Genomic DNA, 55,786 nt, shown 5'->3' with positions numbered 1-55,786 from the left:
CACATCGCACACCATGGGAACACCTCGATCAAAGCCTGATCGAGCGCCATCTCGGCATTGACCGCGCGTGAATAGATCGAGAGGCAGGTACTCTTCTGCGGAAAGCGGCTTTCCTTGCGCGACAGGCCGAGTTCATGACGAACGAGGTTCATGAGATCGGCCGAATCCTCGCGATCATGGATCGTGAAGGCGGGATCGAGGCCGAGCCAGGCCGCGTATTCGCGCAGCAGACGCGCGCCGATGGCGTGGAACGTCCCCGACCAGAGAATGGCGCCGGCAAGCGCCTCTGCCTTGTCGCGAAGCGTTGCCGCCGCGATCCGCTCGACGCGGCGCGCCATCTCGCCGGCTGCACGGCGCGAGAAGGTGAGAAGCAGGATGCGGCCAGGATCGGCGCCATTGCGAATGAGATGCGCGACGCGATGAGCCAGTGTGTTGGTCTTGCCGGAGCCAGCACCGGCGATGATCAGCAACGGCCCACGGCCTTCCGCCGTCACGCCGTACTCCACGGCGCGGCGCTGATCGTCATTCAGCCGAGCGAGGGGGTCGGCACTCATCGTCGGAGCATTATCCTTGCGAATCAGGCGGTCGGGCCGCACGGGAATGCAGCACGTTTCCCGTTTTGTTCGCAATCGCCATGCGCGATGCCGGCGCCGCGCCTCCTCCCAACGCGGGCCGCTCTTTCGGATACGTTGAACTCGGCGGCGCGGCGTGCCAAAATTTGGGCCAGATACGTGGCAATGCAACACGATAGTGTGCGATGCAAAATCGCTAGAGGATCGCTGATGACCGGCTCCAAGATCGTTCCCGTTATTCTCGCTGGTGGTTCGGGAACGCGGCTTTGGCCCATTTCCCGGGACAGCCTGCCGAAGCAGTTCCTGGGTCTCGGCTCAGCCAAGACCTTCTATCAGGAGACGTTGCTGCGCCTGCCCGAGGCGGGCGATGGCGTTGCCGACCCGATCGTCGTGACCAGCGACGATTTCCGCTTCTTCGCGCGCCGCCAGGCGGCCGAAGTCGGCATCGAAGCCACGGTCGTGCTGGAGCCGGCGCGGCGTGATTCAGCCGCCGCGATGATCGTGGCGGCCAAGATCGCGCAGGAGCGCTACGGCGAGAACTGTCTCGTCCTGGCGCTTGCCGCCGATCATCTCGTTCCCGACGCTGCCACGTTCCGCCAGGCCTGCCTGACGGCGGCGAGCATCGCCGAAGAGGGCTATATCGTCACGTTCGGCATCATGCCGACCGAGCCGCGCACGAGCTATGGCTATATCAAGCCGGGCGCTCCGCTCGGCGTCCCCGGCGGCTTCAAGGTCGAACGCTTCGTGGAAAAGCCGGACCGCGCCACCGCCGAGACCTATCTCAGCGAGGGCTATCTCTGGAATTCCGGGAATTTCATTTTCCCGGCGGCGCTGATGATCGCCGAGGCCGAGAAGTTCGAGCCGGAGATCGCGGCCGGCGCCCTGGCGGCCGTTGCCGGCGCCACCGAAGATCTCGGCTTCATCCGACTCAACAAGGCGGCGTTCCTCGCAACACCGGCGAAATCGATCGATTATGCCGTGCTGGAGCGGACCGATCGCGCCGCTGTCATCGAAGGGCGCTTCGCCTGGTCCGATATCGGCAGCTGGGACGCCGTGCGCGAACTCGGTACGCCGACCGAAGAGGGCAATGTCACTTTCGGCCCGGTCTCGCTGCTCGACAGCCGCAACGCCTTCGTCCATTCCGAAGGTCCGCTCGTCACCGGCATCGGCCTCGACGGCTTCACCGTGATTGCGTCCGACGACGCGATCCTCGTCATGCCGACCGACCGCAGCCAGGACGTCAAGCATCTCGTCGCCGGCCTCAAGAAGGAAAAGCGCAACGAGGCCAACGAGCACATCAAGATCCACCGCCCCTGGGGCACCTATGAGACCATCTGCCGGGGCACGCGCTTCCATGTGAAGAAGATCGTCGTCGATCCCGGCGCGATCCTCTCGCTCCAGAAGCATCACCACCGCGCCGAACACTGGGTGATCGTCAAGGGAACCGCCGAGGTGACGCTGGGCGAGAAGGTCTACACGGTGAACGAGAACGAATCGACCTATCTGCCGATCGGCTCGATCCACCGCGTCGCCAATCCGGGCAAGATCCCGCTCGAGCTGATCGAAGTGCAGACCGGCTCCTATCTCGGCGAGGACGACATCGTCCGGCTCGAAGACAAATACGCCCGCGTCTGATCCACGTTCGATCTGAAATTGAAGGGCGCCGGGGCCATCCGGCGCCCTTTTTCGTTGGCCTATTTTTCCAGCCGGGCGATGAGGCTCGACGTATCCCAGCGCTTGCCACCCATGGCCTGCACATCGGCGTAGAACTGATCGACCAATGCCGTGACGGGCAGCTTGGCGCCGTTCCGCCGCGCCTCGTCGAGGCAGATGCCGAGATCCTTGCGCATCCAGTCGACCGCAAAGCCGAATTCGAAAGAGCCGGCATTCATCGTCTTGTAGCGGTTTTCCATTTGCCAGGATTGGGCGGCGCCCTTCGAGATCACCTCGATCACCGCTTCGACATCGAGACCCGAGCGCTTGCCGAAATGCAGCGCCTCGGCAAGACCCTGCACCAGGCCTGCGATGCAGATCTGGTTCATCATCTTGGCCAACTGGCCGGAGCCGGCCGGCCCCAGCAGGCGGCAGGCGCGGGCGAATGCGGCGATCACCGGTTCGACGTTGTCGAAATCGACCTGCTCTCCGCCGCACATCACGGTAAGCGCGCCGTTTTCGGCACCAGCCTGCCCCCCGGAGACCGGCGCATCGACGAAGCCGAAGCCGCGCTCGGCCGCGGCAGCCTGAAGCTCGCGGGCGACATCAGCCGAGGCGGTGGTGTGATCGACGAAGACCGCGCCCGGCGCCATGGCCGCAAAGGCGCCGTCCGGCCCCAGCGTCACGGCGCGAAGATCATCGTCATTACCGACGCAGGCGAAGACGATATCCTGGCCACGCGCGGCAAGCGCCGGCGTCGCGGCGGCAGCGCCGCCATGCGCCTTCACCCAGGCCTCGGCCTTGGCGGCGGTCCGATTATAGACGGTGACCTCGTGTCCGGCCGCGGCCAGATGCCGGGCCATCGGAAAGCCCATCACACCGAGCCCAAGAAACGCCACCTTCGCCATTGGAAAACTCCTGCTCCATTCGTCGGGCCGCGAGGGTAGCCGCAGCGCGGGAGGCATTCTAGGGTTACGGACCGATTCAAGGGAGGACACGATGGATCTGACGCCGCAACTGGCCGTGTCGAGCTGGAGCCTTCACCGTACGCTCGGCCGAACATGGCCGAACCGGCCCGACAACGACGTCACGCCTCCGGCCGAGCCCAGCTGGGGCGAGGGCAGCATCACCCTGCTCGAATTTCCAGCCGTCGTCGCCACCCTCGGCATCGACAGGGTCGAGATCTGCTCCTTCCACATCGAAAGCCGCGACGCCGCCTATCTCGCCAAGCTGAAAGCGGCCCTGGCCTCGAGCGGCGTGACGCTGCAGACCCTCCTGATCGAATATGGCGACCCGTCCGACTCCGCGACTGCCGACCGCGACGTCGCCTGGATGGAGCGCTGGATCGATGCCGCGGCCGAGCTCGGCGCCGAAAAGGCGCGGGTCATCGCCGGCAAGGCGAAGCCCTCGCCCGAGGCGCTGGACCGCAGCGCCGCCGGACTCAAGCAGCTCGGCACCTACGGCGCCGCCCGCGGCGTCGAGGTCGTGACCGAGAACTGGTTCGACCTGCTTGCAACGCCCCAGGATGTCGACGGCCTGTTCGCCCGCCTCGACGGCACAGTCAAGCTCAACGGCGATTTCGGCAATTGGGACGGCCCCGGCAAATATGAGGCGCTTCGCGCGATCTTCCCACGCGCCGTCTGCTGCCATGCCAAGGGCGATTTCTCGTCGGGCGCGCTCGACACCGAGGATTACGCCGCTTGCCTCGAGGCTGCGACAGAGGCCGGCTTTCATGGCCCCTACACGTTGATCTATGACGGCCCCGATGATGACGAACTGACCCATATCGCCATCGAGCGCGACTTCATCCGCGATTACTTCAGCGCCTGAGCCGTTCGCCGGCCGCTGGCCGGCGCCACCGGCGTCGCCGGTTCGTGATCGAAGGCATAGTCGGCAAGCAACGTGATCGCCTTGGCGAAAACCGCTTCCTCGTGCCGCGTCTTTTCAGCCGTCTGCTTCGCCTCGGCGGAGCGGCGGTCGAGAGCCGCGCCGATGAAATCGGGGCCTTTCCCCCGGCGAAACCGCCGCGCCATGGCCTCGGCGCGTTTTGCCTGCGCCTCGAGCTTGACGACGGCGCCGGCGATCTCGGCCTTCTGGTTGGCGAGCGTGTCGCGGATCGCCGCCACGAGGTCGATCTGCTCGAACGGGATATCGCTCTCGAGTACCGAGGCGACAAGCTGCTGGATATGGTCCATCGCACGCGCGGCGATCGTCTCGGCGTCGATCTCGCCCTCATAGCCGGTCGCGTCATAGGCGGCGCGGCGGTCGGGATCAGAGAGCACGGCATAGGCATGGGCGAGCGCGTGAAACGCCTCGGCATTGCCGCCAGCGTCCGGATGAGCCTGACGCGCCCGCCGGCGATAGGCCTTGTCGATCTCGGACGCCGAAGCGTCGCCGGAGACCGACAATTCGCTGTAGAGGCTCTTCTTCTCGATCACGCCGGCGGCCATCCCCAAAGGCGTTCTCTCATGCCGCGTCATCGGGGCGGTGTCCAGCCGGGCGCCACAAGGAAAGCCTCAGTACAGCCCGCCGTCCGGCGCCTCGCCGACGCTGGCCGGCGGAACAGGGCCATCATCCCTGTTGTCGCTGAACAGCGGCTCACGCTGGATCGGAGGATAGCCATTGGCGCGATAGCCGGGGTCTTCCTCCGGCGGCGCAAGGGCACCGGCGCCACTCTCCGGATCGCCGTAACGCGCATATTCAGTGGCGGGATGCGTGCTGCCGGTGGTGTCGCCGGGCGCGACGAGACCGCCTGGCTGCGGCGCTGCGGGTTCGGCGAGCGCCCCGGTCTGCGGCGCAGCCCCCGGCGCCGATGGATCAAACCCATCGCCCATGGCCTGTTGCGGGTTGTTCTCCGCCTGGTAGCGGGCCGTTTCGCGGAAGGAATAGTCACCCGGCAGATTCGCGACCGCGACGCCCTGATGGGCCTCGACCATGAAGCGGTTCCAGATCGCGGCCGGCAGCGAACCGCCCGTCATGCGCTTGGTCGGCGTGAAATCGTCATTGCCGAGCCAGACACCGGCCGTGAGGTTCGCCGTGTAGCCGACGAACCAGGCATCGCGCGAATCATTGGTGGTGCCGGTCTTGCCCGCCGCCGGCCAACCGGCGATCGCCGCCTTGCGGCCGGTGCCGCGTGCCAGCGTGTCGGACAGCATGGTGTTCATCATGCCGACATAGGTCGGATCGATGACCTGGACGACATCAGCCTTCGGCCGCTGATAGAGGACCTTGCCGTCGACGCTCTTCACCGCGGTGATGACGTAAGGCGGCACGGCATAGCCGCCATTGGCAAACGGCGCATAGGCGTCGGTGAGTTCGAGCAGGTTGACCTCGGACGTGCCGAGCGCGATCGACGGATTGGGCTGCAGGTCCGACTTGATGCCAAGCCGATGCGCCGTCGCCACGACGCCGGCCGGGCCGACCTCATTGGCGAGTTCCACAGCGACCGTGTTGATCGAAAGTGCGAGCGCCGTCTGCAGCGTCACAGGACCGCGATAGGTCTTCTCGTAGTTCTTCGGCTCCCACTTGCCGATACGCACCGGCTGGTCGACGCGCACGGTATCGGGAACGAGGCCGAATTCGAGCGCGGTCAGGTAGACGAACGGCTTGAAGGCCGAGCCTGGCTGCCGCTTCGCCTCGACGGCGCGGTTGAACTGGCTTTTCTGGTAGTCGCGCCCACCGACCAGGGCGCGCACCGCGCCCGTGCCATCGACCGCGACCAGCGCACCCTGGCTCACGCCAAGCTTCTTGCCGCTTCTGTCGAGCGTTTCGGTGATCGCACGGCCGGCCGCGTCCTGGAGATGCGAATCGACCGTCGTCTCGACCACGACGTCCTGGTCGAGCGCGCCAACGACGTCAGGAACGAGATCGGCAACCCAATCGGCCACATAAAGCGCGCTGCCGCCGACGCCTGAGCTTTGCGGCGCGACCGTGACCGCAGCCGCCTGCTTCTGCTGCGCGGCGGTGATGAAGCCCTCTTCCTGCATGGCGGAGAGCACGAGGTCGGCGCGGTCGTTCGCGGCCTTCGGATCGCTGGTCGGGGCATAGCGCGAGGGCGCCTTCAGAAGCGCGGCGAGGATTGCGGCTTCCTTCAGCGAGATATCGCGCGCCGATTTGCCGAAGTAGCGCCGTGAGGCCGCATCGACACCATAGGTTCCGGCGCCAAGATAGACGCGGTTGAGATAGGCTTCGAGAATCTGGCTCTTCGAGTATTTCATCTCGAGCCAGACGGCCATCATCGCCTCCTGCAGCTTGCGCTTGAAGGTGCGCTCGGGCTTCAGGAAGAGGTTCTTGGCGAGCTGCTGCGTCAACGTCGAGCCGCCCTGCACCACCGTGCCGGCCCGCGCATTGACATAGGCCGCGCGGACAAGCCCGAGCGGATCGACGCCGAAATGGCTGTAGAAGCGGCGGTCCTCGATCGCGACGACGGCCTGCGGCAGATAAGCGGGCAGTTCGTCGATGCGAACGAATTCGCCGCCGGTATCGCCGCGATTGGCGATCAGCGAGCCGTCATTGGCGAGGATCTTGATGTTGGGCGGGCGCTTCGGCAGTACCGACCAGTCGGTCGAGGACGGCAACTGGCTCGCATAATAGGCGACGCCGCCGACGAGTGCGATCGTGCCCCAGACGCCGAGTATGATGGCCCATTTGATGGTGCTGCGGAACAGGCGGAAGATGCCGAACCCGCTCTGGCGCCGCTGCTCGCGCGCCTGGCGCTTGCGGTCCGAGGTCCGGGCGCGTCGGCCCTTCGGTCTATCGTCACCCCGGCCCAAATCGACGAACTCCGCGTCCTCGAATCCATCTTCGTCCCTGCCCGATCCCCTCCGCGATCCGGCAGAGCTGCCATAGGCCGTACGGTCGGCCTCGCTGAGGCCGATATCAAGATCGTCGTCCGAACGTTCGCGGGGCTTGTCGAGCACCGGTTCGATTCGGTCACGGCGCGGGGGCGGTCTCGCCATGCTGGCTGCGGGTCCTTTGGGCGCTGGCTGGTTGATCCTTCCGCCGTCGATGACCGCCGAATGCGGCGATTTCACGGGATCGACCGTATTCGTGGGGAGATTACCGCCAGCTTGATGCCAACATGTTAAGATCCTGCTTCCCATGTCGGACGCACCGCTTCGGCGAATGCGTGTCCCCGGCATGGCTTCCCTTTCGCGGCCGGCGAGACCATGTTCGGCCTCTTTCGGACAAGGATCGCCCTTCTTGCTGCCCGGTCGTACCGTCTCCGTCCTGCTGCCGCTGGCCGTCGAGGGACCCTATACCTACAGCGTTCCGCATGGCCTGACGCTGGCACCGGGCGACATCGTGCGCGTGCCGCTCGGCCCGCGCGAAGTGATCGGCGCGGTCTGGGACGAGCCGCCCGACGGCTCGGTCGGCCATAACCGGCTGCGGCCGGTCGCCGAGCGCTACGACGCACTGCCGCTCGTCGAGACGCTGCGCCGCTTCGTCGACTGGGTGGCGCACTACACCATGACCCCGCGCGGCATGATCCTGCGGATGGTTCTGCGGGCGCCCGACGCGCTAATGCCCGAAAAGGCGATTGCGGCGCTGAGATTTTCCGGCGCCGCGCCGGCGCGCCTGACGCCCGGACGCAGCCGCCTGATCGAGCTGATGGGCGACGGTGCCGCATGGCCGAAAGCGGGACTCGCCGGCGCGACGGGGGTATCGCCTTCGGTGATCGCGGGCCTTGTCGAGCATGGCGTGCTCGTGGAGACGACGATCGCGCCGCCGGCGCCGCCCGTTCCCGATCCCGGCCATGCGCCGCCAGCGCTCGGACCGGGCCAGAGCGAGGCCGCCGAGACGCTCCGAAGCTTCGTCGATGCGGGCGCCTTCACCGTTGCGTTGCTCGACGGTGTCACGGGCTCCGGCAAGACGGAGGTCTATTTTGAGGCGGTCGGGGAGGCGCTGCGAACCGGCAAGCAGGCGCTGATCCTGCTGCCGGAAATCGCGCTTACCGGCGATTTTCTCGATCGCTTCGCACGCCGCTTCGGCGCGCGACCGGCCGAATGGCATTCGGAACTGCCGCCGCGCGGTCGCGAGCGCGTGTGGCGCGGCGTCGCCGATGGAAGTGCACGCGTCGTCGTCGGCGCCCGCTCGGCGCTGTTCCTGCCGTTCCGTGACCTCGGCCTCGTCATCGTCGACGAGGAGCATGACGGCGCCTACAAGCAGGACGAGGGCGTTACCTATCACGCGCGCGACATGGCGGTGGTGCGGGGCAATCTCGGCGGCTTCCCGGTCATCCTCGCCTCGGCGACGCCCTCGATCGAAAGCCGCGTCAATGCCGACCAGGGACGCTATGTCAGGCTGAAGCTGCCAGCACGCTTCGCCAGCGCCAGGCTGCCCGAGATCCGGCCGATCGACCTCCGGACCGACCCGCCGGAAAAAGGCAGTTTTCTCTCCCCGGTTCTCGTACAGGCCATCGAGGAGACCGTCGCCGGCAAGCAGCAGGCGCTGCTGTTCCTCAACCGGCGCGGCTATGCCCCGCTGACGCTCTGCCGCAGCTGCGGCCACCGTTTCCAGTGCCCCAACTGTTCGAGCTGGCTGGTCGAGCATCGCTTCCGCGGCCAACTCGTCTGCCATCATTGCGGACATAACGAGCGACGCCCGGACCGGTGTCCGATCTGCGATGCAGAGGATAGCCTTGTCGCCTGCGGTCCCGGTGTCGAGCGCATTGCCGAGGAGGTCGCGACCCGTTTTCCCGATACGCGGCGGATCGTGCTGTCCAGCGATATCCTCGGCGGCGTGAAGCAGATGCGCGCCGAGCTGGACGCCATCCGCACCGGCGCAGTCGACATTGTCATCGGCACGCAACTGGTCGCCAAGGGCCACAATTTTCCCGGCCTCGCGCTGGTCGGCGTCGTCGATGCGGATCTCGGCCTCGCGCAGGGCGATCCGCGCGCCGCCGAACGCACCTACCAGCTGCTGGCGCAGGTGACAGGGCGCGCGGGCCGGGCCGGCGGAGACAGCCGCGCTTTCCTGCAGACTTACGCTCCCGACCATCCGGTGATTGCAGCGATCGCCTCCGGCGACAGCGAAGCCTTCTACCAGCGCGAGATCGAGGCCCGGCGGGTGGCCGGCCTGCCACCCTTCGGTCGCCTCGCCGGCATCATCATTTCCGGCGCCGACCGCGCCAGCGCTTTCGGCCATGCGACCGCCCTCAGGCGGGCGGCGCCGCCGGAGGACGTTGCCATGGTGCTCGGCCCCTCCGAGGCGCCGCTCGCCGTGCTGCGCGGACGCCATCGCTTCCGCCTGCTCGTCCGGGCGCCGCGCGGCTTCGACATGCAGGCCTTCATCAGGGGCTGGCTCGGCTCGGCGCCACCGGCGCGCGGCAGCGTGCGCGTGCAGATCGACATCGATCCGCTGAGCTTCCTCTGAGCCGCGTGCCGGCAAACCGAAAGGCCGCCTTGCGATCTTGCGCGGACCGGGTTAGCCCATGTCCTGTAGATGCAGCCTGCCGGCATTCCCCGATACAGGCATCGTGCAAGGAAGAACGCTCCGATGGCAGCGAAGAAGGTCATTTACGATACGGACCCCGGCGTCGACGACGCCATGGCGCTCATCTTTCTCGATGCGGCCCCGGAGGTCGAGCTGGTCGGCATTACCACGGTGCTGGGCAATCACCGCATCGACGTCACGACGCGCAATGCCTTGTTCCTGAAGGATTATTTCAATCTCTCCGCGCCGGTCGCCAAGGGCGCGGGCAAGCCGCTCGTGCTCGAAGAGCGCGACCCGCCGACCTATGTCCATGGTGACAACGGCCTTGGCGACATTCCCCTGCCCGACGTCATCCGTGCCGAGCTGCATCCCCTGCCGGCGCATCGCTTCATCATCGAGACGGTCCGCGCCCATCCGCATGAGATCACGATCGTCGCGGTTGGACGCATGACCAATCTCGCGATGGCGCTGCGCGAGGACCCCGAGATCGCCTCCCTCGTCAAGGAGATCGTGATCATGGGCGGCGCGTTTGGCTATCGCGGCCATTCGGGCAATGTGACGCCGGTCGCCGAGGCCAACATCATCGGCGATCCGCATGCCGCGGACGAGATCTTCGCTGCCGCATGGCCGATCGTCGTTGTCGGCCTCGATGTGACGCAGGAGGCCGTCATGAGCACGGCCTATCTGGAGGAGCTGCGCGACGCCGCCGGCCGCACTGGCCAGTTCATCTGGGATGTCTCGCGCTTCTACGAGCGCTTCTACCGCTCCTCGACCCAGTTCGACGGCGTCCCGGTGCATGATTCGTCGGCGGTCGGCTATCTGCTCGATCCGACCTTGTTCACCACCCGCGCCGGCCCGATCCGCGTCGTCACCGAGGGCATCGCCATCGGCCAGACCATTCAGGCGCCGAATACGCGTCGTTTTCCCCCCGGCAATGCCTGGGAAGGTCGGCCGGACAATTTCGTCTGCATCGAGGGCGATGGTGAGCGCTTCCTGAAGCTCTATTTTGACACCATCGTTGCCGCGGCACAGCACGGCTGAGGCAGAGCGATGACGATGAACGGCGCGAGCGAAATGCTTCTCTGCACCTCGATCCCGCCCCGCTTCGGCGGGGACGACGAGGCGCGGCAGCTTTCGCGCGCCGGTCTGACCATCGCCGACGCCATCGCCTCCTTCGAGGCGGCGGGGTTCCGCGTCGTCTCGGTCAATCGCGAAGGCGAGGCCGCGGGCATCCGCGGCTTTCCGACCGTCGAAATCCGCGAAGTGCCGCCCGGCGGACTGTTCCCGAACAAATACGGGCCGAATTTTGGCCAGATCCTCGCGCAGTTCGGCGAGGAGCCCGGCGCGGTGGTCAATGCCGACATCTATATGGTGAAGAGCGACATCGCGGATGTGCTGGCGACGCGGCCGGGGACCGTTCTGATCGCGCGGCGGCTCGACGTCGCGACCGCTGCAACAGGCGTCGTCGGCACCTATAATCGCGGCATCGACGGCATCTTCTTCGCGGGCGGCGCGCTGGCCGAGCTTGCCGCCGATCCCGATGTCGGCGCCTTCCAGATGGGCGCGCCCTATTGGGACATCCTGTTGCCGACGGTTGCCTCGCTGCATCATCCGGTCGAATTCATCGCGGCGCCGTTCCTGCTGCACGAGGTGCATCCGGCACGCTGGAACAGCACCGACTACAAGATGCTGCGCGAGCGGGCCGTCAATGTGATGGTCGCACATGCCCGCCGCCACGCGGCGACGCGGCCGCGCGCTGCGGCCTTCCTGGCTGGCCTCGAAGGCTTTCTCGGCGGCCCGTTCGAGCCGCTCACCGAGAAGAAGATCAAGGACAGCGCGGTCTTCATGAATCTGTGGCTCGCCAAGATCGAGCAGACTCCGAGCCAGATGGTGGCGGTCGACTACAACGACCCGACCATCAACCGCTTCATCTCGCAACTGTTCAGCCACACGGCCGAGGCGCTCTCGATCGCCAAATGGCTGGATGCCCGCGAGGATGACGGCCAGCAATCGCTCTTCGCCAAGGTGCACCGCTTCATCAAGCTGATCCTGCGCACGCGGCGGGCGCAGAAGAAGGTCGAGCGGGTGCGCAAGGTCTTTCCAAGCTGACAGCCCTCAGACAGGGCGAGCCGGCGGCCTGCCGCCGATCACGGTCGTTGCTTCGGCGCCATTCCTGACGCCCTCGGCAAGGCACTGCTCCATGCCCGCCCCGGCGAGCCGCGCTGCCAGGAAGCCGGCGAGGAACGCGTCGCCCGCGCCGGTCGTATCGATCGCCGCAACCATTGGCGGCTGCGCCTTCAGGCGGATCTGCGCCGTGGCGACCTCGGCCCCCGCCGCACCGCGCTTGACGGCTACGAGGCCGTAGCGATCGGTCAGGAAACGGATCTGCGCCGCAGGATCCTCCGATCCGGCCAGAAATGCCGCCTCATCCTCGTTCGGAAACAGGATCGAGGCATCGCGGGTCCAGCCGAGGAAATTGTCGCGCCCGACTTCTCCGAGAAAGCCGACCGAGGCCGGATCGACCGTCACCATGATGCCGCGCGCCCGCGCGACCGCCATCAGTGACATGACCGCCGCGCGCGGGCCCGGCGTGAACAGCGCATAGCCGGAGACATGGACGAGATCGAGCCCCGTGAGCAGCGAAACCGGCAGATCATCGTTCGACAGCGTGTCATTGGCGCCCCGATCGGTCAGGAACGAGCGCTCGCCGCCCTCGGAAATGAGCGCGATGAGCATGCCGGTGCCCAGCGTCTCATGGATGCCGAGCCGCGGCGTGACGCCCGCTTCCGCCAGCGCGCGCGCCTGCTCGTCCGCGTCGCGGCGGCCGACCTTGCCGGCGAGCGCCACGGGAATGCCGAGATAAGCGAGCCATGCCGCCTGGTTGCAGGCCGAGCCGCCGGGATAGATCCCGATGCGTGCGCGACGATCGGAACCGGGCACGATCGGCCCTTCCGGCTGGACGATGACATCGGTCATCACATCGCCGATGACGAGGACGCGCGGTGGTGACAGCGTGGTCTTGGGGGCGGACGCAGACATGATCGACAGGTCGAATCGCGATGGAGGGCTTGCTTCCGCCCTTCTATAATGCGAATCGCGCTCCTCGATATGCTTGATCCGGGTGGCGGCGGGGTCCATTTCAGCTACCCGCATCTTTCCGCCCCTTGCCGAGGCCGCGCGCATGACAGCCGACAATCCGCTTCTTTCGACCTGGACGACGCCCTTCGGCATGCCGCCCTTCGCCGCGATCGAGCCGGCGCATTACCGGCCCGCCTTCGAGGCGGCGATCGCCGAGCATCAGCGCGAGATCGCCGTGATCGCCGGCCGTCCCGAAGCACCGACCTTCGCCAACACGATCGAAGCGATGGAGCGCGCCGGGCGCATGCTCGACCGCGTCGCCTCGGTCTTCTTCAATCTGACCGGCGCGCATACCAACGACGCGCTCGAGGCGATCGAGATGGAGGTGGCGCCGCTGCTCTCGCGCCATCGCAGCTCGATCTATCTGAGCGAGGCCCTGTTCCAGCGCATCGACGCGCTGGCGAAAGCCGGCGATGCCGGGCTCGACGCCGAGCAGGCCCGTGTGCTGGAGCGCTATCATACCGGCTTCCGCCGTTCCGGCGCCGGACTGCCGGCCGAGACCAAGGCGCGTCTTGCCGCGATCTCGGAGCGTCTTGCGACGCTCGGAACCACCTTCGGCCAGAACGTACTGGCCGACGAAAAGGGTTGGACGCTGGTGCTCGAGGCCGGCGACGACCTTGCCGGGCTGCCGGATTTTCTCATCGCCTCGGCCTCCCAGGCCGCTCGGGATCGCGGCCTCGAGGGCAAATATCTCATCACGCTGTCGCGCTCGTCGATCGAGCCGTTCCTGCAATTCTCGGCCCGGCGCGATCTTCGCGAAAAGGCCTTCGAGGCCTGGACCGCGCGCGGCGAGGCCGGCAAGACCGACAATCGCGCAATCATCGCCGAGACCGTCGCGCTGCGCGCCGAGCAGGCAGAATTGCTCGGCTTCGAGAGCTTCGCGCATTTCCGCCTCGACGATTCCATGGCCAAGACGCCCGAAGCGGCCATGAACCTGCTCACCTCCGTCTGGGCGCCGGCCCGTGCCCGCGCCATCGAGGAGCGCGCGGCCCTGCAGGCGCTCGTCCATGCAGAGGGCGGCAATTTCGAGCTCGCCGCCTGGGACTGGCGCTACTATTCCGAGCGTCGCCGCAAGGCCGAGTTCGATCTCGATGAGGCCGGGCTGAAGCCCTATCTGCAGCTCGACAAGGTGATCGAGGCGGCGTTCGATACGGCGACGCGGCTGTTCGGCGTCAGTTTTCAGGAACGGAAGGACGTACCGGCCTATCATCCGGATGTCCGCGTCTTCGAAGTGACCAACGCCAGCGGCGAACTGGTCGGCATCTTCCTCGGCGACTATTTCGCGCGGCCCTCGAAGCGCAGCGGCGCCTGGATGAGCGATTATCGCGGCCAGGAGCGGCTCATCGGCGATGTCAGGCCGATCATCGTCAATGTGATGAACTTCGCTAGAGGAGCCGACGGTGCCCCGACGCTGCTCTCCTATGACGATGCGCGTACGCTGTTCCACGAATTCGGCCATGGGCTGCACGGCCTCCTGTCCGACGTGACCTATCCCTCGATCGCGGGCACCAGCGTCGCGCGCGATTTCGTCGAATTCCCCTCGCAGCTCTACGAACACTGGTTCGAGCGGCCGGAGATCCTGGAGCGATTCGCGGTGCATTACCGCACCGGCGAGCCAATGCCGGCGGCGCTCATCGAGCGCCTCAAGGCGAGCCGCAGCTTCAACCAGGGCTTCGCGACCGTCGAATATGTCTCCTCGGCGCTGGTCGATCTCCGGCTGCACCTCCTGAAGGACGGCGCGGGGCTCGATTCGACGGCCTTCGAGAAGGGTATCCTCGCCGAGATCGGCATGCCCCAGGCGATGGTGATGCGTCACCGCACGCCGCATTTCCAGCATGTGTTTGCCGGCGACGGCTATTCCTCGGCCTATTACAGCTATCTCTGGTCCGAGACGCTCGACGCCGATGGCTTCGACGCCTTTGAGGAAGCCGGCAACATCTTCGCGCCCGACGTCGCGGCGCGGCTCAAGGAATTCGTCTATTCGGCAGGCAATCGCCGCAAGCCGGACGAGGCTTACCGGGCTTTCCGCGGCCGCGATCCCGATCCGTCGGCGCTGCTTCGCAAGCGCGGGCTGATGGACACCGCCGTCTGAACGTCTCCCAGAACGATAACCAAGAAAAGGATCTCCTCATGGCCACCGCCAAGCCGACCCCCACCAAGGCCGATCTCTCGGCAATCGAACTGAAGATGCTGGCCCGCGTCGCCCGCCCCGGCCCCTATGTCGGTCTCGACGGCAAGGCCGTCCAGCGCCTGATCGAGCTCGGCCTCGTCAAGACCCGCGTCTCGGGCTACCAGCTCACCGACGAAGGCTTCGCGATGCTGCGGGCCGAATAAAGAAAAGGCGGAGGCCCGGCCTCCGCCCTTCCATGCCTTCCTGAGGCGATGCCTCAGACGTCCAGATTGACCACGCTCAGGGCATTGTCCTGGATGAATTCGCGGCGGGGTTCCACGTCGTCGCCCATCAGCTTGGTGAAGAGGTCGTCGGCGGCGTCGGCTTCCTTGACGCGGACCTGCAGCAGCGAGCGGACGTTCGGATCGAGCGTCGTCTCCCAGAGCTGGCTGGCGTTCATCTCGCCGAGGCCCTTGTAGCGCTGCATCGTGATGCCCTTGCGGCCGGCGGTGAAAACCGCCTCGAGCAGCGAGCGCTGGCCGAAGATCGGCGTTTCCAGATCCTTGCGGCGGAACACCGACGGCCGTTCGAACACTTCGCGCATCTTGGCCGAAAGACCGTCGAGCTTGCGGGCGTCGGCGCTGTCGATCAGCGCCGCGTCGATCATCGCCGCTTCGCGGACACCACGCACCTCACGCTCGAACAGATAGCCGCCATCGCGCCCAAGCGTGCCGGTCCAGCCCTGCTCCGTCTCGTCCGAGATCGAATCGAGCCGCTCCGCCACTTTCTGCACGGCGGCGAGCGCTGCCTCGGGATCGTTCATCACGGCGCTCGATAGCGCACCGGCGATGGCTGCCTGTTCGACCAGCCGGCGGTCATAGCGCGTATGCAGCCCGTCGATGATGTGCTTGACTTGGCGAGCGTCATTGACGATCGCCGCGAGATCGGCGCCGGCAAGAACCTCGCCGCTTTCGAGCTGCAGCGCCGCATCGTCGACGCCCTGGTCTATGAGGTAATCCTCCAGCGCGCGCTCGTTCTTCAGATACTGCTCCGAACGGCCCTTGGTGACCTTGTAGAGCGGAGGCTGCGCGATGAAGATATGGCCGCGCTCGATCAGCTCCGGCATCTGGCGGAAGAAGAAGGTGAGCAGCAGCGTGCGAATATGGGCGCCGTCGACATCGGCGTCCGTCATGATGATGATCTTGTGGTAGCGCAGCTTGTCCGGCGCGAACTCATCCTTACCGATCGACGTGCCGAGCGCGATGATCAGCATGCCGATCTGCTCGGATGACAGCATCTTGTCGAAACGCGCCCGTTCGACATTGAGGATCTTGCCGCGCAGCGGCAGCACCGCCTGATTTTCGCGGTTGCGGCCCTGCTTGGCCGAGCCGCCTGCCGAGTCGCCCTCGACGATGAAGATCTCGGACTTCGAGGGATCACGCTCCTGGCAATCGGCGAGCTTGCCCGGCAGCGAGGCGATGTCGAGCGCGCCCTTGCGCCGCGTCAGTTCGCGCGCCTTGCGGGCGGCTTCACGGGCGGTCGCGGCTTCGACGACCTTGGCGACGATCTGCTTCGATTCGGCCGGATGCTCCTCGAACCACATGCCGAGCGCCTCGTTGACGAGGCTCTCAACCACCGGACGCACCTCGGACGAAACCAGCTTGTCCTTGGTCTGCGAGGAAAATTTCGGATCGGGCACCTTGACCGACAGCACCGCCGTCAGGCCTTCGCGGCAATCATCGCCGGTGAGCGAGACCTTCTCGCGCTTTGAGATGCCCTCGCGGTCGGCATAGCCGGTGACCTGGCGCGTCAGCGCGGCGCGGAAACCGGCGAGATGGGTGCCACCGTCGCGCTGCGGGATGTTGTTGGTGAAGCAGAGCACATTCTCGTGGTAGCTGTCGTTCCACCACATCGCGACCTCGACGGTGATGCCGTCGCGCTCTGCCGACAGGCTGATCGGCCCTGAAAGCAGGGGATGCTTGGCGCGGTCGAGATAGCGCACGAAGGCCTCGAGGCCGCCGTCATAGACCAGTTCCTCGCGGCGCGGCTCGACGCCGCGGCGGTCGGTCAGCACGATGCGGACGCCCGAATTGAGGAAGGCGAGCTCGCGCAGGCGATGTTCCAGCGTATCGAAATCGAACTCGACCTTGGTGAAGGTCTCGGTCGACGGCAGGAAGGTGATCTCACTGCCGCTGCGGCCTTCATAGACGCCGGAAACGACCTGCGATTCATAGGCGCCGGTGACCTGAAGCGGGCCGTCGGCATTGCCATGCGAGAAGCTCATCTCGTGGATCTTGCCGCCACGGCGGATCTTGAGCTTCAGCCAGGCCGAGAGCGCGTTGACGACCGAGACGCCGACGCCATGCAGGCCACCCGAGACCTTGTAGGAATTCTGGTCGAACTTACCGCCGGCATGCAGCTGGGTCATGATGACCTCGGCCGCCGAAATGCCCTCGCCGGTGTGGATATCGGTCGGAATGCCACGGCCATTGTCGATGACCGTGCAGGAACCGTCGGGATTCAGCGTCACGCTGACGAGATCGGCGTGGCCGGCCAGAGCCTCATCGATGGCGTTATCGACCACCTCATAGACCATGTGGTGCAGGCCCGACCCGTCGTCCGTGTCGCCGATATACATGCCCGGACGCTTGCGGACAGCATCCAAGCCCTTGAGCACCTTGATAGAATCGGCGCCGTAGGCTTCCGAGGCATTGTCGCGGGCGATATCCGACATTCAGTCTTTCCTGGGTGGTCCTGCACCGCGCGCACAGGCGGCGCGCGAGGGCATCGATTCGTAGGGCTAATCTATTGCTTCTTCGAAGAAATTGCACCTTCGTGCCTAGCCGCAAAAGACGGCGCGAAGGTGGCGGCAGGGCCAGACGCGATCGGCGCTTGCGCTCGGCGGGCGCCCGGCTGATCCTCTGCGCTCATCCGCCCGGCCGGGCGTCACCAAGGACGACAGCGCGCATGCTTCACTGGATCGATCAGTTCCTCGCCAGCTATGGGCTGATCGTGGTCTATTTCGGCGTCATCATCGAAGGTGACAGCATCCTGCTTGCCGCCGGCTTTCTTGCCCATCAGGGCATTCTCGATCCCATCGGCGTGTTCCTTGCCGCGTTTGCGGGTTCGCTCACCGGCGACCAGGCCCTGTATTATATAGGTCGTTACGCGCGGGATTCGAGGCTTGTGAAGCGCCAGTCAGCACGGCCCGCCTTCACGCGTGTGCTTGATCTCATCAAGCGTCACCGCGTGCTGTTCATCCTCTCGTTCCGCTTCATCTATGGGGTCCGCACCATCAGCCCGATCGCGATCGGCATCGCCGGCGTGCCGCCCCTGCTCTACACCGTCCTCAATGTCATTGCGGCCGCAACCTGGGCCGCGCTGATCACCACGATTGGCTATGTGTTTGGCCGTCTCATCGAGGAGTATTCGGGGCGCCTGCACGGCTTCGAGCACAAGCTTCTGATCGCCGTGGCGATCGGAGCCGTGTCGCTGGTGATCCTGCATTTCGGCCGTGGCGCATTGCTGAAGCGGCAGGACCGTTCGGCGGCGCCGAAGGACTGATCCGGCGCGTCAGTTTGGCTCGGGTGTCTGGTGGCGCTGCTTCGGCGTCTTGAGGCCCGACCAGCTTGCATTGATCTCGGCGCCGATCAACACGGAGAGCGCCGTGAACCACAGCCACAGCAGGAAGATGACGGGACCGCCGAGCGAGCCGTAGGTCGCGTCATAGACGGCGATCCGCGTGACGTAGAACGAGAACAGCGAACAGCCGGGCAGCCAGATCAGCGTCGCTGCGATGGCACCCGGCAGCATGCGCCGCGCCTGCCTCCACGGGCCGCCCGGCTTGCGATGCGGGACCACAAAATAGACCGCCGATATGGACGAAAACGCTATCAGCGCCAGGATTGGCCAGCGGATGAGCAGCACTGTCGTGACGCTCGCATGCGGCACATGCAGCACGGAAAGCGCGACCGGGACTGCGGCGATCACCGTCAGCGTCAGGATGGCGAAGATGACGGCGCCGACGGTCAACGCCAGCGAGATCCCGATTGAAATAAAGATATTGCGGTCGTCCTTGACCTCGTAAGCGAAGTTGACGCCGCTCATCAGCGCCGCGACACCGGCGCGCGAGCTCCAGAGCGCGATGGCAAGGCCGATGAAAAGTCCGGCATTCAGCTGGGCGGGCCCCTTGCTCGCGAGAGCGGTCAGGAAGTCGAGCACGATGGGGCGCGCCTCGTCCGGCAGCACCGAGGCGATGTCGGCGGCGTGCTGCGTCACACCCGAAAGATCGAACAGCAGCCCATAGAGCGAAATGAAGATCGCCAAAGCGGGGAAGACGGCGAGAAAGCCGTAGAAGGCGACGCCGGCCGCGATCAACGCATCATCATGCGCGACGAATCGCATGAAGACGTCGACCAGCACCTTCCAGGCTGTGACAGGAAACGGGCGGCGCGCACGGACCGGGGCGGAGACCGTGCGGTCTGCCTCGGCCGCCCCACTGTCTCCGGTCTCGGCCGTCATTGCCGCCATCAAGCCAATCCTCTCCGCCCGCCTGCCTTATGCTACCAGAAAGCCCGCCGCGGGCCATCTGCGCTGGCGCGGCGGATCATCGCCGCGTAAATGCCCAGCCAGCGAGGGCGGATGCGAGGGCCGCCGTCGCGGCCACCAGCGCGATCGCAACCAGCGGCTGCTGCGCCGACCGGCGGGCCAGCATGTGGCCAAAGGCAGTCGAAGCTTCGCCGGCCGAGCGGGCCTCCTCCTCGGCCTCGTCGGCGAGGTCATGGAAGACGTTGCGCACAACCTCACGTTCGCCCCGGACTGCGCGGGCCGCCTCGGAGGTCGCGGCTCGTGCCGCGCGCCGCGCATGTGAGCTGACCGCGCTCGCCGTTGCGCCGATCTTTTCAGCCGCTTCCTGGAAATCGCCGGACTGAGCCATTGGAGCACTCCCGTTCAAACGTTGCACGGGACAACGCGCTGGACGCCAATTCGTTCACGCGGTCAACGGCAGAGCGCGGCGCCGCTTGTGTTCATCAGGGCGGCGGCGGATCGCTTTCGCCCGGTACCAGATGCACGGGCCAGATTTCCTGCACGAGACCAACAGGGTGCTGGTCGCGATAGGCCGGCATTGTCGCGAGCAGTCCCTCGGCGAGCCGGCGACCGAGCTCGAACAGTTCGATCCGGAAACAGGTCAGCCGCGGTGACAGGAAGCGCGATTGTGGCGAATCGCGGAAGCCGATGACGGCCATGTCGCGGCCCGGCGTGAGCCCCACCTCATGCAGCCGCCGATAGACGCCGATCGCCATGATCTCGTTGACGAGCACGATCGCCGTCGGTCGCTCGGGCAGCTTGAGCAAACGGTCGACGGCATTGTAGCCGCCCATTTCGCTCGTCTCGGCGCGGATAAGGAGATCAGGATCATAGGGAAGATCGTTGGCCGCCAGCGCCTCCCGGTAGCTGTCGGCGAAGACGTAGCCGAGATTGATCTCTGAGCCCGCCGTGACGAGCCCGATGCGACGATGGCCGCGCTCGGAGAGGCGGCGGATCGATGCATGAGCGACTCCGTCGAAATCGAGATCGATCCAGGGATGCGTTCCGCCGGAAAGGCTGCGGCCGAGCGCCATGAACGGGATTTCGCGCTCGATCAGATGGTCGATACGCGGATCATGCCGCTGGATGGCCGAAATGAAGAGCCCGTCGACGAACCGGCGCGAGACGACGCGGCGAAGATGCTCGAGCGGATCCTGGTCGAAGGGACAGAGTAGAACGATCAGATCGAGGTGATGCTGCGCGAAGACCTGCTGCACGCCGCCATAGACGCTGGTGAAGAAGGTATCGCCATGCAGGCTGGTCTCGCTATTGGTTTCGACGACGAACCCAATTGCGTTCGTTGTGCCCTGGCGCAGGCTGCGGCCCGATTGGTTCGGCACATAGCCGATCGCCGCAGCCGCCTCGAACACGCGCCGGCGCGTCTCGGCATTGACGTCGGAGCGGCCATTGAGCGCGCGCGACACCGTGCCGATCGAGATATTGAGATGCCGCGCCAGGTCGCGAATGCTCACGCGAAACGTTCCTCTCCGCCTGCTGCCCCGCGACGATCGCGGGTGCACGGCGCCACGCTCACCGCTTTCGCGTGTGACGGTTTGATGCCGTATCGCATTGGTCGACCACATGCGAGCTCTTGACAAGGGGGCGCGCCTGTTGTGTTGTCGTAAACGTTTACGACGCTCTTGCAGTGCACCGAAAACGATTGCGATGCACAATACGGCGTCGATTGGGAGGAGACAGGAATGCAGCGTGCCGCGTTGATCGGGTGCGGAGCCATGAGTCGTGCATGGTTCGAGGCAGCCAAGACCATCGATGGTCTTGAGATCGTTGGCGTTGCCGATATCGATGCCGAAAGAGCTGCCAGCAGAGCCGCAGAATTCGGGCTCGAGAATGCGGTGATCGCTACCAGCGTCGAGGAATTGCTCGAAAAGGCCTCACCGGAAATCCTGTTCGACGTCGTCGTGCCGGGCGCGCGCCACCATGTCGTCTCGGCGGCGCTGGCCGCCGGTTGCCATGTTCTGTCCGAAAAGCCGATGGCCAATTCCCTCGACGAGGCGCGCGACCTTGTCGCCCGCGCCAAGGCGGCCGATCGCCTGCACGTCGTGATCCAGAACCGCCGCTATCTCGAAGGGCCGCGCCGCATCCGCCGCGCCGTCGCGTCCGGGCTCATCGGCGATGTCACGAGCGTCCACTGCGATTTCTTCCTCGGGCCGCATTTCGGCGGCTTCCGCGAGGAGATGGAGCATGTGCTGCTGCTCGACATGGCGATCCACACATTCGACGCGGCGCGGTTTCTGTCCGGCAAGCAGCCGGAAGGCGTTTATTGCCGCGAATGGGAGCCGAAAAGCTCCTGGTACAAGCAGGGTTCGTCGGCTGCCGCCATCTTCGAATTCGGAGACGGCCTGATCTTCAATTATCGCGGCTCATGGTGCGCCGAAGGGCTCGGCACGAGCTGGGAAAGCGCCTGGCGCATTGTCGGGACCAAGGGCTCGCTCACATGGGACGGGCATGACGATATCCGGGCCGAGGTCGCCACTGGCGTATCTGCAGGCCTGTTCTCCGAGGTGGCCGCAGTCGAGATCCCTCCCCTCGATCCGTCCGACCGCACGGGCGGCCACCTCGGCCTCATCCAGGACTTCGTCGCCGCGACGCGTGGCGGCCCGGAGCCCGAAACCGTCGGGCACCAGAATATCCGCAGCCTCGCAATGGTGTTCGGCGCCATCGAGAGCGCCACGGGCGGACGCCGCGTCGACATCAACATCTAGGGGCCGCCGCCCCCAGCGGGCGACGACGGCCTCGACGTTTCCATCAAGGAGCAGCTGGTGACCAACCCCCTTCTCGATATTCGCATCGGCACCATGATCAAGGGCAACCTGCCCGATCCCGCCGCCTATGTGCGCCAGATCCTGCCGCTCGGCTTCGAGTCGATCGAGCCGTTCTTCTGGCAGACGATTGGCGGCAAGGACATTCCGAAGCTGGCTGCTGAGCTCAAGGAAGCCATCGGCGACCACGACGTCGTCATCGACACGCTCGGCATGTTCGGCAATCCGCTCGAGGATGGCGATCTCGACCGCCAGACCCTCGAAGGCTGGAAGACGCTGATCGACAACGCCCATCTCTTCGGCGCCAAGACGATCGCCGGCTTCACCGGCCGTGTCCGTGGCCGGCCGCTCGAAGAGAGCCTGCCGCGCTACAAGGAAGTCTGGAGCGAGCTTGCGAAGCGCGCCGCCGACAAGGGCGTGCGCCTTGCCTTCGAGAATTGCGCGATGGATGGCAACTGGGCGACCGGTGACTGGAACATCGCTCATAATCCGGACGCCTGGGAACTCATCTTCAACGAGACGCCGGACGACAATATCGGGCTCGAATGGGAGCCCTGCCACCAGATGGTATATCTGATCGATCCGATCCCGCAGATCCGCAAATGGGCGCCGAAGTTCTTCCACGTCCATGGCAAGGACGCGACCATTCGCTGGGACGTCATCCGCGAGAACGGAATCTTCGGCAAGTATCCCTTCGTGCAGATGCGCTCGCCGGGCTTCGGAGACAGCGACTGGACCCGCGTCATCAGCGAGTTGCGCCTTGCCGGCTTCAAAGGCACGATCGACATCGAGGGCTGGCATGATCCGGTCTATCGCAACGCGCTCGAAATGACGGGTCAGGTGCGCTCGCTCAATTATCTGAAGGAAGCGCGCGGCGGCGCTGTCTTCGTCGCCGATCCGGCCTGATCGCATATTCGCCGGCCTCCGGGTCCGGCGAGGGGCGCATTGCTGCAGGCGGTGCGCTCGATGCCCTGGAGGGGGCCAAAGTCTCTCGAACTTGAAAACGTGGAGGAAGAATATGTCAAAGACAGCCATGCTGTTGGCAGGCGCGATCGGGCTTCTGGGCTCGACCGTCCTCGCCTCGGCCGAGGACGTGACGCTTGACGTCTGGACGATCGATCGCGAGTCGGATCCAGGCTACATGTATGTGATGGCGCAGGAGTTCCAGAAGCTCCATCCCGAGATCAAGTTCAACATCAAGCATGTCGAGTTCGCTGACTGGGCGAACGACATCACGCGCGCAGTCGCGACCGGCACGGCGCCTGACGTCGCCTATGTCGACAATCCGAACACGCCGTTCCTGTCCTCGAAGGGTGCGCTGCTCGACATCTCGCCCTATCTGAAGGACTCGAAGATCGTCGACACCACGAAGATCTTCCCGGGCCCGCTTTCGACCGTCACCTGGGATGGCAAGATCTACGGCCTGCCGCGCGGCTCGAACACGATCGCGCTCTACTACAACAAGGACATGTTCAAGGCTGCCGGCCTCGATCCCGACAAGCCGCCGCAGACCTGGGACCAGCTCTACGATACGGCCAAGAAGCTGACCGACCCGGCCAAGAACGTCTACGGCCTCGCCTTCTCGGCGAATGCGAACGAAGAAGGCACCTTCCAGTTCCTGCCCTGGATCCAGTCGACCGGCGGCAATTTCGACAAGGTGAATGGCGAGGGTGCCGTCCAGGCGCTCGAGCTCTGGCAGAAGATCATCGACGAGAAGCTCGCTTCGCCCGACACGCTGATCCGCGGCCAGTACGACTCGTTCGCTACCTTCAATGCCGGCAACGCCGCCATGGCCATTTCCGGCCCGTGGGAATTGCCGCGCATGTCGAAGGACGCCAAGTTCGACGTCGGCGTCACGCTCCTGCCGATCCAGAAGGAAGGCGATGCCCGCGCCTCGGCGCTCGGCGAAGGCAACAACGTGATCTTCGCCAAGTCGAAGCATCCGAAGGAAGCCTTCATGTATCTCGAATACATGTACTCGCAGATGCCGCGCGTCTGGAACGAGTTCGGCTTCGTTCCGTCCTATCCGGTCGAGGTCAAGGACCCGAAGTGGCCGTCTGAATATGCGGTCTTCATCGAGTCGATGAAGTATGCCCGCGCACGCGGCCCGTCGCCGGACTGGGCGAAGATCTCCAAGGCGATCTCGACCGCGATCCAGCAGGCGCTGACGCACCAGGCCGATGCCCAGACTGCGCTCAACACCGCGCAGACGACGATCGACGGCATCGTCAAGAAGTAAGGTCGACGGCCCCCGGCGCACGCTGCCGGGGGCCGTTTTCCATCCATAGCCGGCCGCCATCTCCGATGTGCGGCCGTCCCTTTGATCCCCACGTGTTCCGGAGCAAGCGCCATGTCGGCCCTCTTCCGCACCCTGCGCGACGGCCATGGCTTCGATGCCACGCTCGCCTTGCTGGCGCTCGCCTATCTCCTGGTCTTCTCGGCGTTCCCGCTGATCTACAACATTCTGATGTCGTTCCAGGAAGTGGACATGTTCAGTCTCGCTTCGCTGGTGCGGCCGTTTGTCGGCCTTGCCAACTACAAGTCTCTGTTCGCCTCGCCCGATTTCTGGCCGGTGATCTGGAATACGGTTGTATTCGTCGGCCTCTGCATCATTTTCCAGCTCGGCATCGGCTTCGGCCTCGCGCTCTTCTTCCAGCAGGATTTTCCCGGCGGCAGCTTTTTGCGCGGCCTGTTCCTCGCCGCATGGATCATGCCGGCGCTGGTTGCCGGCGCGGTGTGGAAGTGGATCTTCGCGGGCGACTTCGGCGTGCTCAACTATCTGCTGCAATCGGCTGGACTGATCAACGACAAGGTCTTCTGGCTTTCCAACCCGCAGATCTCGCTCTATTCGGTGGTCATCGCCAATATCTGGCTCGGCATTCCCTTCAACATGATCCTGCTGTCGGTCGGTCTCGTCGGCATACCCAAGGACATGTACGAGGCGGCGGCGCTGGACGGCGCCAATGCCTGGCAGCGCTTCTGGCACATGACGCTGCCGATGATGCGCTCGACCATCGGCGCCGTCGTTTCGCTTGGCATCATCTTCACGCTGCAGCAGTTCGACCTCTTCGCCTCGCTGACGCAGGGCGGCCCCGCCAACGCCTCCAACGTGGCGCAATACTGGTCGTGGCAGCTCTCGTTCCAGATCTACGACATCGCCTCGGGCAGTGCGGTCTCCTGCCTGATGCTCGGCTTCGTCATCGTCGTGGCGGTGATCTATGTCCGCTCCACCCGCCATGAACACCGGGCCTGAGGCACGATCATGAAGCGCTACATTCTCCTCGCCCTCGCTCTCCTGTTTCTCGCGGTCTACCTGTTCCCGCTCTACTGGATGTATCTGACGGCGTTCAAACCCTCGACAGAGACCTTCGTCTATCCGCCGACCTTCTGGCCGGGGAACCCACAGTTCAACTTCGTCGACGTCTTCGTCAGCAAGAAGATGAGCAGCTACCTCTGGAACTCGCTGGTCATCGCCATCGGCACGACGGCGATCGCCGCCTTCTTCGGCACAGGCTGCGCCTACGCGCTGGCCCGCGTCCGGAACATCGGCATGGATATTGTGCTGTTCCTGATCCTGATGATGCAGGTGCTGCCGTCCTCGCTGATGGCAACGCCGATCTTCGTGCTGTTCAATCAGGTCGGCCTGATCACGACACCACGCCTTGCGGTGGTGCTGGCGCAGGCGGCGAAGGTGCTGCCCCTCTTCATCGTGCTGACCCGCACCTCGTTCATGCAGATCCCGAAGGAACTCGAGGAGGCGGCCCGGGTCGACGGCGCCACGCGGCTTGGTGCGTTCCTGCGCATCGCGGTGCCGCTGGCCCGCAACGGCATTCTCGTCACCTCGGTGCTCATCTTCCTGCAGTCGTTCGGCGAATATGTCTATTCGCGCTCGATGATCTCGGAAGAGTCGCTGCAGACGGCCACGGTCGGCCTGATGAACTTCATGGGCCCCAACACCACGGACTGGAACGGCATCATGACCTATTCGGTCATCTATGTGACGCCGATCCTCCTGGTCTTCGTGCTCCTGCAACGCAAGATCGTCAGCGGGCTCACGGCCGGCGCCCTGAAGTGACCGGCTGCCGCGTATCGGGAATGAGATGCGTCTCGACGCTGCCGACGGGCACGCCGAGGCGATAGATGGTGCCGCGGCTCAGCAGCGCGCCTGAGGCGAGACGCGTGATCCGATCCTCGCAATGCAGCTTCAGCGGCGCCTTGCCGCGCCGCCGCAGCCAGATATCGTAGGAGAGGCGGACGGCATCGGCCTCGATACGGACCTTGGCAGGCGCGGCGAGGTCCTGCCGCTCGCCGACATAAGTCCCTGGACCGGTCGGCCGAAAGCGCCAGGTGCGCCGGTCGGTGACCCCGTCATCGAAACGGAACAACTGATCGAGCACGAAGACGCCATCGCTTTCGCGTCCCGTCGTCCAGACGAGAAAGCCGCGATCAAGCCCGATCGCCCGGCTTCGCAGGCGGCCGCGGCCGATGGCGAGCCCCTCGAAGGTCGCTTCGAAAGAGCTGGCTTGGGCCGGTTGCGGCAGCTCGGGCGCCGCCGTAGCCCCGGCGAGGCAGAGCCAGGCCGCCATCAGAACCAGCAGTCGCCGCATGGGTAGCCTCCGCATCACGCTCGAAGAGCATGCGGAGCCTAAGGCACGTTTCCGTCCGATTGAAGGCGGCTGCCCAGCCGATCAGGCGGCGTTGGAGGCGGCGGCGCCCCCGTTCAGAACGGCATAGAGTGCTGTCTGGTCGCTTGAGGCCCGGAGCTTGGCGGCAAGACCGGGCTCGCGCAGCAGCCGCGCAATGCGGGCCAAGGCCTTCAGATGATCCGCTCCAGCGCTTTCCGGCGCCAGCAGCAGGAAGATGAGGTCGACGGGCTGGTCATCAAGCGATTCGAAATCGATCGGCTTGGCGAGGCGCGCGAAAATGCCATGGATTCGCTTCAGCGAACGGATCTTGCCATGCGGAATGGCAATGCCATTGCCAACCCCGGTCGAACCCAGCCTCTCGCGCTGCAGCAGCGTGTCGAAGATCTGGCGCTCGTCGAGTCCGGTCTGGCGCGCGGCCCGCTCCGCCAATTCCTGCAGAGCCTGCTTCTTGCCGTTCGCTTTCAGCGCCGGAATGATCGTGTCCGGGCTGATGAGATCGCTGAGGTCCATGACTTGGTTCAAAATGCCTTGTTCAAACCCTTGGGTACGTGACCCGCCTTCTCGGCGCGCCGCTTGAGCGCGCCGAGCAGTTATTCCACCTTAGGCGGAATCACAGGCTGACGGAATCCCCTTTGGCGGTCGCGGCCGGGTCGATCCATCCGATATTCCCGTCGCGACGACGATAAACGATATTCACCCCGCCATGACCGGCATGGCGGAACACCACCACCTGGGCGTCGGCGAGGTCCATCGCCATGACGGCGCCGGACACTGACAGCGTGCGCAACGACTTCGTCTCCTCGGCGATCACCATCGGATTGTAGTCCGGGGCGAGTTCCTCATCCGCGTCGGGGGTCGCGGCCAGGACGACGTAGTTCGCGTCGGCATCCGACACCGCGCGGCTGTCATGGTGATGATCCTTGAGGCGCCGCTTATAGCGCCGCATCTGCTTCTCGATCCGCTCCGCCGCCTGCTCGAAGGTCGGGTAGATTTCGTGACCGCGTCCCTCGGCCTGGAGGTCGAGCCCGCTGTCGAGATGCAGCGCGCAGTCAACCCGATAGCCCGCGCCGTCGCGCTCGAGCACGACACGACCGGAAAAGCCTCCGTCGAAATATTTCTCGACGACGGCACCGACCCGGCCTTCGACATGCGTGCGATAGGCGTCGCTGATCTCGATATGCTTACCGGAAATGCGGAGAGTCATGGAGCACGTACCCTTTGGACGTCGTTGCGATCCGAGGCCCGGTCCGCCAGGCGAGCCGATGCCCCGTCGGGCACGTTGCCGGTTTCGGCTCGTCTGGACCCACCCTTCAAACGGCCGGAGTTCTCTCCGGTCCGAGGCCCAACACACCGTCCGGCGCCGCGCCCTTCTAGTGACGGCCGGCTGGGAAGTCAAGGAAACCCCCGGTCGTCCCGACCATCATCTCTTGAAGCTGGGCATCCGTCGAGGCCGCGGCAAGGGGAAAGCGCAAATGACCGGCTGCCGTCAGCGCGCAGCGGTCGCCTCGGCCAGCTTTTCGCGCCGGCGCTGAACGGAGGAGGGAATGCGTAGCGCCTCGCGATATTTCGCAACCGTACGTCGCGCGATATCGATGCCGGCCTCGCGCAGCAGCTTGACGAGCGTATCGTCGCTGAGGACGTCTTCCGGGCTCTCGGCGTCGATCAGGCTGCGGATGCGGTGGCGAACGGACTCGGCCGAGTGCGCCTCACCACCCTCGGAGGAGGCGATCGCCGAGGTGAAGAAATATTTCAGCTCGAAGATGCCGCGCGAGGTCGCCATGTATTTGTTCGACGTGACCCGCGAGACCGTCGACTCGTGCATGCCGATCGCCTCGGCGACGGTCTTCAGGTTGAGCGGCCGCAGATGGCGGACGCCATGCGTCAGGAAGCCGTCCTGCTGGCGAACGATCTCCGTCGCCACCTTCAGGATCGTCTTGGCGCGCTGGTCGAGGCTCTTCACCAGCCAGTTGGCGGTCTGCAGGCACTCGGCGAGGAAGGCCTTCTCCTCCCCCTGCTTCGAGGGTCTGGCGACGCTGGCGAGATAGGTCTGGTTGACGAGCACGCGCGGCAGCGTCTCGGAGTTCAGTTCGATCAGCCAGCTGCCGTCCGGCGCCGCGCGAATGATGACATCCGGCACGATCGGCTGCACCAGCGTCGAGCCGAACGAAGCGCCGGGCTTCGGATCGAGCGCCCGCAGCTCCGACAGCATGTCGGCGAGATCCTCGTCATCGCAGCCGCAGATCCGCTTCAGCGCCGCAAAATCGCGCCGGGCCGCCAGATCGAGATGATTGATCAGCGCCAGCATGGTGGGATCAAGCCGATTGCGGTCGGCGAGCTGCAGCGCCAGGCATTCGGTGAGCGTGCGGGCGCAGATGCCTGTCGGCTCGAACCCCTGCAGGATCGCGAGCGTCCGCTCGACCAGTTCCAGCGGCGCGCCGAGCCGCTCCGCGACGTTGCCGATATCGGTGCGGATATAGCCGGCCTCGTCGACCTCGTCGATCAGCGCATGACCGATGAGGCGCAAGGTGGGATCAGTGACCGCGAGGCCGAGCTGGTCGGAGAGGTGATCGGCGAGCGACTTCTCTTCGGCAACAAAGGCCTCGAGATTGTAGTCCTCGCTGCTCGCTTGCTGGCGTCCGGGCTGTGTCGACCAGGGATCGCCGCCGGGCGCGGCAATCGGTTCGCCGGCCGCCTGGCCATGATCGTCCGGGAAGACATTCGAGAGATCGGTGTCGAGCCGCTCGGCGATCGAGTCGGGCGAGGTCTCGAGGCGCGTCTCCATCCAGTCGCCCGGCGTGTCGCCCGCATCGGCCGCGGCAAATCCCTCGCTCTCGATCGAGGCTTTGCCGGGGCCGGCGTCGATACCCTCGCCATCATCGCGCTCGTCACGCTCCAGGAGCGGATTACGCTCGAGCTCGGCTTCGACATAGGAAATCAGGTCGAGATTCGAGAGTTGAAGCAGCTTGATCGCCTGCATCAACTGCGGCGTCATCACCAGCGACTGGGTCTGCCGGAACTCGAGCTTTGGAGAAAGCGACATCGGTACGCGGCGACCTCAGGAAACTGGTCCAACTCTTGCTTGCCGACCTTCTAGGTACCGCAAGCGAGGCCACCTTCAAAGCGTAAACTGTTCGCCAAGGTAAAGACGGCGGACCTCTGGGCTTGCCACGATGTCGCTGGGCCGCCCTTCCATCAACACTTCGCCGGAATGGATGATGTAGGCGCGGTCGATCAGACCGAGCGTCTCGCGGACATTATGATCGGTGATCAGGACGCCGATGCCGCGCGCCGTCAGATGGCGGACCAGCGCCTGGATGTCGCCGACGGCGATCGGATCGATACCCGCGAACGGCTCGTCGAGCAGCATGAAGGCCGGCCGGCTGGCCAGCGCGCGCGCGATCTCGCAACGCCGACGCTCACCGCCCGAAAGCGCGATCGCCGGCGACTTGCGCAGATGCGAGATATGAAACTCCTCCAGCAGCGAATCGAGCTCCGCCTCGCGCTTGCCACGGTCGGGTTCGACGACTTCGAGGACAGCACGGATGTTCTGCTCGACCGTCAGGCCGCGGAAGATCGAGGTCTCCTGCGGCAGATAGCCGATGCCGAGACGCGCGCGCCGGTACATCGGCAGGCTGGTCACGTCATGGCCGTCGAGCTCGATCATGCCCTGATCAGCCTGGACCAGCCCGGTGATCATGTAGAAGATGGTCGTCTTGCCGGCGCCGTTCGGCCCGAGCAGGCCGACCGACTCGCCACGGGCGACGGCAAGGCTGGCCGAATGCACGACCCGGCGGCGGCGATAGCTCTTGCCAAGCCCTCGCGCGACGAGCCAGCCTGGCCCACCCGCGTTTTCCGCATAGCGGGTGACGGGCATCGGCTCGGCAATCGCCTCGCCATAGGAATCCTGATCGGCCTCAAAGCCTAGCGTCGGATCGGCCACGGTCAGCGGCGCTCCGCCTGGTTACGACCAGCTGTCATGAGACGGATACTCAATTGGTTTTTGCCGGGGGCGTCGGCGCGGCCGCGCCGGGGGCACCCGGTGCGCCGGCTCCTGGGGTGAACACGCCGCGGATGCGTCCGCCCGGCTTCTGGTCGACACGAGCCTTGCCGGTCTCCATGTCCCAGACGAGACGGTCTCCGGTGATGACGTTCGGGCCCTGGCTCAGGACGACATTGCCGGTGAGCGTCACCTTCTTCGCCAGCATGTCGACGACGCCATTGTCGCCGGTCGCCGTCTGATCGCCGGAGTTCACATAGACCTTGCCGCTGGCTTCGATGCGCGTGAAGCTCCCCGCGCCGGGCATGACGTCGCTGCCGGCTGCCGGCTTGGCGCCTGCCGCATCCTTGTCATTCGAAGAGTAGATCGCGATCTTGCCCGCCTTCAGCACCGAGTCGCCACGCGTCACGGTGACGTTGCCGGAGAAGGTCGACACGCGCTGGCCGTTCTTTTCCTGAACGTCGAGCGCATCGGCCTCGACATTCACCGGCCCCTTCTCGTCGGACTGGAAGCCCTTGAACATCTCGCCGGTGGTCTGGGCATGGGCGGCGACGCCACCGAGCACCAGGGGTGCCGCCAGAGCGAGGGCGAAGCAGAAGCGAATGGTCGAAGATGTCATTCGGTCACCGATGGAGCTGCGCGTTGGCCGGTCTGGGACGATTCGGCAGGAATAGAATAGGTTACCTTTACTCCATTCAGGAAGGAGATGCGCTGTCCACGATCGCGCACCTGCACGCCGTTGGCCCTGATCTCGCTGCCCGCGGAACGAAACGCCAGCGGCTTGTCGGAATTCATCGTTCCTGCCTTCAGATCGATATCGGCGGATTCGAGCGCTCCCTCGATGCCGGTCGTCGTCGTGAAGGTGATCTTCCTGTCGAGCACGATGCGCTCGGCATCTGAATAATAGGTGCCTGATGCCGCCTTGATGAGGGCGCTGTCGTCGCGGCCCATGCCGATCGTCGCGCCGATATTCTGCAATGTCACGACCTTGGTGTTCTGCAACGACTGTTCGGCGCGATCCGCCTTCAACTCGTAGGAACGGCCACCGCTCAGATAGCCGGACACGTGGGGATCCTGCATCACGATCGCGTTATGCGACACGTCGATCGAGCTGGCGGAGAAGTTTACCGGCAGGCTCGGCATGACATAGACGTAGACGACGAAGGCGACGATGGCGAGCAGGCTGACGAGCGGCAGGACGATCTTGAGGATGCGGACGCGCGCACTGTGGCGGCGCGCCGCGCGGTAACGCGCGTCGATCTCTGCCCGGGTCTGATCGAACCAGGCATAGTCCCCATCCTCTCCGCTCGCCTCCGGCGTCGAACTCATCCACTCTCCATTGGTAGGAGCGCATCAAATCCACGCCTTTGTGGACTTTTGGCGACGGCCTCGGCGGCCGATCGGGCCGCTTCATGAATGCGAGAATATATCCTGTTCCGCCCAGCCGGCGAGATCCAGCGCCGCGCGGGTCGGCAGGAAGCCAAAACACGCCTTCGCCAGATCAGACCGCCCGTCGCGTGCGAGCTTCTTCTCAAGGATATCCCGCACAGCATGCAAATGGAGCACATCGGAGGCTGCGTAGGCAAGCTGCGCGTCTGACAGCGTTTCCGCCGCCCAGTCCGAGCTTTGCTGCTGCTTGGAAAGGTCGACATCAAGGAGTTCCTTGACGAGATCCTTGAGGCCGTGCCGATCTGTATAGGTGCGCGTCAGACGCGAGGCGATCTTGGTGCAGAACACCGGCGACACTGTGACGCCGAAGGTCCTGGCGAGGACTGCAACATCGAAACGCGCGAAGTGAAAAATCTTGGTCACCGCCGGGTCCGCCAACAGGCGCACGAGGTTCGGCGCCTCGGTCTGGCCCTTGGCGATCTGCACAACGTCGGCGCTGCCGTCGCCTGGCGAGAGCTGCACGACGCACAGCCGGTCGCGATGCGGATTGAGGCCGAGCGTCTCGGTGTCGATCGCGACCGAACCCTGATAGCGCGAGAGATCCGGCAGGTCGCCGCGATGGAGGCGGATCGTCATGGCAGAGCGTTTCCCGAGAAAAAGCGTGGGCTGGCGCCAGCGGCGTCGTTCCCGTCCCTCTATCGAAGGCGCGGCTTTTCTGCAATGACGCAAAGAGGCGCGCGGCGCCGGAAGCCAGGGAGATGATCAGCATGGTGGAGCTTGCCGGCGCAGCGGCGCCGAAACCCGTCCGGTGGGGAATCTTGAGCACGGCGCGGATCGCGCGCCAGCGCGTCGTGCCGGCATTGCAGAAGAGTCCCTCGGCCGTCGTGACGGCGGTGGCCTCGCGATCGACCGAGAGTGCGCGCACCTTCGCCGAGCCGTTTGGCATCGCCAAGGCCTATGGCAGCTATGCCGAGCTCTTCGACGATCCCGAGATCGACGCCATCTACAACGCGCTGCCCAACCATCTCCATCGCGAAACGACACTGGCAGCCCTTGCTGGCGGGAAGCATGTGCTGGTCGAGAAGCCGATCGGCATGAACCGCGAAGAGGCGCTGGAGATCAAGGCCGCGGCTGGACCGCTGCTCGTCGCCGAGGCCTTCATGATCCGCCATCATCCGCAATGGCATGCAGTCGCCAGGATCATCGGCGAGGGCAGCATCGGCCCCGTGCGATCGGTTCAGACATCCTTCTCGTTCCTGAATGTCGATCCGGCCAATATCCGCAACCGGCCCGAGACGGGCGGCGGCGCGATGCTCGACATCGGCTGCTATGCAGTGGCCTCCTCGCGCTTCATCTTCGGATCGGAGCCGCGGCGTGTGCTCGCGCTTATCGACCGCGACCCTGCCATGGCAACCGACCGGACGGATACGATCATCGCCGATTTCGGCGATGGACGGCAGTTCTCCGCCGTGCTCTCGACCCAGAGCTTCCGCCATCAGCGCGTCAGCATCGTCGGCACGCTCGGCCGCATCGAGATGCCGACGCCGTTCTCTGCCCCGACCGATGTGGAGAGCGCGATCGGGCTCGACCTGCGCGGCCCGGGCGAACCGCTGGAGACGATCTCGCTGCCGCCGGTCGACCAGTACCAGCTCCAGGTCGAGGCCTTCTCGCGGGCGGTCGCCGGCACTGGACCCTGGGCATTCGGCGTCGACGATGCCATCGCCAACATGGCGGTCCTCGACGCTCTGATGCGCTCCGAGCGCTCCGGCCGATGGGAATCGCCCTAGTCTTGCAGCCGCTTGAACGGGTGTCTGCCACCCCCATATATTCGTTTGCGGGAAGTCATCCCGACGGATGCCTCTTGGAGGGTCCGGATACAAGGTCGCTTGGTGGAAGGACTTTGTGATGTCGCGTGTTTCAGCGTTTTCGAGCCCGCTTCTGCTCGGTTTCGACGAGATCGAGCGAGCGCTCGACCGGGTCGCCAAAGCCTCGGGAGATGGATATCCGCCCTACAATATCGAGCGGATCGCGAAGACCGACACACGGGACGAATGTCTCAGGATCACCTTGGCGGTGGCGGGCTTTTCCCGCGATTCGCTCGAGGTGACGGTCGAGGAGAATCAACTCGTCATTCGCGGCCGGCAGGTCGATGAACGCGAGCGGATTTATCTTCATCGCGGCATTGCCGCGCGCCAGTTCCAGAAGACCTTCGTTCTCGCCGACGGCATCGAAATCAGCTCCGCCGAATTGAAGGATGGACTGCTCGCCATCGACCTCATGAGGCCGACGCCCGAACGGATCGTCCGAAAGATCGAAATCGGGGTCCGCGACTGATCCTGAAATCTCGCTCGTGTAATGAGGAGACAATGTCATGTCTGAAGCACGTATCGTCATGTCGCCCGAAAATTTCGCCGGTCTCGGCAGTGGCCAGATCGCGTTTGTGAAGTCCGTTCGTTCGGAGCAGATCCGCCAGCTCTTTCCCGACGCGCCGCAGCTCGCCCCCGGCCAGACCTTCTGGGCCCTGCTCGACGCCGCCGGAGCGCCGCTGATGGTTTCCGACAGCCGCGAGGCCGTCGTGATGAATGCCCGCGAGAACGACCTCGAGGCCGTCAGCTTGCATTAGGTCCGCATCGACCAGCCGGGCGCAGGCTCCGGCTGGTCAGGCGATCGCCTCCGTGGCGATCAGCGCCGCCTCATCTTCTTCGGAAACCCGCGCAAAGAGAAACGCCTGGCTCCCGACCAAGCGAAGACCGCAGCCGCGCTGCATGGCTACCGAGGGACCATTGTCCACATCGACGCTCGAGAGGAACGTGGCAGCGTCGCTGTTGCGCGAGCGCGTCATGGCCATTGCCGTCAACCACGAGCCGAGGCCGCGCCCGCGCCAGGCCGGATCGATCACCACCCCATTGACCAGATAAAGTCCCTGCCGCTGTCCGCCCGACGCGAGCGGCAATTGCGATGCGAAGCCGATAATCTCAGCCGAGGAATCGCGGAGCACGATGCCGCCGGCGCGCGGATCAGAGATCGCCTCCCCGGGCATCGGGACCAGGCCGCCCATCAACTGCATAGCCTGGATTCGCGCCGCCTCTTCGTCCGAAAGTCCCTCTGCCACCGAGATGACTGTCATGCCGCCAGGCAGCGATGATCGCCCGGCAAGCGCTTCGCTCTGCGCCAGCACATCATTCGCCGCGCCGGAAAGCACTGACAGGCCCGTCTTGACGATGAAGCCATCCGACCGGAGCTGCTCGACCAAACGCCCGGCGCCGAGCGTGGGGAGATGGATCATCGCGCGTCCGAACCTGCGGAGGATATCGGCAGCGCGCGCGCAATCGGCCGGCGATTGCAGAAAGAGATAGAGGTAGCGGATATCCGTCGCGAGGTCCGGCGCTGCGGCGATCATGTCGGCATTGGCCGCGATCCGCTTCTGCGTCAATCGCTGCAGCGGGGTCCAGAGCCTCGGCGCGTCGGTCATCGCTTCCCGGCCGGTTGGAATCCTCACCGCACCCAGACGGTGACGGAGACCTGCGCGTCCGGGTCGAGGACCACCGGCTCCGTTGGATGCAGGCCATGGCTCGCCAAGAGCCGCTCGGCCGAACCGGCGGCCCAGGCACGCGAAAAGACCGGGACGCCGCCTGGAATGCGCACGCCGGCGTGGCGAACGAGATGGAAGGCGTCGAAGCCGAGGCTGAGAAAGAGATCGTTGACCCGCCGGCCGCCCGGAACAGCGATCAACCCGCCGTCCGGAGCCGCCTTCTTGAGAGCCTCGCCGAGCGACGCCTCACCGGGGTTCCACCACCACACATCGTCCCGAAGCTCGACCCCGTCGACCTGGGAGGAAACCACCATCCGCCGTCGCCCGGCGCGATTGGGAAATGTCTTGTGGCTGATGCGCCCCACGACCTGCAGAACCGCACGGTCGAGCTCCGCCTGGAAACGCTGCCAATCGGCGTCGTTCCTCAGTTCGAGCGGCATGGCACCATCCGACCCTGCTATGCAGTCGTCGTCCGAAACGATCGCGTGGCCGTGGATCTCGTAGCGCGGCATTTGGCGTCTCGACTTCCACCTGTACTCACCCACCGTGGCTTCATACAAGCAATGTGCCATGGCGTGGCCGGTCCATTCCACCCGCTCGGACCACGCCATGATCCTGCAGTCGTCAGGTACGCAAGACGGCACCTGTTGCTTTCGAAACCTGCGCGACGACACGGGTCGACACGGCCTCGATCTCCTGGTCGGTCAGCGTGTGATCGGTCGGACGAAGCGTCACTTCGATCGCCACGGATTTCTTGTCGGCGCCGATCGCCGCGCCCTCGAAAACATCGAACAAAGTCGCGCCGGCGATCAATGCCTTGTCGGCGGCGAGCGCTGCCTTGAGGATGCGCGCCGCCTCGACGGCACGATCGACGACGAAGGCGAAGTCGCGCTTCACCGGCTGGAACGGCTGCGCATCCAGCGGCGGCTTCGTCCGCGTCGGCCGCGCGCGCGGCGTCGGCAATTGATCAAGGATCAGCTCGAAACCGGCCAGCGGCCCGGCGACGTCAAGGGACTCAAGGGTCGAGGGATGGAACTCGCCAAACCAGCCAATGACCGTTTGAGGGCCAAGCTGGATGGTGCCCGATCGACCCGGGTGGAACCAGGACGGCGCGCCCGGAACGATCTGGAACTTGTCGACCTGCGCGCCGAGCGCTTCCAGCACCGCGAGCGCATCGGCCTTCGCGTCATAGACCGAGACCGCCTTGGCCGCCCCCTGCCAGTGGCGGCCGGTGCCGCCAACCGTCGCGGTGCCGCGCCTGACGCCAGTCGCGGCAATCTTCTGGTCGTCGGGGCGGGTTCCCTTGAAGATCTGGCCGACCTCGAACAAGGCAATGTCGCTGCTGCCGCGATCGGCATTGCGCTGCGCCGCGAGGATCAGGCCCGGCAGGAGGCTCGGCCGCATGTCGGACATGTCGGACGAGATCGGGTTGGCGAGTGTCAGCTCCGGTGCGCCGCCACCAAAGCCGGTCGCGACCGGCTTCGCGACAAAGGACCAGGTCACCGCCTCGACAAGGCCGCGCGCTGCGAGCGCGCGCTTGGCACGGCGGGTCCGTGTCTGGATCAGCGTCAATACCGGACGCGTCACATCGTCGGATTTCGGCAGCGGTGTCGACGGGATGCGATCGATGCCGAGAATGCGGATGACTTCCTCGACGAGATCGGCCTTGCCGTCGATATCGGGCCGCCAGGACGGCACGCCGACCGTGAATTGCGGGCCGTCGCCGGAAACGCTGAAGCCGAGCGCGGTGAGCACGGCACGGATTTCGCCCAGCGTCGGCTCGATGCCGGCGAGGCGCTTCACCTCGGAAGCCGGGAACGCGACCACGAGACGCGGCTCGGGCACGATGCCGGCAACCACCACCTCGCTCGGCACGCCGCCGCAGATGTCGACGATCAGCTGCGTTGCAAGATCGAGGCCCGGCAGCATGAAAGCAGGATCGACGCCGCGCTCGAAGCGATAGCGCGCATCGGAATTGATGCCGAGCTTGCGACCCGCCTGCGCGATAGCCAGCGGCTCCCACAGCGCCGATTCGACCAGCACGTCGACCGTATCCGCCGAACAGCCGGAGGCCTCGCCGCCCATGATGCCGGCAATCGACTCGACGCCATTGTCGTCGGCAATGACGCACATGGTCTCGTCGAGGGCATAGGTCTTGCCGTCAAGCGCCACGATGCTCTCGCCTGACCGCGCCCGGCGCACGACAAGGTCGCCCGCAACCTTGGCCGCATCGAAGACGTGCAGCGGACGGTTGCGGTCATAGGTCAGGAAATTGGTGATATCGACCAGCGCGTTGATCGGCCGAAGGCCAATGGCGCGCAGCTTCGCCTGCATCCAGTCCGGCGACGGGCCGTTCCGGACGCCGCGAATGAGGCGCAGGCCGAAGGCCGGTGACAGCGCAGGCTGATCACCGAAGTCGAAGCGGACGGCAACCGGGCACGGGCCATTGCCGGCGACCGGCGCAACCGCGTCATCCTGAAGCGCCCCGAGGCCGGCGGCGGCGAGATCCCGCGCCACGCCATGAACGCCGAGGCAATCCGAACGATTGGGGGTGATCGCGATATCGATGACCGGGTCGCCAAGCCCCGCCCAAGTCGCATAGGGGACACCAACCGGCGCATCTTCGGGCAGCTCGATGATGCCATCATGATCATCCGACAGTTCGAGCTCGGCGGCGGAGCACAGCATGCCGTGGCTCTCGACGCCGCGGATCGTGCCGATCGAAAGCGTGATGTCCTTGCCGGGAATATAGGTTCCGGGCGGCGAGAACACGCTCTTGATGCCGGCGCGAGCGTTCGGCGCGCCGCACACGACCTGCACAAGCGCGCCCGAGCCCGTATCGACCATGCAGACGCGCAGCCGATCGGCATTCGGATGCGGCTCGGCAGAGACGACGCTGGCGATGGTGAAGGCGCCGAGCGCCTTCGCCTTGTCCTCGATCTCCTCAACCTCGAGGCCGACGCGCGTCAGTGCTTCGCCGACAGCCTCAAGCGAGGCATCGGTCGCCAGATGTTCCTTCAGCCAGGACAGCGTGAACTTCATGGCTGGTTCCTCAGGCGCTGAGACCGCCGACCAAGGTCGGGATGTCGAGGGGGCGGAAGCCGTAATGGCTGAGCCAGCGGATATCGGCGTCGAAGAAGGCGCGGAGGTCCGGCATGCCATATTTCAGCATGGCGATGCGGTCGATGCCCATGCCGAAGGCAAAGCCCTGATAGACGTCCGGATCGAGACCGGCGAAGCGGATGACGTTCGGATGAACCATCCCGCAGCCGAGAATCTCCAGCCAGTCGTCTCCCTCGCCGATGCGCACTTCATTGCCGACGCGACGGCAGCGGATATCCACCTCCATCGACGGCTCGGTGAAGGGGAAGAAGGACGGGCGCAGGCGCATCTCGACCTTGTCGACCTCGAAGTAGGCGCGGCAGAAGGCCTCCAGCAGCCACTTCAGGTGACCGATATGGCTGGTGCGATCGATGACGAGGCCTTCGACCTGGTGGAACATCGGCGTGTGGGTCTGGTCGCTATCCATGCGATAGGTGCGACCGGGCGCAATGATGCGGATCGGCGGCGCCTGGCGCTCCATTGTCCGCATCTGCACCGGCGAGGTATGGGTGCGCAGCAGCAGCCGCTCGCCATTCTCGTCCGGATTGAAGAAGAACGTGTCGTGCATTTCCCGCGCCGGATGGCCGACCGGGAAGTTCAGCGCCGTGAAATTGTAATGATCGGTTTCGACATCCGGCCCTTCCGCGACGGCGAAGCCGAGATCGCCGAAGATGGCGGTGATTTCGTCGATCACCTGGCTGACCGGATGAATGCGGCCGCTTTCGAGACCGCCGGCGCGCACCGGCAGCGTGATGTCGACCGCCTCAGCCTTCAGCCGCAGGGCGATGCCCTCGGCCTTCAGGATTTCCTTGCGGGCGGCGAGCGCTTCGGCGATCCGGTCGCGGAGGCCGTTCAGCGCAGGGCCGGCGGTCTTGCGCTCCTCGGGCGACATCGAGCCGAGGCATTTCAGCTGCTCGGAGACGGAGCCCTTCTTGCCGAGCGCAGCAATACGGACCGCTTCGAGCGCTCCCTCATCCGAGGCCGCAGCAATTGCATCGCGGAGTTCGGCTTCGAGCGCGTCGAGATCGGCCATATCATTCCTCGCCGAGGCAGCGGCCATGCCGCGCCGCGTCAACCACTGAAGAGGCGCCAGGCCGCACGCATGAGGCGCGCCAGCCTGGCCTTGTCAGGAAATCTGTTGGGTCCGGCGGGGCTTATGGCCCTACCGGAATCCTCCGCGCGATCCAGGCCGGATCAGGCCGCCTTGGCGACGTCGGCCAGAGCACCTTCGGCCTTCTCGACCAGCGCCTTGAAGGCAGCCGGCTCGCTGATCGCGAGTTCGGCCAGGACCTTGCGGTCCACTTCGATGCCGGACTTGGAGAGACCGTCGATGAAGCGGCTATAGGTCAGCCCTTCGGTCACTTCACGCACGGCGGCGTTGATGCGCTGGATCCACAGGCCGCGGAAGCTGCGCTTCTTGGCCTTGCGATCGCGGAACGCATACTGCGCCGCCTTGTCGACGGCTGCCTTGGCCGTACGGATGGTGTTCTTGCGGCGGCCGTAAAAGCCTTTGGCCCGCTTCAGAACCTTCTTGTGCTTGGCATGGGCGGTTACGCCCCGCTTCACTCGCGACATGGTATTATCTCCGGTTCAGGGGGCTCAGCCGTTCAGGAACTGCTTGACGATCTTCGCATCGGCATCCGAGAGCGTGGTGGTGCCACGCGCATTGCGGATAAACTTGGCCGTGCGCTTGATCATCCCGTGCCGCTTGCCAGCCTGGGCCGTCTTCACCTTGCCAGTCGCCGTGAGCTTGAAGCGCTTCTTCGCTCCGCTCTTGGTCTTCAACTTGGGCATTTTCACATCCTTGGATCTGCGCCGACGTGAACGGCCGCCGCGCCGCGAATCTCACGATTCACGGAGGACGGTCCGCTTCGGCATGGAAGCATTCGTGAACCGCCGCGGCATGCCCTGAGAAACATCCCCATATGGGGAGCCCCTCGCGCCGGGCGGCTCGGAAACGGCGCGGTTATAGCGGCGATGCTTCGCCAGTACAAGCGCCAAGTAACGCCCATGCGCCATCTCCGCGCATCATGGCGGCGATGGAAAACGGGCGAATGGGAAAGGGTACCCGCTCAGCGAGGAGCGAGCACCATGATCATCTGGCGACCTTCGAGCTTCGGCTCGGCCTCGACCTTCGAGATCTCGGCGGTCTCGTCGCGCACGCGCTCGAGCAGCTTCATGCCGAGATGCTGGTGCGCCATCTCGCGGCCGCGGAAGCGCAGCGTCAGCTTGACCTTGTCGCCCTCCTCGAAGAAACGCTTGATGGCCTTCATCTTGACCTCGTAATCGTGGTCATCGATGGCAGGGCGCATCTTGATTTCTTTGACTTCGACGATCTTCTGCTTCTTGCGGGCCTCGTTGGCCTTCTTCTGCGTCTGATATTTGAAGCGGCCAAAATCCAGGATCTTGCAGACCGGCGGCTCGGAATTCGGCGCGATCTCGACGAGATCGAGGCCGGCCTCTGAGGCCATGGCAAGGGCTTCATCAAGCGGAGTCGGGCCGATGTTCTGGCCGTCCTGATCGATCAGCTGGACCTCGCGGATACCGCGGATCTCGCGGTTGATACGCGGGCCATCCTTGGAAGGAAGTGGCGCTTTGAAGGGGCGGCGAATGGGGGCAGTCTCCTCTAACTATTGCAGGCAATCGGGGCGAAGGGAAAAACGACAGCGACCGACGCGACTGCTTCCGGCAGGACTGCTCGGAAACCGTGCTCGGCCTATCGGGTCCTCCGACCCCTGACTTAGGGATGAAAATCGGCCAACAGACCCGGAAAGTCAACCTGAACTGGACCGACCGGGGGCGTTTCCCTAGATAGGAAGCGGCCGGAAGGCGATCAAGGAGCGGACGAATGACCCTCGCGCGGACGGAGATCACGGTCGGTAACGGCGACGCCGCGCGGACAATCGCGGTTCTCGAACGATCGGGAAAGGCTCCGGGCGTCCTGTTTCTCGGCGGCTTCATGTCGGACATGCGGGGCACCAAGGCCGAAGCGCTCGACGCCTTCGCGGCTGAAACCGGACGGGCGATCACCCGATTCGACTATTCCGGCCATGGCGAATCGAGCGGCGCATTTGCCGACGGCACCATCTCGCGCTGGCTGGAAGAGGCCGCGGCGGTGCTCGACCGGGCCGCCGGAGCGCCGCTGGTCGTGGTCGGCTCGTCGATGGGCGGCTGGATCGCCTTGTTGCTGGCGCTCGCCGAGGCGCGGAGCGGCCGGACGCGCATCGCCGGCCTGGTGCTGCTGGCGCCGGCCATCGACATGACGCACAGCCTGATCCTGCCGCATATGAGCGCCGAGGCGCGGGCCGAAATGGAGACGACCGGCGCCTGGCGGCTGCCAAGCGCCTATTCCGGCACGCCCTATGTCATCACGAAAGCGCTGATCGAGGATGGCGCCCGCCATCTTCTCGGCGAGAAGCCGATTGCCATCCGCGCACCGGTCCATATCATCCAGGGCGTGCTCGACGAGGAGGTGCCGTGGGGGCATGCCGTCGACCTCGTCTCACATCTTGCCGAGGACGATGTCGTCCTGACCCTCGTCAAGGACGCCGGCCACCGCCTGTCGCGGCCGGAAGACCTTGCCAAGATCATCTCGGCCGTCGCGGCGATCGCTTGATCCGCGGCCATATTCCAAATTCACGACAGCAGGAGCACGCGCATGGCGACCAGAGGCTTCTTCGGCAAGCGTCCAAGCGAAGGCGAAAGTGACCGCCTGCCGCCCGGACAATATCTGACAGAGGATTTCCCGGTGCTTTCGGCCGGGCCGACGCCGCGCGTCGACATGGAGAAATGGAGCTTCACGCTGAAGGACGGCGTCAGGCCGGTCGCGCGCTGGAGCTGGGACGAATTCACCAAGCTGCCGCATGTCAAGCTGACGCGCGACATCCACTGCGTGACGAAATGGTCGAAATTCAACACCGCCTGGTCGGGCGTGATGATCGACGACATCCTGGCGGAAGCCGGAATCGCCCCGCCGACGGCATTCACGCTGGCGCATTCCTTCGACGGCTACACGACGAATGTGCCGACCGCCGATCTCGTGGACGGCAAGGCGATGATCGCGACAGCCTATGAAGGCAAGCCGATCACGCCGGATCATGGCGGGCCGGCGCGGCTGCTGGTGCCGCATCTCTATTTCTGGAAATCGGCAAAATGGGTGAACGGCCTCCAGTTCACCAAGCGTGACGAGGGCGGCTTCTGGGAACTGCGCGGCTATAACATGTATGGCGACCCGTGGCGCGAGCAGCGGTTCACCGGCGATTGAGCGCGCCGATGGATGGTTCCGCACAGCCGAAACGGCTTCTCTGGCAGGAAGCGGTGATCGAGGCTGTGCATGTCGAGACGCCGACCGTGAAGAGCTTCCGCCTGCGGCCGGACATCTGGACCGGCTTCACGGCGGGCCAGCATGTCGACATCCGCCTGACCGCGCCTGATGGCTACCAGGCGCAACGTTCCTATTCGATCGGCTCGGCGCCGAATACGAGCGGCACCATCGAGCTCGCCATCGAGGCACTGCCGGATGGCGAGGTCTCGCCCTTCTTCCATGACGTGGCCGATGTTGGCGACCGGATCGAATTGCGCGGTCCGATCGGCGGTCATTTCATCTGGGACCAGCCGCTTGGCGGGCCGATCCTACTCGTTGCCGGCGGGTCCGGCCTCGTACCGCTGATGTCGATCCTGCGCCATCGTGCAGCGGTCGCGCCCGATATTCCGGCTGTGCTGGTGGTTTCGGCAAGGCGCTATGACGATCTCATCTGGCGCGAGGAGCTTCTCCGCCGCGCCGACGAGGACGCGAACCTCAAGGTGATCGTGACGCTGACCCGCGAGCAGGCAAGGCCCGGGCTCCGTTTCGGACGTATCGATATGAAGCTGATGGACGATGCTCTTGCCGGCGGCCGCCCTGCCCTCACCTATATCTGCGGCTCGACACCCTTCGTCGAGGCGGCGGCTGATCTGGTGCTCGCCGCGGGCGTCCCGTTCGAGACCGTGCGTACGGAGCGCTATGGCGGCGCCAAGGGCTGACGCAGCTCAGCCGCGCCAGGTCCCGCTCGTCCAGAGCGCGGCCAGCGCATCGCGATAGGTCGGATAGGCCAGCGTGATGCCGAGATCGTGCGAAAGCCGCGCATTCGAGACACGCTTGTTCTCGCCATAGAAGGAGCGTGCCATCGGCGAGAGCGATGCGCTCTCGAAGGGAATGTCCGGCAGCGGCGGATAGCCGGCGAGTTCCGCGGCATAGGCAACGACATCCTGCGGCGGTGCCGGCTCGTTGTCGGTCACGTTGAAGACGCCGCTCGCCCGCTGTTCGGCGGCCGCCGCGACAATGGCGGCGATATCCTCGACATGAATGCGGTTGAAGACCTGACCGGGTTTGACCAGCCGCCGCGCTGACCCGTCAGCGAGATTGACGAAGGTATTGCGGCCGGGGCCATAGATGCCGGCGAGGCGCAAAAGCGCAACGGGCACACCGATCTCGGCGCCCAGCGCTTGCCAGGCCGCTTCCGCCGCAACGCGGTTGCGCGACCGCTCGGAGACAGCGCGGGGCGGCGTCGCCTCGTCGACCCAGCCGCCGCCGTGATCGCCATAGACGCCGACGGTGGATAGGTAGCCGATCCAGCGAAGCGCCCGAGACAGGCGAAGATCGGGCTCAAAGATCCTGAGCGCCGGATCGCCAGCGGCATCGGGCGCGATCGACTGCACGAGGTGGGTGGCTCGTCCGAGTGCCGCCCGAACTTCGTCCGTGGCGTGCACACCGTCGAAAACCATTGCGTCGATGCACTCGGCCCTCAAGGAGGAGGCCTTCTCGGCCGAGCGCACGGTGCCGGTAATCGATCCGTAGCGGCCTGCGGCACGCCGCGCGAAGGCGAGCGCCGAATAGCCGATGCCGAAAATGAAGAGATGGTTGTCCTGCATGAGGTCTCCAGACGAAGCGCCCGGAGACTATGCCGTCTGCCGACGCCGCATCAACCCTCGGAGGGCTGCTGCACGACGCCGGCTTCCCAACCGAGGATGGCGCGCTTGCGCGTCAGGCCCCAATGGTAACCCGTAAGTGCGCCGGATTTGCCGAGAATGCGGTGGCATGGCACGACGAAGGAGATGGGGTTTCGCCCGACCGCCGCGCCGACGGCGCGCGCTGCCTTGGGGTTGTTCTTCACCTTCTCGGCGATCTGCGAATATGTCGCCGCATGGCCAAGCGGCACCGACAGCAGCGTTTCCCACACGCGCACTTCGAAATCCGAGCCGATGAAGACGAGGCGAAGCGGCGTATCCGGCTTCCAGCGCGAGGGCTCGAAGACGCGCGCCGCATAGGGCGCCGTCGCCTCCCAGTCCTCTTCATAGGTGGCGCAGGGGAAGCGGCGCTGCATGTCGGCAAGCGCCGCCTTCTCCTCGCCCGGATCGGCGAAGGCGAGACCGGCAAGGCCGCGATCGGTGATCATCAGCAGCGCATAGCCGAAGGGCGATCCGTGAAAGCCCCATTTCATGGCGACGCCCTCGCCGCGCGCCTTGTAGGCGCCCGGGCTCATCGCCTCATGCGTCACGAAGAGATCATGCAGGCGGCCCGGCCCGGAGAGGCCGACCTCGTAGCTCGTATCGAGCACCGAGGCGTCGCTATCGAGCAGCATGCGGGCATGATCGAGCGTGTGGGCCTGGATGAAGGCCTTCGGCGAGAGGCCGCACCAGCGCGTGAACAGCTTCTGCAGCGCCAGCGGATTCATGCCGACATGGGCAGCGAGGCGCTCGAGTGAAGGCTGTTCGCGCCAATGCTCTGTCAGGAACTCGATCGCGCGGCGGATGATCTCGTAATCCTGATGCGGCGCCGGCGGGACAGGGTCGGCCTTGGCGAGGGCGGATGCGATGTTGAACATGGCGTCAGGTTCCGGAATGCCTTGGGCTATGTTGCCAACTTAGGATCGCGCCGACACCGGCGACACCCGATTCTTGCCGCTTCGCCCGGCAGCCCGCGCGTCCCGCGACTCAGCTGCCGCGCACGCGCGCCAACGCCTCCTGAAAGGCGGTGGCGAAGCCCTCGCGATCATCTGGGTTGAGAAAATTGCCAATGGCGAGGCGGCGGCCATGCGAGGCCAGCATCATGCGCGTGATACCCCAGTCCGGCACGCGCTCCACTTCGAAGCGCGCCCAATAGGGATTGAAATCGAACACTTCGGTCTTGCCGCTTGCGGCAACGCGGCGGATCTCGATGCGATCGCGCGTCACCTCGACGAATTCGCGCGCCCGTGCGGAACGGTAGTTAAGGCGGAAGGCGAACTGGATCGCCAGGATATCGAGGCCGAAGAACCCGGCGATCGGCCAGGCGCCGAGCGACCAGAACAGCAAGCCGCTGGCAAAGCACGTGCCGGCCACGAACATCAGAAGCAGCGCGAAGCCGCGCGGCGACAGCGAGCGATAAGGCTTCAGCTCGGCCTCGAACACGATTTCCGCGGGATGATCGGAGTTGCGGTCGCTCATGGCGGATCAGTATAGATCAGTCATGCCGGATTCCCAGCCTCCCGCGCCACCTGCCCGCCCGCGCCCCGCGATCCGCCCGCGCCGGATGCGGCCATTCACCCGCGCCGAGGTCGAGACCTTCTTCGCCCGCTTCGCAGCGCGCGAACCCGAGCCGAAGGGCGAGCTTCTCTACGTCAATCCGTTCACCCTGCTCGTCGCCGTCGTGCTCTCCGCGCAGGCGACGGATGCCGGCGTCAACAAGGCGACGCGCGCGCTTTTCGCCGCCGCCGATACGCCTGAAAAGATGGTCGCGCTTGGCGAAGACCGCGTTCGCGAGATGATCAAGACGATCGGCCTCTTTCGCATGAAGGCGAAGAACGTCGTCGCCCTGTCCGAATTGCTCATCGCCCGGCATGGCGGAACCGTGCCCGCCGACCGCGCGGCGCTGGAGGCTCTGCCCGGCGTTGGACGCAAGACGGCGAATGTCGTCCTCAACATCGCTTTTGGCGAACCGACCATCGCCGTCGACACGCATATCTTCCGCGTCGGCAACCGCACGGGCCTCGCGCCCGGCAAGGATGTTGTCGCCGTCGAAACGGAGCTGGAGCGCGTCGTGCCGGCCAAATACCGCCTGCATGCACATCACTGGCTGATCCTGCACGGGCGCTATGTCTGCAAGGCACGCAAGCCTGATTGCCCGGTCTGCATCGTTGCCGATCTCTGCCGCTTCCCGGACAAGACGATCGGCTGACGCCCTAGGCGCGAAGGTCATCCGGGCGGAAGCGCCATTTGCGCTCGATCGCTGCGTTGAGGTCGATGCCGCTTTGGCCTGCAAAGAGCAGGACATGGCCGAGAAGATCCGCCGTCTCGTCGGCGAGCGCCAGGCGAAGCTCATCCTCCGAACGGCCGTGCGGGCGGCTGCGCCCTTCGAACTTGTTCCAGGCCTGGGTCAGCTCGCCCATTTCCTCGACCAGCTTCAGGACGAACCAGTCCGGATCGCGGTCGATGGCATAGGTCTCGGCATAGGCCGAGGATGCCCGCTCGAAGGCAGCCTGAAGGGTCGCGATCATGGACGTCTCCGCATCGTTCTCGATACGTTCCGCGATTCGATCCCCGGCGGTCAAGGGTCGCCTTGCTATCATCGCCGCCGTCTGCGGCGCCCGAACATGGATCCGGACGCCGCCATCGGGCATCAGGCTGCGAGCGGCGGCGGCGTGTGTTTGGCCAGCGCCATGATCACCTGACGCGCGGTGACGCGGCCGACCTGCTGGCCGTCGGCGTCGAGCACGCCGACCCATTTGTGATCGGCAAAGAGCGGCAGCACATCCTCGCAGCGCGCATCGATCGAGACCGCCTGCTCACAGGGCTCCGTCACGCCGCGCTCCATGATCGAGCGGACATGGATGGCCCGCGCCTTGTTCACATCGCGCACGAATTCCTCGATGTGCTCGTTGGCCGGCTTCAGAACGATATCCTCGGGTTTGCCGACCTGCTGCAGAGACCCATCCTTCAAAACGGCGATGCGATTGCCGATTTTCAGCGCCTCGTCGAAATCATGCGTGATGAACAGAATCGTCTTGTTCAAATCCTTCTGCAGCTGGATCAGCTGGTCCTGCATGCCCGAGCGGATCAGCGGATCGAGCGCCGAGAACGCCTCGTCCATCAGAATGATATCGGTGTCCATGGCGAGCGCGCGTGCGAGCCCCACCCGCTGCTGCTGGCCGCCCGAAAGCTGGCGCGTGCGGGAATGTTCATAGCCCGCAAGGCCGACGATCTCGATCCATTTGGCCGCCTCGTCCAGACGCTGCTTCTTCGCGACGCCTCGGACTTCGAGGCCGTAGGCGACGTTGTCCAGCACGGTCCGGTGGGGCAGCAGGCCAAACTTCTGGAACACCATCGCGATCTCGGTCCGGCGGAACGTGCGAAGTTCCGGCTGCGTCATCTTCAGCACATCGATGCCGTTGACGACGATCTCGCCGCCCGTCGGATCGATCAGCCTGTTCACATGGCGGATCAGCGTCGATTTGCCGGAACCGGACAGTCCCATCACGACGAAGATCTGCCCCTTCTCGATGTCGAGCGACACGTCGTCGAGGCCGACGACATGGCCGGTCTCGGCTTGGACTTCGGTCTTCGACATGCCCTTGCGCAGCAGCGCCAGCGCTTCCTCCGGCGTGTTGCCGAAGATCTTGGTGACGCCGCGCATACTGATCGCCAGATCGTTATCGGCGTCCATGTTCTGTGTCTCGCTCATGTGCGTCCCTCCGAAAGTCCGATCCGCGTCTGAAGCTGCTTGCCGAAAGACTGGGTGATGCGATCGAAGATGATCGCGAGGGCGACAATGCCGAGGCCTGCGAACAGTCCCCGCGAGACTTCGAGCCGCCCGATGCCCTGCAGCACCTGATAGCCGAGGCCACCGGCCCCGATCATCGAGGCGATCACGACCATGGCCAGCGCCATCATCGTCGTCTGGTTGATGCCGGCGAGGATCGTCGGCAAAGCGAGCGGAATCTGGACGCCGAGGAGACGCTGGCCGGGGCTCGATCCGAAGGCGCGGCTGGCTTCCATGACCGCGGGATCGACGCTTCTGAGGCCGAGATCGGTCAGGCGCACCAGCGGCGGCGCCGCATAGACGATCGTCGCGATCAGAGCGGGAATCTTTCCCGGGCCGAAGATCATGACGGTCGGAATTAGATAGACGAAGCTCGGCATGGTCTGCATCAGATCGAGCAGCGGCGTTGCGATCTGGCGGACGGCGCGCGAGCGCGACATCCATACCCCGACCGGGATCGAGATGACGATCGCCGTCAGCGTCGCGGCGATCATCAGCGCCATCGTCGTCATCGCGTCCTGCCACAGATTCATGACGCCGAGAAACAGCATGGAGAGGACGACGAACAGCGGCAGCTGCCATCGCCGCGTGGCGAGCCATGCGATGCCCGCGAGAATGGCCGCGATCAGCCACCAGGGCGTCCCGATCAGCAGCTTCTCAAGCGCGTTGAGCAGGATGGCGAGGGGCGACGCGGCGGCCTCCAGCGCGCCGGACCAATGACCGACGACCCAGTTGAGGCCGTCGTCGACCGCGCGCCGCAGCGGTCTGGTATCGATGATTTCAGGAAACATTGTTGAGCTCCAACCGGCCTTGTCCGAAGACGGCCGCGTTTTGGAGGCCGCGCCGAACCCCGGACCAGGACGGCCCCCAGGTTCGCGCTGCCGGATCGAAGAAGGTCGGCAAGACCAGGCTTCAGGTGGGCGCAGAACGAGAACGTGGCCGGAGAGGCTCCGGCCACGTCGATCGAAACACGGTCCAGCGGACGCCTAGAGCGCGGCCTTTACCTTTTCGGCAACATCGGCCGGGACCCACTTGGTCCACACGTCGGTCTTCGTCTTGAGGAAGTTCTCGGCGGTCGCCGCGGCATCAGCCTTGTTCTCGTCGCCATAGACGAGAATGTCGCTGATCTCCTTGTTCGAAAGCCCGACCTTCGAGAAGTAATCGGCAATGACGGGTGCATCCGTCTTGATCCAGGCAGCAGCACCGACGATGGCCGGCGAGGACGGATAAGCCGTCACGCCCTTCGGCTTGTCGCAATCCGGATCGGTGTTGCAGACATAGACATCCGGCTTGGTCGGGCCGAGGTCGAGCTGGACAGCATCATACTTGCCGAGGATCGCGGTCGGACCCCAGTAATAGAACAGGATCGGCTGCTTGCGCAGGAAGGCACGGGCGATCGACGCATCGAGGGCGCCGCCGGAGCCAGGCGAAAACAGGTTCCAGGTCTTTTTCATGTCGAAGGCCGTGAACAGGGCCGATGTCGACAGCTCGCACGCCCATCCCGGCGGGCAGGAATAGAGCCGTCCCTTGCTGGAATCCTCGGGATCAGGAAACAGTTCCGGATGCGCGATCACATCCTTCGCCGTGACGAGCTCGGGATTGGCTTCCTGCGTGTAGCGCGGAATGAACCAGCCCTCGATCGTGCCGTCGGTGATGGCGTCGGCCAGCTTGACGACCTTCCCGTCCTTGATGCCATTGGCCCATGGCTCCTCGATCGCGCTCGTCCAGAGCTCCGGCGCAATCGCCGGCGTGCCGCGCGACAGCATCGATGATGAGGTCGGCACCGTATCACCCGTCACCAGCCCGACGGAGCAGCCATAGCCCTTTTCCAGGATGACGGCGTGGATATGCGCCAACGCGGCCGCAGACGGCCAGGTCATCTCGGCAATATCAATCTTTCGGTCAGTTCCGCAGGTCGTTTCCTGTGCTTGAACGGGATGGCTGAGCAGGGCTCCAAGCGAAAACGCGAGCACTGCCGCCACGGCGCCTTTCGAGCAGAATGTCATCGGATAGAATCTCCTTCATCATTTACAATACAATTTGGCCACATATCGAATGTGGCTGCCCGAGTCAACCAATTGATCAATAATTTTCTCTCTTCATAATCAATACATCAGGTCTCAAAGATGAAATATCCGTTCTATTATTGAAATTTGACTATGACTATTGCCACGACCAAGCTTGATATTCCTTTCAAGTAGCCACGAATTACGTTATTTTTTGGAGACATGTCTTTGCACGATCCAGCGCATCGCCCAACGTATTGCCGACCGCGCGAGCGGCTGCGTGAACGGCGGGACCGATCAGTCGCGGGTTGGGCGGATGAACAGGAGGGGCGAGGAGAGCGCTCGGCGAGCGCGTCGACGCAGACTCAGCCGCGAAAAGGGAGCGAGTGAAGGCGCCGCCGACGCTTCAGAACAAGGGAACGCGAGAGGTGCCTGAGGCCGGATCGCGGCCGCTCAATAGCCGCGCGCCATCGCCGCTGCGAAGATCGGGATCAGCAGGAACACGGCCGCTTCGATATGCAGATAGCGGCGCGCGCCGGAAACCTCCTTGGCGGACGGCAGCCAGCCCGGCTCGCCCTCGGCCCGCTTGCGCCAGCGGATCATCTGCCGCGTCGGCGGGATCGACAGCAGGCCGACTACGGCAAACGCCGCCATCTTCGCCCAGAAGGAGTGGCTGGACATGTAGTATTCGTAGCCCTTGAGGCCGAAGAACACCCTGAGGACGCCGACCACCAGCACCGCGCCGGCGACGGCGCCATAGACCATGTCGAGCTTGCCGACACGCCGGAGGCCCGGCAGATCGAGGTCTCGCTTCAGCCAGACGAGTTCGACCGCGAGAATCGCGAACAGGCTGAACACCAGCAGGTGATGCAGAATGGCGAGAACGAGATCGACCAGCATGGCGTTGAACCTCAGTCCGCGACAGGAACGCTGCCGGCGACGCGCTTGTAGAGATGCGTCATGAAGGCCATCGCGAAGAGCGGCGTCAAGAGATTGACGATCGGAATGGCGAGGAACAGCGCGATGACGAACCCGCCGACCAGCACCAGCCCGGCATTCTCCCGCCGCAGAGACCGCGCGCGTTCGACGCCGCCGTGACGCGCCGCGGCCGCCTCGAAGAATTCGCGGCCGAGCAGATAGCCGTTGCCGATGAAGAAGGCGACGAGATTGACGCCCGGCACCAGCAGCAGGACGAGGCAGACGAGATTGACGAGAATGGTCGTCGCGGTGAAGCCGAGCGTCCCCATGAGGCTAGTACCGAGCGAGAGCGGCGTGCCCGGCGGATCGAACGGGTAATGCGTTTCCTCGACCACCGCGGCGACATCGTCGGAGAAGAGCCCGGCCATCAGCGCCGAGACCGGTCCGATCAGGAAGCCGAGGCCAATGACGAAGCCGACGCCGCTCACGATGGCGACGGACGTCTCGATCCAGGGCTGGCTCGGCCAGACGGCGAAATGCAACACCAGCGCCTGCAGCCCGAGCCAGGCCAGGAGCAGCAGGAGCAGCGTCAGTCCCAGCATCTTCCAGAGCGCGGCCCGGAAGGGCGGCGTCGGCAGGTCGCTGAGGGCAAGCCAGGCGGCGCCGAGCATCGAAATCCTCCTTCCGGCACGACAGCCGGCAAAACCGAGATGGTCATCGCCACACGCCGTCGCAACGGGGCTGAATTGCCGCGATCCCGGCCGGGCGCCGTGGTTGCACGGCTTCGCGCGGATTGTATAGTCCGTCACGCATTTTACACATTCTCTGCCGGCGCGACCGGCTGCCAGCCAGGATCCTCGCCGATGACTGAAGCGCACTATCACGTTCTCGGAATGGGCAACGCGATCGTCGACATCCTGGCGCGGGCGGAGGACGATTTTCTGGTCGAGCAGAAGCTGGCCAAGGGTTCGATGCGGCTGGTCGACATGGACGAATCGCAGCGGCTCTATGCCGCCATGGGACCTGCGATCGAAGCCTCTGGCGGTTCGGCCGGCAATACGGTTGCCGGCATCGCCTCGCTGGGCGGCCGCTGCTCCTATGTCGGCAAGGTCGCCGACGACCAGCTCGGCGCCGTCTATAGCCACGACATGCGCGCGATCGGCGCCCGCTTCGACGTCGCGCCGCTCGCGGCCGGCGGCCTGCCCACCGCGCGCTCGATGATCTTCATCACGCCGGATGGCGAGCGCACGATGAACACCTATCTCGGCGCCTGCCACATGCTGGGGCCTGATGATATCGACGCCGACCTCGTCGCGGATACGGCGATCACCTATTTCGAGGGCTTCCTCTGGGATGCTCCGAGCGCCCGCGAGGCGTTCCACAAGGCTGCGGAGATCGCCCACAAGGCCGGCCGGAAGGTCTCGCTGACACTCTCGGATGCCTTTTGCGTCGACCGCTTCCGCAGTGATTTCAAACGACTGCTGCGCGACGGCACCATCGACATCCTGCTCGCCAACGACGCCGAGCTGAAGTCATTCTACCAGACGTCGAGCTTTGGTGCCGCGCTCGAGGCGCTGCGCACTGATTGCCGCATGGCGGCGGTGACCGTCGGCGCCGATGGCTCCTTCGTGGTGACGCCGGATGAAATCCAGCAGGTGCCGGCAACCCCCGTCGAGACGGTGATCGATACGACCGGCGCCGGCGATCTCTATGCGTCGGGCTTTCTCTACGGCGTCGCGCGCGGCTTCGCACTTACCGATGCGGCGGCGCTCGGCTCGCTGGTCGCCGCCGAAGTTATCACCCATATCGGCCCGCGCCCGGCCGTCTCGCTGCTCGATCTCGCCCGTCAACAGGGTTATCCCCTCTAAGCCGGCAATGACGATTGACAAGCCGCGACCGCCCCCTTAAGCATCCGCCCGTCGCCCAGATGGCGGAATTGGTAGACGCGCACGGTTCAGGTCCGTGTGACGCAAGTCGTGGAGGTTCGAGTCCTCTTCTGGGCACCATTTCCCAATACAGAGCCTGCTAAAGGGCTCCGGAAATCGGCAGAAATGCAAAGAAATCGGACCCTGCGGGGTCCGATGTCGTTTAGGGCATTCCATTGGCAGCCAGCGATTTTGGGGGTATTTCTGGGGGTACAGAACGATACCCCCAAATGAGGCGATACCCCCATGCCTCTTACCGATACGGCGATCCGTAACGCCAAGCCGACCGACAAACCCTTCAAGCTCGCCGACGGCGGCGGGCTCTTTCTACTGATAAATCCGACTGGATCGCGGCTCTGGCGCCTCAAATATCGCATTGAGGGACGAGAGAAGCTACTCGCTATCGGCCCCTATCCCGACGTGACGCTCGCCAAGGCTCGCGAGCGACGGGAAGAGGCGCGGCGCCTTATTGCGAGCGGCGCCGATCCCTCGGCGATCAAGAAGCAATCTCGGCAGGATGCGCGCGCAGCGACTGAGAACACATTCCGGGCTGTCGCCGAGGACCACCTCGCCAAGCTGGAGCGCGAAGGCTTGGCCGAAATCACGCTTGGCAAGCGTCGCTGGCTTCTAGGCTTTGCCTATCCGAAGCTCGGCGCTCGTGACGTCGCGACGATTACGGCTTCCGAGGTGCTGGAAGTGCTGCGATCCATCGAAACGACCGGACGGCATGAAACCGCTCGCCGGCTGCGATCATCCATAGGCGCGGTCTTCCGCTATGCCATCGCAACAGCGCGGGCTGAGAACGATCCGACGTTCGCCCTGCGCGACGCGCTGACGACGCCACAAGTGAGGCACCGTTCGGCGATCACAACACCGAACGAGCTTGGCCAACTACTGCGCGCGATCGACGGCTATTCAGGACAGCCGGCGACGACAGCGGCCCTCCGGCTCATGCCGCTGCTGTTTCCTCGACCCGGCGAGTTACGCGCGGCCCATTGGTCTGAGTTCGACCTCGACAACGCCATCTGGAGCATCCCAGCCGAGCGCATGAAGATGCGCCGCCCGCATCGCGTACCGCTGCAACGGCAGGCCGTCGCCATCTTGCGCGAGCTGCAAGCGCTCACTGGCGAAGACGACTTCGTGTTTCCATGCATCGGCGCGGCAAAGCGGCCGATCAGCGACAACACACTCAATGGCGCGCTGCGGCGCCTCGGCTTCGGTCCCGACGTAGCGACGGCACACGGCTTCCGAGCAACGGCGTCCACCCTGCTAAACGAATCTGGTCTCTGGAACCCCGATGCAATCGAGCGTCAACTCGCTCATGCCGACGGCGACGCCGTCCGCCGCGCCTATGCACGAAGCGAACACTGGGACGAGCGCGTGAAGATGATGACGTGGTGGGCGGACCAGCTCGATATTCTCCGGCGATTAGGGGTTCGCGCCGCAGCCTAATCAATGCAGCTGGCTGTTGATTGCGGGTATCGCGCAATCTTTCTCTGCACTTCTCTGGCCATGCTTGGATCGATGGCGCAATCGTGATCGGACTGAAACGAATCACGAGGTAAATACATGGAAGGCCTGCGTCGCTGGCAATTCGTCGACGAGCTGAACGTTTTCCAGATTGCTCTACTGCTTGCGGGACATGACCCCGCCCCGCTTGAACGGGTTGCGTATTCAGTGTTCGGCGATGAAATCATCGATGCGGCGGCGCCCTTTTTGACCTCGCTCAAGAACGCTATCAGGGCCGAACGGCTGGATACGATCGTCAGGCCGTGGAACCAGAGTGACGATGAGATCGACTGGTCGAATACGCTGGTGGATGTTGCCGAACTGAGGGTTTGGCTCGCACGGAAGGGGATGCACGACACCTTCTTCCGCGCCCCGGCATCGAGGGCAACGTCGGCGCTCGCGATCGATGACACTTCGAGCGCGTTTCATTCGCCCAAGCTCGCGGCCGCAGTCGCCGCCTGGACCGCCGTTGCGAACGACCCAACGCGGCGGCGTGGCAAGTCTGCCAAGCAGGCCATTATTGCTTGGCTGACCGAGAATGCAGGATCGTATGGGTTGACCAACCGAGACGGCAGCCCGAACAAGCTGGGAATCGAGGAAATCGCCAAGGTCGCAAACTGGCAGCCAAATGGTGGCGCGCCGAAGACGCCCTCGGTTTTGCCAGAACCTTCCCCCCTGCTCGCGCAAACCCCCGATAAGGTTCGCCCCAAACC

56 protein-coding genes and 1 tRNA gene (1 of these 57 cut by a window edge) are annotated in these 55,786 nt (G+C 65.0%); 24 read left to right on the top strand and 33 right to left on the bottom strand.

Translation table 11 applies throughout. The annotated features are described in order from the left end of the window. Window positions 1-554: the 5' portion of an ATP-dependent helicase gene (locus tag LB518_RS06185; protein WP_224574519.1), read on the bottom strand. The gene continues 1,507 nt to the left of window position 1, outside the view; the window shows 554 of its 2,061 coding nt (coding positions 1-554); it begins with the start codon at window positions 552-554; its stop codon lies beyond the left edge, outside the window. 228 nt (window positions 555-782) lie between these two features. On the opposite strand from LB518_RS06185, the gene LB518_RS06180 reads away from it, so the two are divergent. Beyond that, a complete protein-coding gene (locus LB518_RS06180; RefSeq protein WP_224574516.1) occupies window positions 783-2,207 on the top strand; it encodes a mannose-1-phosphate guanylyltransferase/mannose-6-phosphate isomerase in 1,425 nt (474 codons plus the stop codon). 59 nt (window positions 2,208-2,266) lie between these two features. Here the strand turns inward: LB518_RS06180 and LB518_RS06175 are convergent, their stop codons facing one another. After that, on the bottom strand, window positions 2,267-3,133 hold the full coding sequence (locus LB518_RS06175; RefSeq protein ID WP_224574503.1) for an NAD(P)-dependent oxidoreductase: 867 nt from the start codon (window positions 3,131-3,133) through the stop codon (window positions 2,267-2,269). A 91-nt stretch (window positions 3,134-3,224) separates the two neighbouring features. Here LB518_RS06175 and LB518_RS06170 point away from each other — a divergent pair, with 91 nt between their 5' ends. Continuing rightward, window positions 3,225-4,055, top strand: a complete 831-nt coding sequence (locus LB518_RS06170) for a sugar phosphate isomerase/epimerase family protein (RefSeq protein WP_224574501.1) — start codon at window positions 3,225-3,227, stop codon at window positions 4,053-4,055. Here the strand turns inward: LB518_RS06170 and LB518_RS06165 are convergent. Then, window positions 4,040-4,705, bottom strand: a complete 666-nt coding sequence (locus LB518_RS06165; protein WP_224574490.1) for a DnaJ domain-containing protein — start codon at window positions 4,703-4,705, stop codon at window positions 4,040-4,042. The two genes, LB518_RS06170 and LB518_RS06165, sit on opposite strands and share 16 nt — an antisense overlap. A gap of 36 nt (window positions 4,706-4,741) precedes the next feature. Then, window positions 4,742-7,183: a transglycosylase domain-containing protein gene (locus tag LB518_RS06160; protein ID WP_224574488.1), complete on the bottom strand. Its 2,442-nt coding sequence runs from the start codon at window positions 7,181-7,183 to the stop codon at window positions 4,742-4,744. Window positions 7,184-7,364: 181 nt separating this feature from the next. Here LB518_RS06160 and LB518_RS06155 point away from each other — a divergent pair, with 181 nt between their 5' ends. From LB518_RS06155 to LB518_RS06145, 3 genes are all read left to right on the top strand, one after another. Further along, window positions 7,365-9,599, top strand: coding sequence for a primosomal protein N' (locus LB518_RS06155; RefSeq protein WP_224574486.1), 2,235 nt, complete (start codon window positions 7,365-7,367; stop codon window positions 9,597-9,599). A gap of 123 nt (window positions 9,600-9,722) precedes the next feature. Then, the gene (locus LB518_RS06150; RefSeq protein WP_224574484.1) at window positions 9,723-10,700 is read left to right on the top strand and encodes a nucleoside hydrolase; all 978 of its coding nucleotides are present in this window, start codon (window positions 9,723-9,725) and stop codon (window positions 10,698-10,700) included. A gap of 9 nt (window positions 10,701-10,709) precedes the next feature. Continuing rightward, window positions 10,710-11,768, top strand: a complete 1,059-nt coding sequence (locus tag LB518_RS06145; protein WP_224574482.1) for a hypothetical protein — start codon at window positions 10,710-10,712, stop codon at window positions 11,766-11,768. Window positions 11,769-11,774: 6 nt separating this feature from the next. On the opposite strand, the gene LB518_RS06140 is transcribed toward LB518_RS06145, so the two are convergent. Then, on the bottom strand, window positions 11,775-12,698 hold the full coding sequence (locus LB518_RS06140) for a carbohydrate kinase family protein (protein ID WP_224574479.1): 924 nt from the start codon (window positions 12,696-12,698) through the stop codon (window positions 11,775-11,777). A gap of 142 nt (window positions 12,699-12,840) precedes the next feature. Between LB518_RS06140 and LB518_RS06135 the strand changes: the two genes are divergently transcribed. Together LB518_RS06135 and LB518_RS06130 are read left to right on the top strand one after the other, a co-directional pair. Next, on the top strand, window positions 12,841-14,889 hold the full coding sequence (locus tag LB518_RS06135) for a M3 family metallopeptidase (RefSeq protein ID WP_224574477.1): 2,049 nt from the start codon (window positions 12,841-12,843) through the stop codon (window positions 14,887-14,889). Window positions 14,890-14,927: 38 nt separating this feature from the next. Beyond that, on the top strand, window positions 14,928-15,131 hold the full coding sequence (locus LB518_RS06130) for a hypothetical protein (protein ID WP_224574475.1): 204 nt from the start codon (window positions 14,928-14,930) through the stop codon (window positions 15,129-15,131). A gap of 53 nt (window positions 15,132-15,184) precedes the next feature. Here LB518_RS06130 and gyrB read toward each other — a convergent pair whose 3' ends face one another. Then, window positions 15,185-17,641, bottom strand: coding sequence for a DNA topoisomerase (ATP-hydrolyzing) subunit B (gene gyrB, locus LB518_RS06125; protein WP_224574473.1), 2,457 nt, complete (start codon window positions 17,639-17,641; stop codon window positions 15,185-15,187). A 233-nt stretch (window positions 17,642-17,874) separates the two neighbouring features. Between gyrB and LB518_RS06120 the strand changes: the two genes are divergently transcribed. After that, window positions 17,875-18,471 carry a DedA family protein gene (locus LB518_RS06120; protein ID WP_224574471.1) on the top strand — a complete coding sequence of 199 codons (597 nt, stop codon included), beginning with the start codon at window positions 17,875-17,877 and terminating at the stop codon, window positions 18,469-18,471. Between the two features lie 9 nt (window positions 18,472-18,480). On the opposite strand, the gene LB518_RS06115 is transcribed toward LB518_RS06120, so the two are convergent. The 3 genes from LB518_RS06115 to LB518_RS06105 form a co-directional block, all read right to left on the bottom strand. Further along, window positions 18,481-19,437 (bottom strand): YihY/virulence factor BrkB family protein, encoded by a 957-nt coding sequence (locus LB518_RS06115; protein ID WP_224574469.1) that lies wholly within the window; start codon window positions 19,435-19,437, stop codon window positions 18,481-18,483. 76 nt (window positions 19,438-19,513) lie between these two features. Continuing rightward, window positions 19,514-19,843, bottom strand: coding sequence for a hypothetical protein (locus LB518_RS06110; protein ID WP_224574466.1), 330 nt, complete (start codon window positions 19,841-19,843; stop codon window positions 19,514-19,516). Between the two features lie 94 nt (window positions 19,844-19,937). Continuing rightward, window positions 19,938-20,966 (bottom strand): substrate-binding domain-containing protein, encoded by a 1,029-nt coding sequence (locus tag LB518_RS06105; RefSeq protein ID WP_224574463.1) that lies wholly within the window; start codon window positions 20,964-20,966, stop codon window positions 19,938-19,940. Window positions 20,967-21,194: 228 nt separating this feature from the next. Between LB518_RS06105 and LB518_RS06100 the strand changes: the two genes are divergently transcribed. From LB518_RS06100 to LB518_RS06080, 5 genes are all read left to right on the top strand, one after another. Then, the gene (locus LB518_RS06100; protein WP_224574461.1) at window positions 21,195-22,217 is read left to right on the top strand and encodes a Gfo/Idh/MocA family protein; all 1,023 of its coding nucleotides are present in this window, start codon (window positions 21,195-21,197) and stop codon (window positions 22,215-22,217) included. A gap of 93 nt (window positions 22,218-22,310) precedes the next feature. Further along, window positions 22,311-23,180, top strand: coding sequence for a sugar phosphate isomerase/epimerase family protein (locus LB518_RS06095; protein ID WP_286198614.1), 870 nt, complete (start codon window positions 22,311-22,313; stop codon window positions 23,178-23,180). Window positions 23,181-23,292: 112 nt separating this feature from the next. Beyond that, entirely contained in the window at window positions 23,293-24,513 is a 1,221-nt protein-coding gene (locus tag LB518_RS06090) for an ABC transporter substrate-binding protein (RefSeq protein ID WP_224574457.1), read from the top strand. A gap of 111 nt (window positions 24,514-24,624) precedes the next feature. Then, window positions 24,625-25,527, top strand: coding sequence for a carbohydrate ABC transporter permease (locus LB518_RS06085; RefSeq protein ID WP_224574455.1), 903 nt, complete (start codon window positions 24,625-24,627; stop codon window positions 25,525-25,527). A gap of 9 nt (window positions 25,528-25,536) precedes the next feature. Continuing rightward, window positions 25,537-26,349: a carbohydrate ABC transporter permease gene (locus LB518_RS06080; protein ID WP_224574453.1), complete on the top strand. Its 813-nt coding sequence runs from the start codon at window positions 25,537-25,539 to the stop codon at window positions 26,347-26,349. Here the strand turns inward: LB518_RS06080 and LB518_RS06075 are convergent. From LB518_RS06075 to LB518_RS06040, 8 genes are all read right to left on the bottom strand, one after another. Further along, window positions 26,327-26,881: a DUF3833 family protein gene (locus tag LB518_RS06075; RefSeq protein ID WP_224574451.1), complete on the bottom strand. Its 555-nt coding sequence runs from the start codon at window positions 26,879-26,881 to the stop codon at window positions 26,327-26,329. The two genes, LB518_RS06080 and LB518_RS06075, sit on opposite strands and share 23 nt — an antisense overlap. A gap of 81 nt (window positions 26,882-26,962) precedes the next feature. Beyond that, window positions 26,963-27,430, bottom strand: a complete 468-nt coding sequence (gene ptsN / locus LB518_RS06070; RefSeq protein ID WP_224574449.1) for a PTS IIA-like nitrogen regulatory protein PtsN — start codon at window positions 27,428-27,430, stop codon at window positions 26,963-26,965. A 100-nt stretch (window positions 27,431-27,530) separates the two neighbouring features. Next, window positions 27,531-28,124 carry a ribosome hibernation-promoting factor, HPF/YfiA family gene (gene hpf / locus LB518_RS06065; protein ID WP_224574447.1) on the bottom strand — a complete coding sequence of 198 codons (594 nt, stop codon included), beginning with the start codon at window positions 28,122-28,124 and terminating at the stop codon, window positions 27,531-27,533. A 282-nt stretch (window positions 28,125-28,406) separates the two neighbouring features. Then, window positions 28,407-29,960, bottom strand: coding sequence for an RNA polymerase factor sigma-54 (gene rpoN / locus LB518_RS06060; RefSeq protein WP_224574444.1), 1,554 nt, complete (start codon window positions 29,958-29,960; stop codon window positions 28,407-28,409). A 75-nt stretch (window positions 29,961-30,035) separates the two neighbouring features. Then, the gene (gene lptB, locus LB518_RS06055) at window positions 30,036-30,794 is read right to left on the bottom strand and encodes an LPS export ABC transporter ATP-binding protein (RefSeq protein ID WP_224575680.1); all 759 of its coding nucleotides are present in this window, start codon (window positions 30,792-30,794) and stop codon (window positions 30,036-30,038) included. 115 nt (window positions 30,795-30,909) lie between these two features. Continuing rightward, a complete protein-coding gene (locus LB518_RS06050; protein ID WP_224574433.1) occupies window positions 30,910-31,536 on the bottom strand; it encodes an LptA/OstA family protein in 627 nt (208 codons plus the stop codon). Continuing rightward, window positions 31,533-32,246 (bottom strand): LPS export ABC transporter periplasmic protein LptC, encoded by a 714-nt coding sequence (lptC, locus tag LB518_RS06045; RefSeq protein ID WP_224574431.1) that lies wholly within the window; start codon window positions 32,244-32,246, stop codon window positions 31,533-31,535. The genes LB518_RS06050 and lptC overlap by 4 nt, the downstream gene beginning before the upstream one ends. 81 nt (window positions 32,247-32,327) lie before the next feature. Next, window positions 32,328-32,942, bottom strand: coding sequence for a ribonuclease D (locus LB518_RS06040; protein WP_224574429.1), 615 nt, complete (start codon window positions 32,940-32,942; stop codon window positions 32,328-32,330). Window positions 32,943-33,064: 122 nt separating this feature from the next. Between LB518_RS06040 and LB518_RS06035 the strand changes: the two genes are divergently transcribed. From LB518_RS06035 to LB518_RS06025, 3 genes are all read left to right on the top strand, one after another. After that, a complete protein-coding gene (locus LB518_RS06035; protein WP_353619935.1) occupies window positions 33,065-34,093 on the top strand; it encodes a Gfo/Idh/MocA family protein in 1,029 nt (342 codons plus the stop codon). 118 nt (window positions 34,094-34,211) lie between these two features. Beyond that, window positions 34,212-34,640, top strand: coding sequence for an Hsp20 family protein (locus LB518_RS06030; RefSeq protein ID WP_224574427.1), 429 nt, complete (start codon window positions 34,212-34,214; stop codon window positions 34,638-34,640). Between the two features lie 37 nt (window positions 34,641-34,677). Then, window positions 34,678-34,929, top strand: a complete 252-nt coding sequence (locus LB518_RS06025; RefSeq protein WP_224574424.1) for a BQ00720 family protein — start codon at window positions 34,678-34,680, stop codon at window positions 34,927-34,929. Between the two features lie 36 nt (window positions 34,930-34,965). Here the strand turns inward: LB518_RS06025 and LB518_RS06020 are convergent, their stop codons facing one another. The 7 genes from LB518_RS06020 to infC form a co-directional block, all read right to left on the bottom strand. After that, entirely contained in the window at window positions 34,966-35,778 is an 813-nt protein-coding gene (locus tag LB518_RS06020; RefSeq protein ID WP_224574422.1) for a GNAT family N-acetyltransferase, read from the bottom strand. A gap of 23 nt (window positions 35,779-35,801) precedes the next feature. After that, window positions 35,802-36,350, bottom strand: a complete 549-nt coding sequence (locus LB518_RS06015; protein ID WP_224574419.1) for a dihydrofolate reductase family protein — start codon at window positions 36,348-36,350, stop codon at window positions 35,802-35,804. Between the two features lie 112 nt (window positions 36,351-36,462). Beyond that, the gene (gene pheT, locus LB518_RS06010) at window positions 36,463-38,880 is read right to left on the bottom strand and encodes a phenylalanine--tRNA ligase subunit beta (RefSeq protein ID WP_224574417.1); all 2,418 of its coding nucleotides are present in this window, start codon (window positions 38,878-38,880) and stop codon (window positions 36,463-36,465) included. A gap of 10 nt (window positions 38,881-38,890) precedes the next feature. Then, window positions 38,891-39,973 carry a phenylalanine--tRNA ligase subunit alpha gene (gene pheS, locus LB518_RS06005; protein ID WP_224574415.1) on the bottom strand — a complete coding sequence of 361 codons (1,083 nt, stop codon included), beginning with the start codon at window positions 39,971-39,973 and terminating at the stop codon, window positions 38,891-38,893. Between the two features lie 161 nt (window positions 39,974-40,134). Further along, a complete protein-coding gene (rplT, locus tag LB518_RS06000; RefSeq protein WP_224574412.1) occupies window positions 40,135-40,515 on the bottom strand; it encodes a 50S ribosomal protein L20 in 381 nt (126 codons plus the stop codon). A 24-nt stretch (window positions 40,516-40,539) separates the two neighbouring features. Next, a complete protein-coding gene (gene rpmI / locus LB518_RS05995; RefSeq protein WP_073053992.1) occupies window positions 40,540-40,734 on the bottom strand; it encodes a 50S ribosomal protein L35 in 195 nt (64 codons plus the stop codon). 278 nt (window positions 40,735-41,012) lie between these two features. Next, complete coding sequence (gene infC, locus LB518_RS05990) at window positions 41,013-41,552, bottom strand: translation initiation factor IF-3 (protein ID WP_224575674.1); 540 nt, start codon at window positions 41,550-41,552, stop codon at window positions 41,013-41,015. 236 nt (window positions 41,553-41,788) lie between these two features. Between infC and LB518_RS05985 the strand changes: the two genes are divergently transcribed. Genes LB518_RS05985 through LB518_RS05975 form a run of 3 tightly spaced genes read left to right on the top strand, consistent with a single transcriptional unit; the run spans window position 41,789 to window position 43,962 of the window. Beyond that, entirely contained in the window at window positions 41,789-42,556 is a 768-nt protein-coding gene (locus tag LB518_RS05985) for an alpha/beta hydrolase (protein WP_224574410.1), read from the top strand. A gap of 42 nt (window positions 42,557-42,598) precedes the next feature. After that, a complete protein-coding gene (locus tag LB518_RS05980; protein ID WP_224574408.1) occupies window positions 42,599-43,204 on the top strand; it encodes a sulfite oxidase-like oxidoreductase in 606 nt (201 codons plus the stop codon). A gap of 8 nt (window positions 43,205-43,212) precedes the next feature. Further along, entirely contained in the window at window positions 43,213-43,962 is a 750-nt protein-coding gene (locus LB518_RS05975; RefSeq protein ID WP_224574405.1) for a ferredoxin reductase, read from the top strand. Window positions 43,963-43,968: 6 nt separating this feature from the next. Here LB518_RS05975 and LB518_RS05970 read toward each other — a convergent pair whose 3' ends face one another. The 3 genes from LB518_RS05970 to LB518_RS05960 form a co-directional block, all read right to left on the bottom strand. Next, window positions 43,969-44,850 carry an SDR family oxidoreductase gene (locus LB518_RS05970; protein WP_224574403.1) on the bottom strand — a complete coding sequence of 294 codons (882 nt, stop codon included), beginning with the start codon at window positions 44,848-44,850 and terminating at the stop codon, window positions 43,969-43,971. Between the two features lie 50 nt (window positions 44,851-44,900). Beyond that, window positions 44,901-45,803: a bifunctional helix-turn-helix domain-containing protein/methylated-DNA--[protein]-cysteine S-methyltransferase gene (locus tag LB518_RS05965; protein WP_224574401.1), complete on the bottom strand. Its 903-nt coding sequence runs from the start codon at window positions 45,801-45,803 to the stop codon at window positions 44,901-44,903. Between the two features lie 109 nt (window positions 45,804-45,912). After that, window positions 45,913-46,404: a DUF2244 domain-containing protein gene (locus LB518_RS05960; protein WP_224574399.1), complete on the bottom strand. Its 492-nt coding sequence runs from the start codon at window positions 46,402-46,404 to the stop codon at window positions 45,913-45,915. A gap of 22 nt (window positions 46,405-46,426) precedes the next feature. Between LB518_RS05960 and nth the strand changes: the two genes are divergently transcribed. After that, window positions 46,427-47,134 (top strand): endonuclease III, encoded by a 708-nt coding sequence (gene nth / locus LB518_RS05955; protein ID WP_502845793.1) that lies wholly within the window; start codon window positions 46,427-46,429, stop codon window positions 47,132-47,134. 4 nt (window positions 47,135-47,138) lie between these two features. Here the strand turns inward: nth and LB518_RS05950 are convergent, their stop codons facing one another. The 6 genes from LB518_RS05950 to LB518_RS05925 all read right to left on the bottom strand — a co-directional run bounded on the left by LB518_RS05950 (window position 47,139) and on the right by LB518_RS05925 (window position 52,310). Further along, a complete protein-coding gene (locus tag LB518_RS05950) occupies window positions 47,139-47,453 on the bottom strand; it encodes a nucleoside triphosphate pyrophosphohydrolase family protein (protein WP_224574393.1) in 315 nt (104 codons plus the stop codon). 122 nt (window positions 47,454-47,575) lie between these two features. After that, window positions 47,576-48,637 (bottom strand): quaternary amine ABC transporter ATP-binding protein, encoded by a 1,062-nt coding sequence (locus tag LB518_RS05945; RefSeq protein ID WP_224574391.1) that lies wholly within the window; start codon window positions 48,635-48,637, stop codon window positions 47,576-47,578. Then, entirely contained in the window at window positions 48,634-49,506 is an 873-nt protein-coding gene (locus LB518_RS05940; RefSeq protein ID WP_224574389.1) for an ABC transporter permease, read from the bottom strand. Before LB518_RS05940 ends, LB518_RS05945 begins: the two co-directional genes overlap by 4 nt. A 195-nt stretch (window positions 49,507-49,701) precedes the next feature. Continuing rightward, the gene (locus LB518_RS05935) at window positions 49,702-50,721 is read right to left on the bottom strand and encodes a glycine betaine ABC transporter substrate-binding protein (RefSeq protein ID WP_224574386.1); all 1,020 of its coding nucleotides are present in this window, start codon (window positions 50,719-50,721) and stop codon (window positions 49,702-49,704) included. A 453-nt stretch (window positions 50,722-51,174) separates the two neighbouring features. Then, a complete protein-coding gene (locus LB518_RS05930; RefSeq protein WP_224574384.1) occupies window positions 51,175-51,621 on the bottom strand; it encodes a DUF2214 family protein in 447 nt (148 codons plus the stop codon). A gap of 11 nt (window positions 51,622-51,632) precedes the next feature. Then, the gene (locus LB518_RS05925) at window positions 51,633-52,310 is read right to left on the bottom strand and encodes a sulfate transporter family protein (RefSeq protein ID WP_224574382.1); all 678 of its coding nucleotides are present in this window, start codon (window positions 52,308-52,310) and stop codon (window positions 51,633-51,635) included. Between the two features lie 192 nt (window positions 52,311-52,502). Between LB518_RS05925 and LB518_RS05920 the strand changes: the two genes are divergently transcribed. The 4 genes from LB518_RS05920 to LB518_RS05905 all read left to right on the top strand — a co-directional run. Further along, on the top strand, window positions 52,503-53,507 hold the full coding sequence (locus tag LB518_RS05920; RefSeq protein ID WP_224574381.1) for an adenosine kinase: 1,005 nt from the start codon (window positions 52,503-52,505) through the stop codon (window positions 53,505-53,507). A 53-nt stretch (window positions 53,508-53,560) separates the two neighbouring features. Further along, window positions 53,561-53,645 (top strand) — tRNA-Leu (locus LB518_RS05915). A 165-nt stretch (window positions 53,646-53,810) separates the two neighbouring features. Next, a complete protein-coding gene (locus LB518_RS05910) occupies window positions 53,811-55,016 on the top strand; it encodes a tyrosine-type recombinase/integrase (RefSeq protein WP_224574378.1) in 1,206 nt (401 codons plus the stop codon). Between the two features lie 117 nt (window positions 55,017-55,133). Further along, window positions 55,134-55,786, top strand: a 653-nt coding sequence (locus LB518_RS05905; RefSeq protein WP_224574376.1) for a hypothetical protein, incomplete at its 3' end; no start/stop codon positions are given.

This window comes from Mesorhizobium sp. BR1-1-16 (genome assembly GCF_020165495.1).
GTDB lineage: Bacteria > Pseudomonadota > Alphaproteobacteria > Rhizobiales > Kaistiaceae > Kaistia.
This window is presented reverse-complemented; position numbering and strand designations above follow the sequence as displayed.

Bases quoted from the DNA above. Each gene is read 5' to 3' on its own strand.
- LB518_RS06180 (WP_224574516.1), top strand. From the start codon at position 783: ATGACCGGCTCCAAGATCGTTCCCGTTATTCTCGCTGGTGGTTCGGGA.
- LB518_RS06175 (WP_224574503.1), bottom strand. From the start codon at position 3,133: ATGGCGAAGGTGGCGTTTCTTGGGCTCGGTGTGATGGGCTTTCCGATG.
- LB518_RS06170 (WP_224574501.1), top strand. From the start codon at position 3,225: ATGGATCTGACGCCGCAACTGGCCGTGTCGAGCTGGAGCCTTCACCGT.
- LB518_RS06165 (WP_224574490.1), bottom strand. From the start codon at position 4,705: ATGACGCGGCATGAGAGAACGCCTTTGGGGATGGCCGCCGGCGTGATC.
- LB518_RS06160 (WP_224574488.1), bottom strand. From the start codon at position 7,183: ATGGCGAGACCGCCCCCGCGCCGTGACCGAATCGAACCGGTGCTCGAC.
- LB518_RS06155 (WP_224574486.1), top strand. From the start codon at position 7,365: ATGGCTTCCCTTTCGCGGCCGGCGAGACCATGTTCGGCCTCTTTCGGA.
- LB518_RS06150 (WP_224574484.1), top strand. From the start codon at position 9,723: ATGGCAGCGAAGAAGGTCATTTACGATACGGACCCCGGCGTCGACGAC.
- LB518_RS06145 (WP_224574482.1), top strand. From the start codon at position 10,710: ATGACGATGAACGGCGCGAGCGAAATGCTTCTCTGCACCTCGATCCCG.
- LB518_RS06140 (WP_224574479.1), bottom strand. From the start codon at position 12,698: ATGTCTGCGTCCGCCCCCAAGACCACGCTGTCACCACCGCGCGTCCTC.
- LB518_RS06135 (WP_224574477.1), top strand. From the start codon at position 12,841: ATGACAGCCGACAATCCGCTTCTTTCGACCTGGACGACGCCCTTCGGC.
- LB518_RS06130 (WP_224574475.1), top strand. From the start codon at position 14,928: ATGGCCACCGCCAAGCCGACCCCCACCAAGGCCGATCTCTCGGCAATC.
- gyrB (WP_224574473.1), bottom strand. From the start codon at position 17,641: ATGTCGGATATCGCCCGCGACAATGCCTCGGAAGCCTACGGCGCCGAT.
- LB518_RS06120 (WP_224574471.1), top strand. From the start codon at position 17,875: ATGCTTCACTGGATCGATCAGTTCCTCGCCAGCTATGGGCTGATCGTG.
- LB518_RS06115 (WP_224574469.1), bottom strand. From the start codon at position 19,437: ATGGCGGCAATGACGGCCGAGACCGGAGACAGTGGGGCGGCCGAGGCA.
- LB518_RS06110 (WP_224574466.1), bottom strand. From the start codon at position 19,843: ATGGCTCAGTCCGGCGATTTCCAGGAAGCGGCTGAAAAGATCGGCGCA.
- LB518_RS06100 (WP_224574461.1), top strand. From the start codon at position 21,195: ATGCAGCGTGCCGCGTTGATCGGGTGCGGAGCCATGAGTCGTGCATGG.
- LB518_RS06095 (WP_286198614.1), top strand. From the start codon at position 22,311: ATGATCAAGGGCAACCTGCCCGATCCCGCCGCCTATGTGCGCCAGATC.
- LB518_RS06090 (WP_224574457.1), top strand. From the start codon at position 23,293: ATGTCAAAGACAGCCATGCTGTTGGCAGGCGCGATCGGGCTTCTGGGC.
- LB518_RS06085 (WP_224574455.1), top strand. From the start codon at position 24,625: ATGTCGGCCCTCTTCCGCACCCTGCGCGACGGCCATGGCTTCGATGCC.
- LB518_RS06080 (WP_224574453.1), top strand. From the start codon at position 25,537: ATGAAGCGCTACATTCTCCTCGCCCTCGCTCTCCTGTTTCTCGCGGTC.
- LB518_RS06075 (WP_224574451.1), bottom strand. From the start codon at position 26,881: ATGCGGCGACTGCTGGTTCTGATGGCGGCCTGGCTCTGCCTCGCCGGG.
- ptsN (WP_224574449.1), bottom strand. From the start codon at position 27,430: ATGGACCTCAGCGATCTCATCAGCCCGGACACGATCATTCCGGCGCTG.
- hpf (WP_224574447.1), bottom strand. From the start codon at position 28,124: ATGACTCTCCGCATTTCCGGTAAGCATATCGAGATCAGCGACGCCTAT.
- rpoN (WP_224574444.1), bottom strand. From the start codon at position 29,960: ATGTCGCTTTCTCCAAAGCTCGAGTTCCGGCAGACCCAGTCGCTGGTG.
- lptB (WP_224575680.1), bottom strand. From the start codon at position 30,794: ATGCCCGTCACCCGCTATGCGGAAAACGCGGGTGGGCCAGGCTGGCTC.
- LB518_RS06050 (WP_224574433.1), bottom strand. From the start codon at position 31,536: ATGACATCTTCGACCATTCGCTTCTGCTTCGCCCTCGCTCTGGCGGCA.
- lptC (WP_224574431.1), bottom strand. From the start codon at position 32,246: ATGAGTTCGACGCCGGAGGCGAGCGGAGAGGATGGGGACTATGCCTGG.
- LB518_RS06040 (WP_224574429.1), bottom strand. From the start codon at position 32,942: ATGACGATCCGCCTCCATCGCGGCGACCTGCCGGATCTCTCGCGCTAT.
- LB518_RS06035 (WP_353619935.1), top strand. From the start codon at position 33,065: ATGATCAGCATGGTGGAGCTTGCCGGCGCAGCGGCGCCGAAACCCGTC.
- LB518_RS06030 (WP_224574427.1), top strand. From the start codon at position 34,212: ATGTCGCGTGTTTCAGCGTTTTCGAGCCCGCTTCTGCTCGGTTTCGAC.
- LB518_RS06025 (WP_224574424.1), top strand. From the start codon at position 34,678: ATGTCTGAAGCACGTATCGTCATGTCGCCCGAAAATTTCGCCGGTCTC.
- LB518_RS06020 (WP_224574422.1), bottom strand. From the start codon at position 35,778: ATGACCGACGCGCCGAGGCTCTGGACCCCGCTGCAGCGATTGACGCAG.
- LB518_RS06015 (WP_224574419.1), bottom strand. From the start codon at position 36,350: ATGCCGCGCTACGAGATCCACGGCCACGCGATCGTTTCGGACGACGAC.
- pheT (WP_224574417.1), bottom strand. From the start codon at position 38,880: ATGAAGTTCACGCTGTCCTGGCTGAAGGAACATCTGGCGACCGATGCC.
- pheS (WP_224574415.1), bottom strand. From the start codon at position 39,973: ATGGCCGATCTCGACGCGCTCGAAGCCGAACTCCGCGATGCAATTGCT.
- rplT (WP_224574412.1), bottom strand. From the start codon at position 40,515: ATGTCGCGAGTGAAGCGGGGCGTAACCGCCCATGCCAAGCACAAGAAG.
- rpmI (WP_073053992.1), bottom strand. From the start codon at position 40,734: ATGCCCAAGTTGAAGACCAAGAGCGGAGCGAAGAAGCGCTTCAAGCTC.
- LB518_RS05985 (WP_224574410.1), top strand. From the start codon at position 41,789: ATGACCCTCGCGCGGACGGAGATCACGGTCGGTAACGGCGACGCCGCG.
- LB518_RS05980 (WP_224574408.1), top strand. From the start codon at position 42,599: ATGGCGACCAGAGGCTTCTTCGGCAAGCGTCCAAGCGAAGGCGAAAGT.
- LB518_RS05975 (WP_224574405.1), top strand. From the start codon at position 43,213: ATGGATGGTTCCGCACAGCCGAAACGGCTTCTCTGGCAGGAAGCGGTG.
- LB518_RS05970 (WP_224574403.1), bottom strand. From the start codon at position 44,850: ATGCAGGACAACCATCTCTTCATTTTCGGCATCGGCTATTCGGCGCTC.
- LB518_RS05965 (WP_224574401.1), bottom strand. From the start codon at position 45,803: ATGTTCAACATCGCATCCGCCCTCGCCAAGGCCGACCCTGTCCCGCCG.
- LB518_RS05960 (WP_224574399.1), bottom strand. From the start codon at position 46,404: ATGAGCGACCGCAACTCCGATCATCCCGCGGAAATCGTGTTCGAGGCC.
- nth (WP_502845793.1), top strand. From the start codon at position 46,427: ATGCCGGATTCCCAGCCTCCCGCGCCACCTGCCCGCCCGCGCCCCGCG.
- LB518_RS05950 (WP_224574393.1), bottom strand. From the start codon at position 47,453: ATGATCGCGACCCTTCAGGCTGCCTTCGAGCGGGCATCCTCGGCCTAT.
- LB518_RS05945 (WP_224574391.1), bottom strand. From the start codon at position 48,637: ATGAGCGAGACACAGAACATGGACGCCGATAACGATCTGGCGATCAGT.
- LB518_RS05940 (WP_224574389.1), bottom strand. From the start codon at position 49,506: ATGTTTCCTGAAATCATCGATACCAGACCGCTGCGGCGCGCGGTCGAC.
- LB518_RS05935 (WP_224574386.1), bottom strand. From the start codon at position 50,721: ATGACATTCTGCTCGAAAGGCGCCGTGGCGGCAGTGCTCGCGTTTTCG.
- LB518_RS05930 (WP_224574384.1), bottom strand. From the start codon at position 51,621: ATGCTGGTCGATCTCGTTCTCGCCATTCTGCATCACCTGCTGGTGTTC.
- LB518_RS05925 (WP_224574382.1), bottom strand. From the start codon at position 52,310: ATGCTCGGCGCCGCCTGGCTTGCCCTCAGCGACCTGCCGACGCCGCCC.
- LB518_RS05920 (WP_224574381.1), top strand. From the start codon at position 52,503: ATGACTGAAGCGCACTATCACGTTCTCGGAATGGGCAACGCGATCGTC.
- LB518_RS05910 (WP_224574378.1), top strand. From the start codon at position 53,811: ATGCCTCTTACCGATACGGCGATCCGTAACGCCAAGCCGACCGACAAA.